Annotated in this window: 49 protein-coding genes and 1 pseudogene (1 of these 50 only partly in view); 36 read left to right on the top strand and 14 right to left on the bottom strand. The window is 69.7% G+C overall.

Translation table 11 applies throughout. The annotated features are described in order from the left end of the window. Positions 1–60: 60 nt before the first annotated feature. The 3 genes from ACFVXC_RS39750 to ACFVXC_RS39740 all read left to right on the top strand — a co-directional run bounded on the left by ACFVXC_RS39750 (position 61) and on the right by ACFVXC_RS39740 (position 2293). Positions 61–561 (top strand): SigE family RNA polymerase sigma factor, encoded by a 501-nt coding sequence (locus tag ACFVXC_RS39750; RefSeq protein WP_389916231.1) that lies wholly within the window; start codon positions 61–63, stop codon positions 559–561. Next, complete coding sequence (locus tag ACFVXC_RS39745; protein WP_389916214.1) at positions 554–895, top strand: hypothetical protein; 342 nt, start codon at positions 554–556, stop codon at positions 893–895. Before ACFVXC_RS39750 ends, ACFVXC_RS39745 begins: the two co-directional genes overlap by 8 nt. Before the next feature lie 126 nt (positions 896–1021). Then, entirely contained in the window at positions 1022–2293 is a 1272-nt protein-coding gene (locus tag ACFVXC_RS39740; protein ID WP_389916212.1) for a mannosyltransferase family protein, read from the top strand. A gap of 132 nt (positions 2294–2425) precedes the next feature. On the opposite strand, the gene ACFVXC_RS39735 is transcribed toward ACFVXC_RS39740, so the two are convergent. Both ACFVXC_RS39735 and ACFVXC_RS39730 read right to left on the bottom strand, forming a co-directional pair. After that, the gene (locus ACFVXC_RS39735; RefSeq protein ID WP_389916210.1) at positions 2426–3142 is read right to left on the bottom strand and encodes an ANTAR domain-containing protein; all 717 of its coding nucleotides are present in this window, start codon (positions 3140–3142) and stop codon (positions 2426–2428) included. 98 nt (positions 3143–3240) lie between these two features. After that, the gene (locus ACFVXC_RS39730; protein ID WP_389916208.1) at positions 3241–4002 is read right to left on the bottom strand and encodes an ANTAR domain-containing protein; all 762 of its coding nucleotides are present in this window, start codon (positions 4000–4002) and stop codon (positions 3241–3243) included. Between the two features lie 848 nt (positions 4003–4850). On the opposite strand from ACFVXC_RS39730, the gene panD reads away from it, so the two are divergent. From panD to ACFVXC_RS39710, 4 genes are all read left to right on the top strand, one after another. Continuing rightward, the gene (gene panD, locus ACFVXC_RS39725; protein WP_389916206.1) at positions 4851–5291 is read left to right on the top strand and encodes an aspartate 1-decarboxylase; all 441 of its coding nucleotides are present in this window, start codon (positions 4851–4853) and stop codon (positions 5289–5291) included. Further along, positions 5288–5938 carry an aspartate/glutamate racemase family protein gene (locus ACFVXC_RS39720; protein ID WP_389916204.1) on the top strand — a complete coding sequence of 217 codons (651 nt, stop codon included), beginning with the start codon at positions 5288–5290 and terminating at the stop codon, positions 5936–5938. The genes panD and ACFVXC_RS39720 overlap by 4 nt, the downstream gene beginning before the upstream one ends. Before the next feature lie 65 nt (positions 5939–6003). Further along, entirely contained in the window at positions 6004–6450 is a 447-nt protein-coding gene (locus tag ACFVXC_RS39715; protein ID WP_389916202.1) for a nitroreductase family deazaflavin-dependent oxidoreductase, read from the top strand. Positions 6451–6545: 95 nt separating this feature from the next. Continuing rightward, positions 6546–6740: a hypothetical protein gene (locus ACFVXC_RS39710; RefSeq protein WP_389916200.1), complete on the top strand. Its 195-nt coding sequence runs from the start codon at positions 6546–6548 to the stop codon at positions 6738–6740. Between the two features lie 27 nt (positions 6741–6767). Here the strand turns inward: ACFVXC_RS39710 and gndA are convergent, their stop codons facing one another. Further along, positions 6768–8210: an NADP-dependent phosphogluconate dehydrogenase gene (gndA, locus tag ACFVXC_RS39705; protein WP_389916198.1), complete on the bottom strand. Its 1443-nt coding sequence runs from the start codon at positions 8208–8210 to the stop codon at positions 6768–6770. Between the two features lie 99 nt (positions 8211–8309). On the opposite strand from gndA, the gene ACFVXC_RS39700 reads away from it, so the two are divergent. Together ACFVXC_RS39700 and ACFVXC_RS39695 are read left to right on the top strand one after the other, a co-directional pair. Continuing rightward, positions 8310–9281: an acetylxylan esterase gene (locus tag ACFVXC_RS39700; protein WP_389916196.1), complete on the top strand. Its 972-nt coding sequence runs from the start codon at positions 8310–8312 to the stop codon at positions 9279–9281. 115 nt (positions 9282–9396) lie between these two features. Continuing rightward, positions 9397–10617 carry a transglycosylase family protein gene (locus ACFVXC_RS39695; protein WP_389916194.1) on the top strand — a complete coding sequence of 407 codons (1221 nt, stop codon included), beginning with the start codon at positions 9397–9399 and terminating at the stop codon, positions 10615–10617. A gap of 68 nt (positions 10618–10685) precedes the next feature. Here ACFVXC_RS39695 and ACFVXC_RS39690 read toward each other — a convergent pair whose 3' ends face one another. Beyond that, entirely contained in the window at positions 10686–11705 is a 1020-nt protein-coding gene (locus ACFVXC_RS39690) for a DMT family transporter (protein ID WP_389916192.1), read from the bottom strand. A 422-nt stretch (positions 11706–12127) separates the two neighbouring features. Here ACFVXC_RS39690 and ACFVXC_RS39685 point away from each other — a divergent pair, with 422 nt between their 5' ends. Next, positions 12128–12865 carry a class I SAM-dependent methyltransferase gene (locus tag ACFVXC_RS39685; RefSeq protein WP_389916190.1) on the top strand — a complete coding sequence of 246 codons (738 nt, stop codon included), beginning with the start codon at positions 12128–12130 and terminating at the stop codon, positions 12863–12865. 11 nt (positions 12866–12876) lie between these two features. Continuing rightward, entirely contained in the window at positions 12877–13596 is a 720-nt protein-coding gene (locus ACFVXC_RS39680) for a (2Fe-2S)-binding protein (protein WP_389916188.1), read from the top strand. Positions 13597–13637: 41 nt separating this feature from the next. Here the strand turns inward: ACFVXC_RS39680 and ACFVXC_RS39675 are convergent, their stop codons facing one another. Continuing rightward, positions 13638–13847 carry a 4-oxalocrotonate tautomerase family protein gene (locus ACFVXC_RS39675; protein ID WP_389916186.1) on the bottom strand — a complete coding sequence of 70 codons (210 nt, stop codon included), beginning with the start codon at positions 13845–13847 and terminating at the stop codon, positions 13638–13640. Between the two features lie 57 nt (positions 13848–13904). Beyond that, positions 13905–14672 carry an SDR family oxidoreductase gene (locus tag ACFVXC_RS39670; RefSeq protein ID WP_389916184.1) on the bottom strand — a complete coding sequence of 256 codons (768 nt, stop codon included), beginning with the start codon at positions 14670–14672 and terminating at the stop codon, positions 13905–13907. A gap of 78 nt (positions 14673–14750) precedes the next feature. On the opposite strand from ACFVXC_RS39670, the gene ACFVXC_RS39665 reads away from it, so the two are divergent. The 4 genes from ACFVXC_RS39665 (at position 14751) to glgC (ending at position 20986) form a co-directional block, all read left to right on the top strand. Beyond that, a complete protein-coding gene (locus ACFVXC_RS39665; RefSeq protein ID WP_389916182.1) occupies positions 14751–15620 on the top strand; it encodes a helix-turn-helix transcriptional regulator in 870 nt (289 codons plus the stop codon). Positions 15621–15835: 215 nt separating this feature from the next. Beyond that, the gene (gene rph, locus ACFVXC_RS39660) at positions 15836–18442 is read left to right on the top strand and encodes a rifamycin-inactivating phosphotransferase (RefSeq protein WP_389916180.1); all 2607 of its coding nucleotides are present in this window, start codon (positions 15836–15838) and stop codon (positions 18440–18442) included. 134 nt (positions 18443–18576) lie between these two features. Then, entirely contained in the window at positions 18577–19743 is a 1167-nt protein-coding gene (gene glgA / locus ACFVXC_RS39655; RefSeq protein WP_389916178.1) for a glycogen synthase, read from the top strand. Between the two features lie 22 nt (positions 19744–19765). Then, entirely contained in the window at positions 19766–20986 is a 1221-nt protein-coding gene (gene glgC, locus ACFVXC_RS39650; protein ID WP_389916176.1) for a glucose-1-phosphate adenylyltransferase, read from the top strand. Between the two features lie 3 nt (positions 20987–20989). Here glgC and ACFVXC_RS39645 read toward each other — a convergent pair whose 3' ends face one another. The 5 genes from ACFVXC_RS39645 to ACFVXC_RS39625 form a co-directional block, all read right to left on the bottom strand. Then, positions 20990–21979 carry an ABC transporter permease gene (locus tag ACFVXC_RS39645; protein WP_389916174.1) on the bottom strand — a complete coding sequence of 330 codons (990 nt, stop codon included), beginning with the start codon at positions 21977–21979 and terminating at the stop codon, positions 20990–20992. A 29-nt stretch (positions 21980–22008) separates the two neighbouring features. Beyond that, positions 22009–22974: an ABC transporter permease gene (locus ACFVXC_RS39640; protein ID WP_389916172.1), complete on the bottom strand. Its 966-nt coding sequence runs from the start codon at positions 22972–22974 to the stop codon at positions 22009–22011. A 191-nt stretch (positions 22975–23165) separates the two neighbouring features. Beyond that, entirely contained in the window at positions 23166–24686 is a 1521-nt protein-coding gene (locus ACFVXC_RS39635; protein WP_389916170.1) for a sugar ABC transporter ATP-binding protein, read from the bottom strand. Position 24687: 1 nt separating this feature from the next. Beyond that, complete coding sequence (locus ACFVXC_RS39630; protein ID WP_389916168.1) at positions 24688–25785, bottom strand: ABC transporter substrate-binding protein; 1098 nt, start codon at positions 25783–25785, stop codon at positions 24688–24690. Positions 25786–25929: 144 nt separating this feature from the next. After that, complete coding sequence (locus ACFVXC_RS39625) at positions 25930–26943, bottom strand: LacI family DNA-binding transcriptional regulator (protein WP_389916166.1); 1014 nt, start codon at positions 26941–26943, stop codon at positions 25930–25932. Between the two features lie 194 nt (positions 26944–27137). Between ACFVXC_RS39625 and ACFVXC_RS39620 the strand changes: the two genes are divergently transcribed. The 5 genes from ACFVXC_RS39620 to ACFVXC_RS39600 all read left to right on the top strand — a co-directional run bounded on the left by ACFVXC_RS39620 (position 27138) and on the right by ACFVXC_RS39600 (position 36183). Next, positions 27138–29756: a PA14 domain-containing protein gene (locus ACFVXC_RS39620; RefSeq protein WP_389916164.1), complete on the top strand. Its 2619-nt coding sequence runs from the start codon at positions 27138–27140 to the stop codon at positions 29754–29756. A 121-nt stretch (positions 29757–29877) separates the two neighbouring features. Beyond that, the gene (locus ACFVXC_RS39615; protein ID WP_389916229.1) at positions 29878–30591 is read left to right on the top strand and encodes a hypothetical protein; all 714 of its coding nucleotides are present in this window, start codon (positions 29878–29880) and stop codon (positions 30589–30591) included. A gap of 115 nt (positions 30592–30706) precedes the next feature. Beyond that, positions 30707–33058, top strand: a complete 2352-nt coding sequence (locus ACFVXC_RS39610) for a GH92 family glycosyl hydrolase (RefSeq protein WP_389916162.1) — start codon at positions 30707–30709, stop codon at positions 33056–33058. A gap of 175 nt (positions 33059–33233) precedes the next feature. After that, complete coding sequence (locus ACFVXC_RS39605) at positions 33234–34607, top strand: wax ester/triacylglycerol synthase family O-acyltransferase (RefSeq protein WP_389916160.1); 1374 nt, start codon at positions 33234–33236, stop codon at positions 34605–34607. Positions 34608–34677: 70 nt separating this feature from the next. Further along, complete coding sequence (locus tag ACFVXC_RS39600) at positions 34678–36183, top strand: SDR family NAD(P)-dependent oxidoreductase (protein ID WP_389916158.1); 1506 nt, start codon at positions 34678–34680, stop codon at positions 36181–36183. A 50-nt stretch (positions 36184–36233) separates the two neighbouring features. On the opposite strand, the gene ACFVXC_RS39595 is transcribed toward ACFVXC_RS39600, so the two are convergent. Further along, complete coding sequence (locus tag ACFVXC_RS39595; protein WP_389916156.1) at positions 36234–37058, bottom strand: SDR family oxidoreductase; 825 nt, start codon at positions 37056–37058, stop codon at positions 36234–36236. Between the two features lie 307 nt (positions 37059–37365). On the opposite strand from ACFVXC_RS39595, the gene ACFVXC_RS39590 reads away from it, so the two are divergent. The 7 genes from ACFVXC_RS39590 (at position 37366) to ACFVXC_RS39560 (ending at position 43617) form a co-directional block, all read left to right on the top strand. Further along, complete coding sequence (locus ACFVXC_RS39590; protein WP_167828876.1) at positions 37366–37539, top strand: hypothetical protein; 174 nt, start codon at positions 37366–37368, stop codon at positions 37537–37539. Positions 37540–37658: 119 nt separating this feature from the next. Beyond that, a complete protein-coding gene (locus tag ACFVXC_RS39585) occupies positions 37659–38645 on the top strand; it encodes a YihY/virulence factor BrkB family protein (protein ID WP_389916154.1) in 987 nt (328 codons plus the stop codon). A gap of 167 nt (positions 38646–38812) precedes the next feature. After that, positions 38813–39184, top strand: coding sequence for a phage holin family protein (locus tag ACFVXC_RS39580; RefSeq protein ID WP_389916227.1), 372 nt, complete (start codon positions 38813–38815; stop codon positions 39182–39184). Further along, positions 39181–39621: a DUF3618 domain-containing protein gene (locus ACFVXC_RS39575; RefSeq protein WP_389916152.1), complete on the top strand. Its 441-nt coding sequence runs from the start codon at positions 39181–39183 to the stop codon at positions 39619–39621. The genes ACFVXC_RS39580 and ACFVXC_RS39575 overlap by 4 nt, the downstream gene beginning before the upstream one ends. Further along, positions 39618–39884 (top strand): DUF4235 domain-containing protein, encoded by a 267-nt coding sequence (locus ACFVXC_RS39570; RefSeq protein ID WP_389916150.1) that lies wholly within the window; start codon positions 39618–39620, stop codon positions 39882–39884. Before ACFVXC_RS39575 ends, ACFVXC_RS39570 begins: the two co-directional genes overlap by 4 nt. Positions 39885–40014: 130 nt before the next feature. Further along, entirely contained in the window at positions 40015–41904 is a 1890-nt protein-coding gene (locus ACFVXC_RS39565) for a family 20 glycosylhydrolase (protein ID WP_389916225.1), read from the top strand. 66 nt (positions 41905–41970) lie between these two features. Next, complete coding sequence (locus ACFVXC_RS39560; RefSeq protein WP_389916148.1) at positions 41971–43617, top strand: alpha-L-fucosidase; 1647 nt, start codon at positions 41971–41973, stop codon at positions 43615–43617. A 190-nt stretch (positions 43618–43807) separates the two neighbouring features. Here ACFVXC_RS39560 and ACFVXC_RS39555 read toward each other — a convergent pair whose 3' ends face one another. Continuing rightward, entirely contained in the window at positions 43808–44824 is a 1017-nt protein-coding gene (locus ACFVXC_RS39555; RefSeq protein WP_389916146.1) for a LacI family DNA-binding transcriptional regulator, read from the bottom strand. Between the two features lie 251 nt (positions 44825–45075). Between ACFVXC_RS39555 and ACFVXC_RS39550 the strand changes: the two genes are divergently transcribed. The 6 genes and pseudogenes from ACFVXC_RS39550 to ACFVXC_RS39525 all read left to right on the top strand — a co-directional run bounded on the left by ACFVXC_RS39550 (position 45076) and on the right by ACFVXC_RS39525 (position 53450). After that, complete coding sequence (locus ACFVXC_RS39550) at positions 45076–46383, top strand: extracellular solute-binding protein (RefSeq protein WP_389916144.1); 1308 nt, start codon at positions 45076–45078, stop codon at positions 46381–46383. Between the two features lie 23 nt (positions 46384–46406). Continuing rightward, positions 46407–47339 carry a carbohydrate ABC transporter permease gene (locus ACFVXC_RS39545; protein ID WP_389916142.1) on the top strand — a complete coding sequence of 311 codons (933 nt, stop codon included), beginning with the start codon at positions 46407–46409 and terminating at the stop codon, positions 47337–47339. Positions 47340–47452: 113 nt separating this feature from the next. Further along, positions 47453–48274, top strand: a complete 822-nt coding sequence (locus ACFVXC_RS39540; RefSeq protein WP_389916223.1) for a carbohydrate ABC transporter permease — start codon at positions 47453–47455, stop codon at positions 48272–48274. 70 nt (positions 48275–48344) lie between these two features. Beyond that, positions 48345–49670, top strand: coding sequence for a glycosyl hydrolase (locus ACFVXC_RS39535; RefSeq protein ID WP_389916140.1), 1326 nt, complete (start codon positions 48345–48347; stop codon positions 49668–49670). 235 nt (positions 49671–49905) lie between these two features. Beyond that, entirely contained in the window at positions 49906–52932 is a 3027-nt protein-coding gene (locus ACFVXC_RS39530; RefSeq protein ID WP_389916138.1) for an alpha-mannosidase, read from the top strand. A 135-nt stretch (positions 52933–53067) separates the two neighbouring features. Further along, a pseudogene (locus ACFVXC_RS39525) lies at positions 53068–53450 on the top strand (VOC family protein). Positions 53451–53456: 6 nt separating this feature from the next. On the opposite strand, the gene ACFVXC_RS39520 reads toward ACFVXC_RS39525, so the two are convergent. Then, a complete protein-coding gene (locus tag ACFVXC_RS39520; RefSeq protein WP_389916136.1) occupies positions 53457–54158 on the bottom strand; it encodes a FadR/GntR family transcriptional regulator in 702 nt (233 codons plus the stop codon). A gap of 212 nt (positions 54159–54370) precedes the next feature. Here ACFVXC_RS39520 and ACFVXC_RS39515 point away from each other — a divergent pair, with 212 nt between their 5' ends. The 3 genes in view from ACFVXC_RS39515 to ACFVXC_RS39505 are tightly spaced (at most 8 nt apart) and all read left to right on the top strand, a layout consistent with a single transcriptional unit that may run on beyond the window. Continuing rightward, positions 54371–55456, top strand: coding sequence for a sugar ABC transporter substrate-binding protein (locus tag ACFVXC_RS39515; RefSeq protein WP_389916134.1), 1086 nt, complete (start codon positions 54371–54373; stop codon positions 55454–55456). A gap of 8 nt (positions 55457–55464) precedes the next feature. Beyond that, the gene (locus ACFVXC_RS39510) at positions 55465–57084 is read left to right on the top strand and encodes a sugar ABC transporter ATP-binding protein (protein ID WP_389916132.1); all 1620 of its coding nucleotides are present in this window, start codon (positions 55465–55467) and stop codon (positions 57082–57084) included. Continuing rightward, positions 57077–57671, top strand: partial view of an ABC transporter permease gene (locus tag ACFVXC_RS39505; RefSeq protein WP_389916130.1) — the 5' portion only. It continues 443 nt past the right edge of the window; 595 of the gene's 1038 nt are visible here — the first part of the coding sequence; its start codon is at positions 57077–57079; its stop codon lies off the right edge, out of view. The genes ACFVXC_RS39510 and ACFVXC_RS39505 overlap by 8 nt, the downstream gene beginning before the upstream one ends.

The following is a 57671-nucleotide window of genomic DNA, read 5'->3' as shown; positions in this document are numbered from 1 at the left end:
AACCGGATCGACCTCGGCAGGCGTATGCCTACTGAAACGAAAGAGATCCAGGAGTGGCCGTTGACCGTCGAGGAGTTCGAAAAGTTCTATGCGCAGACGGTCACGCGTCTCACGGGGCAGTTGTACGTCATGCTCGGCGACCTGCACGAGGCGCAGGACGTCGTGCAGGAGGCGTTCGTGCGGGGATGGCGGCATCGGCGCCGCCTCGAACGTGACGGACAGCCGGAAGCGTGGATCCGCACCACCGCCTGGCGCCTCGCGGTGAGCCGCTGGCGCTTTGGGCGGCGTACCGCGGATGCCTGGCAGCGCAGCGGCGCACCGCCGGACACCGAGGGGCCAGGACCCGAGGCGGTGGTGCTCGTGGACGCGCTGCGCACCCTGCCCGCCCAGCAGCGCCGCACGATGACCCTGCACTACCTGTGCGATCTGAGCGTCGAGCAGATCGCCGGTGAGACGGGCGTGTCCAGCGGCACGGTCAAGACCCATCTGTTCCGTGGGCGAGCCGCGCTGGCCGACCGCCTCAAGGACTCGCGTGTCGAGGAGGAGGCTTTCGATGTCTGAGCCGCATGACCCGTTGCGCTCGCTGTTCCATCAGGCCGCCGACCGCGGCCAGGCCCAGGCAGGGCCACTCCCGTTCGCGCGGATCGCCGAGCGCGGCAGGAAGTCGCAGCGCCGCCGACGCACCGCGGTCGCGTTCGCCGCGTGCCTGGTGCTGGGGGGTGGTGGAGCGGCTGCCGCCACGCTGCTGCCGGGCGACCCGGCACCGGTACCCCCGGCGAACGCACCGTCCCAGCCCGCGCCGTCGCCGCTGGACACCGCCCCGCCGCCCACCTCCGTGTCATCGACCCCTCCTCCGCCCGGCGAACCAAGCAGCTCGGGCCCGCCCGCGCGCTGAGCCGCCGAGCACCGCGCACCCGGCTCCACGACCGACTGCTCCGCACGCCCCTGCCCTGACACCCGTGACCCGGCGGGCCCCACCGGCCGATGCCGCATGCCCGCACCCACCCCGGAAGTGCCCTTTATGTCGCCTTCTATACCCTCTTCGGTCACGCGGCCGCCCGAGCGATCGACAGCCCCCGTACAGCCCGGCGACAAGCCGCCGGTGCAGCCCCGGTGGGAAGGACCGGACGGCCGTACCGTCCCGCCCGCCGGCCGCGCCGCCCCGCGCCTTTCGCCCGCCGACCGCGAAGTGCTGTGGCTGTACCTGCTGACGCGCGTGGCCATCTGGATGACCGCCTACTGCGCCCGCTGGCTCTACCCCGCCAAGCCGGACACCCGGTACCCGGACAGCGTCCTCGCTCCCTTCGAGCACTGGGACTGGGCCCACTACGTGAACATCGCGCGCGACGGCTACTTCCCCGGCGGAGCCGGTCCCGCACTCGGTGACTGGGACAACCGGGAGGCCTTCTTCCCCGGCTTTCCGCTCCTGTTGCGCGCCGTCCACCTCGTGGTGCCGCACTGGACCGTGGCAGGAGTGCTGATCTCCTTCTGCGCAGGGGCCGTCGCGGTCCTCGCGCTGGCCAGGATCGCCCGCTTCCACCTGCGGCATCCGTCAGCCGGCCGACGCGCCGCCTTGTTCCTGCTGCTGTCACCGTGCGCCGTGTTCCTGGCCGTCGGCTACACCGAGGCCCTCTTCCTCGCCCTGGCGCTGCCCGCCTGGCTCGCGGCCCAGCGGCACGGCTGGGCCCTCGCCGCCACCCTGGCGGCACTGGCGAGCACCGTCCGCGTCACCGGGCTCTTCCTCGCCGCGGCCATCGCCCTGCACTTCGTGCTCACCTCCCGCACCCACCGACGTTGGCGCTCGTTGCCCTGGCTGGCCCTGCCCGCGCTCCCGGCCGCCCTCTACAGCTGGTATCTGCACGCGCACACCGGTGACTGGATGGCCTGGCAGCACGCGCAGGAACGCGGCTGGCACCGCGTGTTCCACACACCGTGGGAGGCGTGGTCCCGTACCTGGGACGCCGCGTTCTCCCACGTCCAGAGCACCGGGTACGCCGGTATGTTCCAGGCCGAACTGGTAGCCATGGCCGTAGGTCTCCTCCTGCTCGCCCTGCTGATCCGGCGCCGCCGATGGCCCGAAGCCCTCTACCTCGCCCTCAACCTCTGGGCCCTCGGTACCTCGTACTGGTACATGTCCATCCCCCGCGCCACCCTCGTGTGGTGGCCGCTGTGGATCGCCCTGGCCGGCTGGAGCCTGCGCCGCCCGCGGGTCACCACGGTCTTCCTGTGCCTGGGTGCCCCGCTCACGACGGTCGTCACCCTCACCTTCCTGACGGGGCGCTGGGCCGGATGAGGCGTCGGCCGACTCCCGTCAACACGATGGTGGCCTGCCTCGGCAGGCCGTTGCGAGCACGGCGTATCGGGCCTCCTTACGGGGGCGTTCCACGGCGATCGAGGGCTGGGAGACGACACCTCGTGGCCTGGGTCAGGACGTCAGACCGGCGAGGGGTTCGGAGTCCTCAACGAATGCGCGGGCCACGTCGGACAGACGGCGGTTGTGGGCGCGGGCGTAGCGGCGCAGAGCGATGAATGCCTGTTCCATGTCCATGTTGTGGCGTTCGGCGAGCTTGCCCTTGGCCTGTTCGATCAGTACGCGGCTGTTCAGCGCGGTCTGCAGTTGCTCGTTGAGGGCAGTGGCGCGATGGGTGGACCGTTGCTGGAGCAGGCTGATGGTGGCGACGTCGGCCAGAGCCTGGGCGATGGGCGTGCCGACCGGGTCGAAGGGACCGGGAGCGGCGCGGAAGAGGTTGAGGGCGCCGACGACTTCGTCCCGTAGGCGCATCGGCAGAGCCTGGACCGCGCCGAAGCCGTGGAGCTGGGCCTGGGCGGTGAAGCGAGGCCAGCGGGCGCTCTGCGTACGCAGGTCGGGGACGGTCACCGGCGTGCCGGTGCGGAAGCAGTCAAGGCAGGGGCCTTCGTCGTTCTGGAGCTGGAAGAGTTCCAGCAGGCGCACCTGTTCGTCGGAGGCGGCCATCACGCGCAGTGCGCCGTCGCGGTCCGCGAGCAGCACTCCGGCGGCGCTCACGCCCAGCATCCCCACACAGCGGTCGGTCAGCAGGCGCAGGAAGTCGATCAGGTCGAAGTCGGCGACCAGCGTGTCCGCGAGCTCGACGAAGGTCTTGGCCAGGAGTCGCTCATTCATTGTCAACACCCTTTATGGAGGCTAGCCCTGCCGGGAGGGGAGGAGGGGGCGCGGGGAGTACGGCGGCATCGTGCGCCGCTCGGACTGAGCACGGGGCGTCAGGCACCCCCACCGGTCCGGATCGGCTCCGCGTCCGGGAAGAAGCGGAGCCGGCGGGCCACCACGTCGGCGGCCACGACGGTGAGCCGGAGCCCCTGGGCATAGGCGTAGGCGCGCAGCCGGACGAAGGCTTCCTCGACACCGACGCCGAGCTGGATGATGAGCATGCCGGTGGCCTGGGAGATCTCCGCCCGGTACCCGCCCAGGTCCTCCAAGTGCCCTATCGGCGCCCCGTCACCGGGGAGACCACATGTCTCGTCGATCCGCGTGTCGAGCAGGACCAGCGTCGCGAGATCAGCGAAAGCCAGTGCGTCGGCCAGTTCTTCCCCGCTCAATCGGATCGGGACCCGGGCGTACAGGTCCAGAACCCCGGGGCTGATCGCCCCGTTCTGCAGAGGCAGCGCGAAGACCGCCCGCGCTCCGGACACCAGCGCCGCATCAGCGAACACGGGCCAGCAGTGCCGCAGTTCACTGTCCCGCAGGTCGGGCGTCAGGACCGCGGAGCCGTGCGTGAAGGCATCCACACACGGTCCCTCGCCCAACATCAGCTGCAGCTCCTCCAGACGCTCACTGATGGGATCGGTACTGCACAAAGGATGGCTCGCGCTGGTCCGCGACATCGCCGAGAGACCGGCACCGCCGACCGGAAGCGCGGCCACCGCCGCCGTGCACACATCCATCACGCCGATCCGAGCACCATGCCGGGCCGCCTCCTCGGCGACCAGTACGCGGATCCGGGGCGACCGGCTTTCGAGTGTCACCCGGGCCACCTCGTCCAGGCGGCCACAGCCCACCGCCCGAAGCGGCAGGTCCGGCCGGAGCGAGCCGGTGCAACGTCTTGGAGCACGCCGGGAGATGGCACCGGGGCGGCGGGGAGGGAAGCCGGTACGAGAGCGGACAGTAGCCCCTTGCCGTCGCGCAGACACTGCCCAAGGGGTGTGCGCGTCAGTGGCACCGTCTTGAGGCCGATCCCGCCGGCGAGGGTGATCGGAGCCCGGGTCCTTCTGTCGTGCGGGTAGACGTTCAACGGTGGTAACGACATGACACCTCGTCCCGGAGACTTGCCGGCGGAGTCATGGGGTGTGGCCGGACCACCGGCTCCTCTGGGACGCTCCCGGCAAGGGCATACATTCGGCGGAGGCCGCGAACGGACGGTCCGGCAATCTGTCCAACGGACAGGGAACTGCCCCGTTCCCTCCAGGGGATGCAACGGGTGATCGGAAGAAGAGGGTCCGCTCCCCGCAACCATCCGTGTTGAGCAACAACATCCGTGTTGAGGAACAACAGGTCCGCCGGGGTCCAGGACGTCCGTACCTCAGGATAGTCCCATCCCGCCCGAGCAGGTGTCCGGAAGCCGCCTATTCTCCGGGGCCGGGCGGCGGCCAGGCCTAGCCGGACGGATCGGCTGAGCCGATGGACCGGACGGTGAACTGGCCGGACGACGACAGGCCGCGCTCTGACGGTGCGTCGAGAAGGGGGGGCGTTTGGGCAGCGTGAGACCTGAAGGAACCGGGAGCGGCTGTCCGGGCGCGCGACACGTTGTACGCTCGATAATGAGCCCTTGACCTGCAAAAACTCAGGCAGGGAGCCTATCTTCCGGAGTGCCTCCATGCTGCGTACAATGCTGAAGTCCAAGATCCACCGCGCCACGGTCACCCAGGCCGACCTCCACTACGTGGGCTCGGTCACCATCGACGCCGACCTCCTCGACGCCGCCGACCTACTGCCGGGTGAACTCGTACACATCGTCGACATCACCAACGGCGCCCGCCTGGAGACGTACACCATCGAAGGCGAGCGCGGCAGCGGTGTCATCGGCATCAACGGCGCGGCGGCCCACCTCGTGCACCCCGGCGACAGGGTGATCATCATCAGCTACGCCCAGGTCGACGACGTAGAGGCACGCACCCTGCGGCCCAAGGTCGTGCACGTCGACGGCGAGGACAACCGCGTCGTGGCCCTCGGCGACGACGCGGCCGCGCCGGTGCCGGGCGCTCACGACATGGCACGTAGCCCGCAGGCCGCGCACGAACTCCAGGAGAGCCGATGACACTCGCCCTGCTGCACACATCGCCCGTGCACGTCCCCGTCTTCGAGGGGCTGCGGGACCAGGACCACCCCGGGTTCGTCCTGCGGCACCTGGTCCACGAGGACCTGCTCGCGCGGGCCCGCGCCGAAGGCCCTGACGCGGTGGCCGACGACATCCAGGAACTGCTTGTACGGGCCGTCGCCGAAGGGGCGAGTGTCGTGCTCTGCACCTGCTCGACGATCGGCGCCGTCGCCGAGGCCCGCGCCGCCGCCGTCGGTGTGCCCCTCGTGCGGGTCGACCGGCCCATGGCGGCCCTGGCCGTGGCCGCGGGGCGGGCCGTGGCCGTCGTCGCCACCCTGGAGAGCACCCTGGGCCCGACCCGCGCCCTCGTCGAGGACGAGGCGGCCCGCGCGGGGCGGCCCGTCGACGTCACGACGGTCCTCGTGGACGGCGCCTGGGAGCGGTTCGAGGCCGGTGACAGGGAAGGCCACGCACGCCTGATCGCGGACGCAGTCGACACCCTGGACGGCGTCGACTCCGTCGTCCTCGCCCAGGCGTCCATGGCGCAAGCGGCGGATCGCACCACGCTCCCCGTGCCCGTCGTCTCCAGCCCGCGCCCCGGACTGCGCGCGGCTGTTCTCCGGTGCGTCGCGGACGCCAAGTCGTAGGCTGATCGTGGGAGGTGAGCGACATCTCACCTCCCGCGTACCCCTTCGACTTCACAGGAGCGGACATGGCGCAGCGGGACGAAGAAGCCGTGATCAGTCCCACCGGCTGGGTGGCCGACCAGGCCCGACTGTACGAGGAGTCGGGCGGCACCAAGGGAACCGGGGTACAGGGTGTCACCTGCCTGCTGCTCGACTACCGCGGAAGGCGCACGGGGCAGTTGCGCCGCACCGTACTGATCTACGGCCGCGACGGCGACGACTACCTCATCGTGGCCTCGAACGGCGGAGCCGACGAGCACCCCCTGTGGTACCGCAACATCGTCGACGAGCCCGACGTACGGCTCCGCGTAGGCACCGAGGAGCGGTTCGCCGCTCGCGCGCAGACCCTGTCGGCCGCGGACAAGGCCAGGGTCTGGCCGGGCCTCGTCGAACTGTTCGCCCCCTACGCGGACTATCAGGCCAAGACGGATCGCGACATTCCCGTCGTGCGGCTCCGCCGCACCCAGGACTGAGGTCGGACGGCACCGGGACGCGTTAACTCGGCAGGCGTGGGCACGCGAGGCGGGAGAGAGTGGACACGACCGATCTCCGACTCGATGGAGGAGACATGACCGTCCCGTACCCCGACCCCGTGCCGCCGAGCCCGATCCCCGACCCCGGCGGACCGAGCCCGGTGCCCGAACCCGAGCGCCCCACGCCCGGACCGGGCCCCGGGCCCGTGCCGCGTCCCACGCCGGATCCGCCGCCCACCCCGCTCCCGCCCCCGGGACCGGAGCCCGAGACGGAGCCGAAGCCGGTCTGACGGCGGACGGAAGTCCTACGGCAGGCCCTAGGCCCGCACCTCCGAGCGGTCCCCGCCCCACAGGGTGTGGAACGACCCCTCGCGGTCCGTACGCCGATAGGTGTGCGCACCGAAGTAGTCCCGCTGCCCCTGCGTGAGCGCGGCGGGCAGCCGGTCGGCGCGCAGCGCGTCGTAGTACGCGAGGGCCGCCGAGAAGCCCGGCGTGGGGACACCCTGTCGGGTGGCCGCGACCAGGACGGCGCGCCAGTCGTCCTGGGCCGCGCCGATCTCCTGCGCGAACGTCTTGTCCGAGAGCAGGCTCGGCAGATCCGCGCGTGTGTCGTACGCGGCGCGGATGCGGTCGAGGAAGGCGGCGCGGATGATGCAGCCGCCGCGCCAGATGGCGGCGACCGCGCCCAGGTCGATGTCCCAGCCGTACTCCTCGCTGCCCGCGGCGACCTCGTGGAAGCCCTGCGTGTACGACACGATCTTCGAGGCGTACAGCGCCTGCTCGACCTGGTCGGCGAACGCCGCGGCCTCGGACTCGTTCAGCGGACGTGCCGTCGGGCCCGCCAAGTCCTGTGACGCCGCGCGCAGTTCGGAGTGGCCGGAGAGTGAGCGGGCGAACACCGCCTCCGCGATGCCCGACACCGGAACACCCAGGTCGAGGGCGATCTGCACGGTCCAGCGGCCCGTGCCCTTCTGCTCGGCCTGGTCCTGGACGACGTCCACGAACGGCTTGCCCGTCGCGGCGTCCACGTGCTTGAGGACCTCCGCCGTGATCTCGATCAGATACGAGTCCAGGCGGCCGGTGTTCCAGGTGCGGAAGATGTCCGCGATCTGCGCGGGGGAGTAGCCCGCCACATCGCGAAGGAGCTGATACGCCTCGGCGATCAGCTGCATGTCCGCGTACTCGATGCCGTTGTGCACCATCTTCACGAAGTGCCCCGCGCCGTCCGCGCCGACGTGGGTGACGCACGGCGCGCCGTCCTCGGCCTTCGCTGAGATCTTCTCCAGCATCGGACCGAGCGAGGCGTACGACTCGGGGGAGCCGCCCGGCATGATGCTCGGGCCGAGCAGCGCGCCCTCCTCGCCGCCCGAGACGCCCGTGCCGACGAAGTGGATGTCCTGCTCGCGCAGTTCACGCTCACGGCGCCGGGTGTCCGCGAAATGCGCGTTGCCGCCGTCGACGATCATGTCGCCCGGCTCCAGGAGCGGGGCGAACTCCTTGATGACGGCGTCCGTGGGCTCGCCCGCCTTCACCATGATGACGAGGCGGCGGGGGCGCTCCAGGGCCGCGACGAACTCCTCGGCGGTCCCGGTGGAGATGAAATCGCCCTCGTGGCCGAACTCCTCGACCAACGCCTTGGTCTTGGCCGCCGTGCGGTTGTGGACGGCGACGGTGTAGCCGTTGCGTGCGAAGTTGCGGGCCAGATTGCGCCCCATGACCGCGAGGCCCGTGACACCGATCTGGGCTGACGTGCTGCTCATGCCGTGGCTCCTGGAAGTGGAAGTGCCGCCTGTGTTCGCCAGTATTGCCCCGCGGCGTAGCGTGACATTCCGACACTGTGTCCGACGGAGGAGCCGCCCGTGCCCCATTTCGACATGCCGCTCGACGAACTGCGCCGCTACCGGCCTGATGTGAACGAGCCCGAGGATTTCGACGCCTTCTGGGAGAAGACCCTTTCGGCGGCACGTGAGCACGACCTGGACGCCCGCTTCGTCCCCGTCGAGACGCACCTGAGCACGGTCGACGTGTTCGACGTGACGTTCGCGGGGTTCGGCGGTCACCCCGTCAGAGGTTGGCTGATACTGCCCGCCGGGACGACCGAGCCGCTGCCCGTCGTCGTCGAGTACATCGGATACGGCGGCGGCCGTGGTCTCCCGCACGAGCGTCTGCTGTGGTCGGCGGCCGGCTTCGCGCACTTCGTGATGGACACCCGGGGCCAGGGCAGCGGCGGTTCGGCGGGCGACACCCCCGACCCGGTCGGCAGCGGGCCCGCCTACCCCGGCTACATGACGCGCGGCATCGAGGACCCCCACGAGTACTACTACCGGCGTGTCTACACCGACGGCGTCCGGGCCGTCGAGGCGGCCCGTGCACATCCGCTGGTGGACTCCTCGCGTGTCGCCGCGGTCGGCGGCAGCCAGGGCGGCGGGATCACGCTCGCCGTCGGCGGGCTCGTCCCCGATCTGGCGGCGATCGCGTCCGACGTACCGTTCCTGTGCGACTTCCCGCGCGCCACGACCCTCACCGACCGGCCGCCGTACCGCGAGATCGCGCTCTACATGAAGGCGAAGCGCGGCTGCGAGGAACGCGTCTTTCGTACGCTGGCGTACTTCGACGGCGTGCACTTCGCCGCGCGCGGCACGGCGCCCGCGCTCTTCTCGGCGGCTCTCGAGGATCTGACGTGCCCGCCGTCCACCGTGTTCGCCGCCCACAACTCCTATGCGGGGCCGGAGCGTTCGATGGAGGTGTACTCCTTCAACGATCATGAAGGCGGTGGCCCCTATCAGCAGAGCGTCCAACTCCGTTGGCTCCCGCTTCACTTGAAGGGCTGACCGGCGCGGGGCCCTCTTGGTCGTGCGCCCTTGTCATGGTCGGGTCGGACGGGCTAACTTGCCGCCTTGTCGTGTGTCTGACGTGACTGTGATGTGTGTGACTGAGGGGGCTCCCATGGCCGTACGCGGTCGGCACCGCCGGTATCAGCCGAACCGGATCAACCGAGCGTCGTTGACCGTCACGGCGGGCGGCGCTGGGATGGCGCTCCCGCTGATCGCCTCGGGCACGGCGGACGCCGCCGACGTCGACACCTGGAACAAGGTCGCGGCGTGCGAGTCCACCAGCAACTGGAGCATCAACACCGGAAACGGCTTCTACGGCGGCCTCCAGTTCACGCAGTCCACCTGGGCGGCGTACGGCGGCACCGCCTACGCCCCGCGCGCCGACCGCGCCACCAAGGACCAGCAGATAGCCGTCGCCGAGAAGGTCCTCAAGGCACAGGGCCCCAGGGCCTGGCCGGTCTGCTCGGAGCGGGCGGGCCTGGCACGGGGTGGCGACGCGCCCGACGTCAAGCCGATGGGCGGCCACAAGGCGGAGCCCAAGGCCCCCCAGCGCAAGGCGGAGCCCAAGGCCCCCCAGCGCAAGGCCAAGGACGTCAAGCCGGAAGTGACCCCGCAGTCCACCGCGGGCCGCGGCCAGATGTACACGGTCGTCCGCGGCGACACCCTCTCCGGGATCGCCGACGAGCGCCGGGTCAGCGGCGGCTGGCGACAGCTGTACGAAGCCAACCGCAAGGCCATCGGCGGCGACCCCGACCTGATCACGCCGGGCCAGCGGCTCGCTCTGCAGGCCTCGCAGAAGAAGGCCGACCAGCAGAAAGCCGCGCCCAAGCCGCGGACGGAACCGAAGCAGCGGACCGAGTCCAAGCCGAAGGCCGAGCCGAAGAAGGCGAAGGCCGAGCCCAGCAAGGCCAAGCCCGCCCAGGCATCACAGGGCTTCTCCGCGCCCGTGGCGGCCTCGCCGAGCACCCCGTACCGCGCGGCGGGCGGATCCTGGTCCAAGGGCTACCACACGGGAGTCGACTTCCCCGTGGCCACCGGGACTTCGGTGAAGTCCGTCGGCGCGGGCACGGTGGTCTCGGCCGGCTGGGGCGGTTCGTACGGCTACGAAGTGGTGATCCGGCACGCCGACGGCAAGTACTCCCAGTACGGCCACCTCTCGGCGCTCACCGTGAAGGCCGGGCAGAAGGTGGGCGCGGGGCAGCGCATCGCGCGCTCGGGGTCCACCGGCAACAGCACGGGCCCGCATCTGCACTTCGAGGTGCGGACCGGACCCGGCTTCGGCTCCGACGTCGACCCGCTCGCGTATCTGCGGGCCAAGGGCGTCCGGGTCTGAGAGCTCCTGAACGACCGAAGCCCCTGGGGGATCCCCCAGGGGCTTCAGGACGTGCGGGCCGACCCGGCTCAGGAGCCGATGTGCTCGCGGCCGTGGCGGAACGGCACCCGTCGGTGCGACCCGGTCGGGAGCTGGGAGGGAACCGCACGGAGTTCGTCGGCACGCAGTTCGTCGGCGTGCGGCTCGATGGGCACGGCGTCCGTCGCCACCGGACCGCCCTTGGCGACCGGGACCGTCGGTGCCGGAGCACCCTGCGCCGCGCCGATCCGCTCCGTGGTCAGCAGGATCAGACCGCCCGCGGCGACGACGCCGAAGCCCAGGGCGACGGCTGTACCCGCCGTGCCGTAGCGGAACGATTCCCCGAAGAGCGTGAGGCCCACCGCGGCGGCCACGACCGGATTCACGACGGTCACCGTCGACAGCGGCGCCGCCAGGCCCGCGCCTCGGTACGAGGCCTGCGAGATCAGCACACCGGCCGCGGCCAGGACAGCGATCACGGCGAGGCTGGGGATCTGATGCGTCAGGGCTACGTCCGCGTCCAGGTCCACCGCCACCGTCTTGGTGAACACCGAGGCGATACCGAAGGCGACACCCGCCGCACCGGCGAGCAGCACGCTGCGCACCACCGGATGCCGGTGCACCGCGTGTGCCACGACGATGAGCGCCACCACGGCGCCCGCCGTCATCAGGCCCACCATGAGCCGCTCCGCGCTGTCCAGGGACTGCGCGTCGGCCGACCGCGTCAGCGAGAGCAGCCCGGCGAGTCCCACGGTCGCCATGATCGCGCCGCGCCAGGCGGTGGCCCCCGCCTTGCGGCGGACGAAGAGGGCGGCCATCGGCAAGGCGAAGACTATGGTCAGGGCGCCGAGCGGCTGCACGAGGCTCAGCGGCCCGTACGCGAGCGCCACCACGTGAAGCAGCGCGCCGAGTCCGTTCAGCCCGATGGCGACCCACCACGCGCCGCGGCGCAGCGGGGCGTACCGCCGCTCCGGCGTGCTCACGGCGACGCGCTCCTGGAGAATGGCCCCGCCCGCGTACGCCACGGCGGAGACGAGGGAGAGCAGCACGGCGAGCGTGAGGGCACTCATGAGGTGCTCCACGGCTTGCGATGCGCCCCCTGGTGGGCCCGGGGCGTCCGGTGCGGCGAACGGTCGGCTTCCATACCCCCTACGATCTCGCGGATTTCGCTCCACGTCGTCGTACCTCAGCAGGCATTGGGTCCTACTGCCGATGGAGTACTGCCCGGGAGATGTCCTCCCCCGGGTGGGTTACGCAATGGTTCGTTGGATCATCCAGAGTCTCGAAAATTCGTGCGTGGGGGCCCTTCAGGACGCCCTCACCAGGCCACTGGACGCGGCGTGGGCGCGCCCGCGCACCTCTTGCGGACACCCGTCCTTCTACGCCGCTCCCAGCCCCTCCAGCGCCCGCCTACGGACTTACGGCAATACCGTCTGACCTGGGCTTTTGTGGTGACCGGCCGTATTCTCGACCCTCGGGGAAAGGGGTCCGGATGCACCGGAACATACGCACTGTCGACGACGTCCTGAAGCTCATGGACGGCCTGTTCGCGCCAGAAGCCGACCGGTGGACCGCTGACGCGGCAAGCTGGTGGGACGGTTTCTACGCCGATCGTGAGCGGCCGGTCCCGTTCTTCGTGGCGAAACCGGACGAGAACCTCGCCTCGTACGTCGACCGGGGCCTGCTCACCCCGGGCCGGGCCCTCGATCTGGGCTGCGGTCCCGGCCGTAACGCGCTGTATCTGGCCTCCCTGGGATTCCAGGTGGACGCCGTCGACCTCTCCCCGGCGGCCGTCTCCTGGGCCGAGGAGCGGGCCCGCGAGGCCGGGGCGGACATCCGTTTCCACCGCGGCGACGCCTTCGCCCTCGCGGAAGCCGAGCTGAGCGGCCCCTATGACCTGATCCACGACTCGGGCTGCTTCCACCACCTGCCGCCCCACCGCCGTGTCAGCTACCTCTCCCTGCTCGATCGCGCCCTCGCCCCCGGTGGCCACCTCGCCCTCACCAGCTTCGCCGCCGGGGACGCGGGCTCCGGCTCCGAGTTGCCCGACGCGGACCTCTACCGCGCGTCCGCACTCCAGGGCGGCCTGGCCTACACGCCGGAGTCCCTGCGCTGGATCTTCTGTGACCTCACGGAGGTCGAACTGCGCCGCATGCGCGACGAACCGGCCGACTCCGCGTACTTCGGTGAGCCCTTCCTGTGGACGGCCCTGTTCCGTCGGGACGCCTAGGCTCTGCTGTCGTGAAAGCCCCTCTCGACCTGACAGAAGTCGCGTCCGTCGGCGGATTCTTCGCCCTGCGTACAGGGGCGCCGCCGGGCGGCGCCCGGGTGGCGCCCCTGGCGCGGGTGTACGCGGGGGACGACGGGCCCCTCGCGTTCCGCGTCGACAAGGTCGCCGACCGCCTCGGCGCGCCCGATCTGCGGATCGGGGTCTCCGTGGCGCAGCTGGGGCTCGCGGCGCGGCTGTGGTCCGTGGCGCTCGGCTCGGCCGCGCTGCACGGCGAAGTGCCGGACCTCGACCCGGCGTCGCTGCACTGGGACGCGGACGGAAGCACCCCCGACGACCTGTGGCTGACGGACCTGACGACGCGGCCCGGCGATGCCGCGAGCATCCGCGACGTCGTACAACTCGGCCATCTGGCGCCCCTGGCCGACGCCCTGCGCACGCGGTACCGGATCTCCACACCTCTGCTGTGGGGCAACGCGGGCTCCGCGCTCGCCGGTGCGGCCCGTGAACTGGACACCTGGGCGCGGCGCATGGGGCGTACCGAAGTGGGGGAGCGCGCCAGGGCGCTGGCAGCCGAACTCTTCGACCACCCCGACCTGCGCGGCACCGGAACCCTGAGCGGCACAGCGTTCCGGCGGCGCAGCTGCTGCCTCTACTACCGATGCCCGGGCGGCGGTCTGTGCGGCGACTGTTGCTTCGAGCGAGCTCCCCGCCGCCGTACGTCAAGCATGTGACCAGAACCCCGTGCGGCAGGACTCCGTACAGAAGGTGGAGGTCAGGCGTCGCCGCCCAGCATGGCGGCGGTCAGGACATGGCCGGCGACCCCCCAGCCGCCGTCGGCCACTTCGTCGATGAGCACGACGGTGGTGGGGCGGGCCCGCTCACCGTAGATCTCCGCGTACAGGTCGGTGGTGCGCTCGACGAGCTTCTTCTTGTCCTCGGCGGTGACGGTGCCCGCGGGGACCTTGAAATGGGCGAAAGGCATGCGTGTCTCTCCTCGCGTGGAAGTCTTCCCGGTGGCGGTGGGGTCAGCGGACGGCGGTCACACCATGCCCCCGTTGGCTCGCAGGACCTGGCCGTTCACCCAGTGCCCTGCCCCGCTGGTGAGGAAGGCGACCACCTGGGCGATGTCTTCCGGGGTGCCCAGGCGCTCCAGGGGCGGGGTCTTGGCGAGCTGGTCGATCTGCTCGGGAGTCTTCCCCTCGATGAACAGGTCCGTGGCTGTGGGGCCGGGGGCGACGGTGTTGACGGTGATGTCCCGCCCGCGCAGCTCGCGGGCGAGGATCAGCGTGAGCGACTCGACGGCTGCCTTGCTCGACGCATACGCACCGTAGGCGGGGAACCGCGTGCCGACCACGGAGGTCGAGAACCCCACGAACGAGCCGCCCGCGCGCAGTCGCCGTGCGGCCTGCTGGGCGACGACGAAGGTGCCGCGGATGTTGGTGCGGTGCACGGAGTCGAGCACCGCCAGGTCGAGGTCGGCGACGGTCGACAGGGCGAGTCGGCCGGCACAGTTCACCACGACGTCCACGCCGCCGAACTCCTGCTCCGCCCGGTCGAACAACGCGGCGACCGCGTGCTCGTCCGCCACGTCTGCCCGCACTGAGACCGCCCGCCCGCCGGCGGCGGTGATCGCCGTCACCGTCTCGTCGGCGGCAGCCGCGTCGCGGGCGTAGTTCACCACGACGGCAAGGCCGTCCTGGGCGAGCTTGAGCGAGACCGCCCGGCCGATGCCGCGTGATCCGCCGGTGACGACGGCGACCCGCTCGGCCGCCGGAGGGGGAGTGGTGGTGTGGTGGTTCGTAGTCATGTCCTCCACGATGCGCCGCACCGGACGGCGGAGCCAGGGGATGTCATCCCCTGTGTCGGTGACCAGGCCGGACGCAGAATGGCAGGCATGAGTTCTGCGAAATACACCGAGCTGGGAGCCTTCCTGCGTTCGCGGCGCGCACGCATCCGCCCGGCCGACGTCGGATTCGCCCAGGGGCCCCGGCGCCGGGTGCCCGGGCTGCGCCGCGATGAGGTCGCCCAGCTCGCCGGCGCGTCGGTGGACTACTACAACGAACTCGAACGCGGCGCCGGATCCCAGCCCTCCGAGCAAATGATCGCCGCCCTTGCGAGGGCGCTGCGGCTGACCGCTGACGAGCGCGACTACCTCTATCACCTGGCCGACCGCCCGGTGCCCTCGCACGGCGGTCCGTCCTCGCACGTCCACCCCGGCATGCTCGACCTGCTCACCCGTCTGACATCGACACCCGCACAGGTCATCACCGACCTGCACGTCACCCTGGTACAGAATCCGCTGGCGGTGGCGCTGCTCGGGGACCACTCCGGCCTCCGGGGCACTCGGGCCAGCTTCGTCCACCGGTGGTTCACCGACCCCGACGCCCGGCGGCTGTATCCCGAAGCCGACCATGAGGGGCAGTCCCGGGCCTTCGTCGCCGACCTGCGGGCGGCTGCCGCCAGACGCGATGCCAAGGACACCGAAGCGGGCACATTGATCGGCTCGCTGCTCGACGCCTCACCGGAATTCGCCGCTCTGTGGGCCGACCACGACGTGGCGTTCCGGCGCGACGACCGCAAACGCCTCAACCACCCCACACTGGGCCTGATCGAGGTCAACTGCCTCAACCTGTTCAGCGAGGACGGGCGGCAGCGGCTGCTCTGGTTCACCCCCGCGGTCGGCACCGTAAGCGCCGGTCTCCTCGATCTGCTCGCCGTCCTGGGGACCCAGGAAGTCACCGGACCGACAGGCTGACGAGGAAGCAGGCCGGTCCGGCGGACGGCACGAAAAAGGGCGAGGAGATCTCTCTCCTTGCCCTTCTCAACGTATAGCGCACCGGGGGGCTTGCGGCAAGACCCGGGTGATGGCGCAAAATCCTCGATCTGGGCCACAACCTGCGGAAATGAGGCGCCGGTGATTCGATCGGCCAGTGCAGCGCAACGGGACACGACTGCCTCGGAGGCATCGCGATGATCGAGCGGTACGTGTGGGAACTTCAGGGGGCTGACGAGACGCAGGTCGCGGTCGTCGGTGGCAAGGGCGCGCACCTGGGCGGCCTTTCACGGATCGAGGGCATCCGCGTACCGACCGGCTTCTGCGTGACGACGGACGCCTTCCGGCGGATCATGGCGGAAGAGCCGTCGATCGACGACCGGATCGATCAGCTGTCGCGCCTGGACCCGGACGACCGGGAGGCGGTCCGTACGCTCAGCGCGCAGATTCGCCGGACCATCGAGACGATCGCCGTCCCGGGCGATATCGCGGCGTCGATCACCCGCGCGCTGGCCAGGACCGGCGAGCAGGCCGCCTACGCCGTCCGGTCCAGCGCGACGGCAGAGGATCTGCCGACGGCTTCCTTCGCAGGCCAGCAGGACACGTACCTGAACGTCGTGGGGCCGACGGCAGTGCTTGAGCACGTCAGCCGGTGCTGGGCCTCGCTGTTCACCGAGCGGGCCGTGACCTACCGCGAGAGGAACGGCATCGACCACCGTACGGTCCACATGGCCGTGGTCGTGCAGCAGATGGCCTTCCCGCATGCGGCCGGCATCCTCTTCACGGCCGACCCCGTCACGGGCAACCGGAAGGTCGCCACCGTGGACGCCGGTTTCGGCCTCGGCGAGGCGCTGGTCTCCGGCCTGGTGAACCCGGACGTCTTCAAGGTGCGACACGGCGAAGTCGTCGCCAAGACCATCGCCGCCAAACAGCGTGCCGTGCACGCCCTGCCGGCCGGCGGTACGCAGGAAGTGGCGATCGACTCGCGGCGGCAGGAGGAGCCGGCGCTGACGGATGAGCAGGTCGTACGGCTCGTGCGTCTTGGACGGCGGATCGAAGCGCGCTTCGGACGCTCGCAGGACATCGAATGGTGCCTGGTCGACGACGACTTCCAGATCGTTCAGAGCCGGCCGATCACGACGCTGTTCCCCGTCCCCGAGATCGGCGACCAGGAGAATCACGTCTACCTGTCCGTCGGTCATCAGCAGATGATGACCGACCCCATGAAGCCCCTGGGGATCTCCATGTGGCAGCTGACGGCCATGGCGCCGATGCTCGAAGCCGGCGGGAGGCTGTTCGTCGACGCCACCCGGCGCCTGGCCGCGCCCGCGAGCCGCGCCGGCTTCCTGGACCTCATAGGGAGATCCGATCCGCTGATCAGGGACGCGCTGGAGACCGTCATCGACCGCGGCGACTTCGTCCCGTCGCTCCCGGACGCGGGTCCAGGCGGGCCACCGGTCCGCGGTGCGTCCGCCCCGGTCGAGACGGATCCGGCCGTCGTCACCGAGCTGATCGAGCGCAGCCAGAAGTCCGTCGCCGCCCTTGAGCGCGACATCCGGACGAAGAGGGGACCGGAGCTGTTCGACTTCCTCATCGAGGCATTCGATGAGCACAAGCGAGTCCTCGGCGACCCGCTGAACATGCAGGCGATCATGGCGGGGATGGAGGCCACGTGGTGGCTCAACGACAAACTGCAGGAGTGGCTCGGCGAGAAGAACGCGGCTGACACGCTCACTCTGTCCGCCCCCGGCAACATCACCTCCGAGATGGGCCTCGCACTGCTCGACGTCGCGGACGTGATCCGCCCGTGGCCGGAGGCGGTGGCGTTCCTGCGGGGTGTCGAGCACGTCGACGACACGGCCTTCCTGGACGAGCTGGCGAAGGTCGCGGGCGGGACCGAGGCGCGCGATGCCATCGAGGCCTACCTCGATCGGTACGGCATGCGCTGCGCGGGCGAGATCGACATCACGAGGCCGCGTTGGCGCGAGCACCCCACCACGCTCGTACCCGCGATCCTCGACAACGTGCGGAACTTCGAGCCGGGCGCCGCCGAGCGGCGCTTCGAGGAAGGGCGGCGGAAGGCGCAGGAGAAGGAACAGGACGTGTTGTCGCGCTTGCGCGACCTGCCGGACGGGGAGCGGAAAGCCGAAGAGACCAAGCGGATGATCGACCGTGTCCGCACCTTCATCGGCTACCGGGAGTACCCGAAGTACGGCATCGTCAGCCGCTACTTCGTCTACAAGCAGGCCCTGCTGGCGGAGGCCGAGCGCCTCGTGCGGGCCGACGTGCTTCCTGAGAAGGAGGACGTCTTCTACCTCACGTTCCAGGAGCTGCACGACATCGCGCGCTCGAACCAGGTGGATGAACGGCTCATTCAGCAGCGCAAGGACGCGTTCCGCTCGTACCGCGCGCTCACGCCGCCCCGGGTCCTCACATCGGACGGCGAGGCCGTCACCGGGGCGTACCGGCGTGACGACGTGCCGGCCGGGGCCCTGACCGGCCTCCCGGTCTCCGCCGGGACCATCGAGGGGAGGGCCCGCGTCGTCCTCGACATGGCGGAGGCCGATCTCGAACCGGGCGACATCCTGGTCACGACCTTCACGGACCCCAGCTGGTCGACGCTGTTCGTCGGCATCGCGGGCCTGGTGACGGAGGTGGGCGGCCTGATGACCCACGGCGCGGTGATCGCCCGGGAGTACGGCTTGCCGGCCGTCGTGGGCGTGGACCAGGCCACTCGTCTCATCCGGGACGGGCAGCGGATCCTTGTGCACGGAACCGACGGATACGTCGAGATTCTGCCTTGACCGAACACGCCGGCAGGGCCCTTCGGCAGTGTCCGGCCAGAGGTCGGTGCGGGACTCTTCCCCGCCGGGCGCTTCTGGGTGACCATGTGGGGGCGGGCGACCGACTGCTGGGGTGGACGGACGGGAGGTTCTGCGTGCGGGTAGGACTGCTCACCCGGGAGTATCCGCCGGATGTCTATGGCGGAGCCGGAGTCCATGTCGAGTTCCTCGCAAGGGAGTTGGGGTCCCTCGTCGACGTCGACGTGCACTGCTGGGGAAATCAGGAGACCGCCGAAGGCCTCGTACGCCACCAGGCCTGGGACGCCCTTGACGGCGCCAATGACGCGCTGCGGACCTTCTCCGTGGACCTGTCCATGGCGGCCGCCCTGGCGGGCTGCGACCTCGTCCATTCCCATACCTGGTACGCCAACCTCGCGGGCCACTTCGGCAAGCTCCTGCACGGCATCCCGCACGTCATGACCTCGCACTCCCTGGAGCCCCTGCGCCCTTGGAAGGCCGAGCAGCTGGGCGGCGGATACGCCCTCTCCAGCTGGGCCGAGCGCACCGCCGTCGAGGCCGCTGACGCCGTGATCGCCGTCTCGCGCGGCATGCGGGACGACATCCTCGGCTGCTACCCCGCCATCGACCCGGCGAAAGTACACGTCGTCCACAACGGCATCGACACCGGCCTGTACCGCCCCGACCCCGGCACGGACGTCCTGGAGCACCTGGGGATCGACCCCGAGCGGCCCTACGTCCTGTTCGTCGGACGCATCACCCGGCAGAAGGGTGTTCCCCATCTGCTGCGAGCGGCCAAGGAGCTGGACCCCGCCGCCCAGCTCGTGCTCTGCGCCGGAGCCCCCGACACCCCGCAGATCGACGCCGAGTTCCGTGTTCTCTTCGAGGAGCTGAGCCTGGCCCGCGGGGGACTCCACTGGATCCCGGAGATGCTGCCGCGCCCGGAGATCATCCAACTCCTCACGCACGCCCGGGCGTTCGTCTGCCCCTCCGTCTACGAACCGCTCGGCATCGTCAACCTGGAGGCGATGGCCTGTGGCACCGCGGTCGTGGCGTCGGACGTCGGCGGCATCCCCGAGGTCGTCGCGGACAGGCGCACAGGACTCCTCGTCCCGTACGAGGAGCAGGAGCCGACGGACTTCGAGGCGCGGCTCGCGCGGGCCCTGAACGAACTGGTCGCCGATCCGGGCGCCGCGGCCCGCATGGGCGCCGCGGGGCGGGACCGCGCTGTCAGGGAGTTCGGCTGGGACGCGGTCGCGCGACGCACGACCGGCGTGTACGAGGAGTTACTCGAGTCCAAGTGATCCCAGTTAAGGGGGCGGCGCGATGCGCGGTGGACCTTCGGTGCTCGGAATCGTCCTGGCGGGCGGTGAGGGGAAGCGCCTGCAGCCCCTCACTGCCGACCGGGCCAAACCAGCGGTCACGTTCGGCGGCACGTACCGCCTCGTCGACTTCGTGCTCTCCAATCTCGTCAACGGCGACATCCTGCGGATCTGCGTACTGACCCAGTACAAGTCGCACTCCCTGGACCGGCACGTCACCACCACCTGGCGGATGTCCAGCCTCCTGGGCAACTACGTCACTCCGGTCCCGGCACAGCAACGCCTGGGCCCACGATGGTACTTGGGCAGCGCGGACGCCATCCTGCAGTCGCTCAACCTCGTCCACGACGAACAGCCCGACTACATCGCGGTGTTCGGCGCCGACCACGTCTACCGCATGGACCCCCGCCAGATGCTGGGCCAGCACTTCGAGAGCGGCGCCGGAGTGACGGTCGCGGGGATCCGCGTGCCGCGCTCGGACGCGGCGTCCTTCGGAATCATCACGCCCGCCCGGGACGGCACGCGCGTCGAGGGTTTCCTGGAGAAGCCCACCGACCCGCCAGGACTGCCCGGATCGCCGCACGAGGTGTTCGCCTCCATGGGCAACTACGTCTTCACGACGAAGACCCTCGTCGACGCGATCCAGCAGGATGCCGAGGACGGCAACTCCAAGCACGACATGGGCGGTTCGATCCTGCCCATGCTCACCGAGCGCGGCCTGGCCCAGGTGTACGACTTCGACGACAACCACGTGCCCGGGGAGACCGCGCGCGATCACGGCTACTGGCGTGACGTCGGCACGCTCGACGCGTACTACGAAGCGCACATGGACCTGATCTCCGACCAGCCCGTATTCAACCTGGACAACCGGCGCTGGCCCATCTACACCCACCCGGGCGGCCTTCCGCCCGCCAAGTTCTGCGCGGCCGGTATCGCGAGCGAGTCCATCGTCAGCCCGGGGTGTGTCATCCGGGGGCAGGTCACGCGCTCCGTGCTCTCGCCGGGTGTGACGATCGAGGACGGTGCGGTCGTGCAGGGCTCGGTGCTGCACGACAACGTCCGTGTGGGCAGGGGGGCGGTGGTGCGGGGTGCCGTACTCGACAAGAACGTGGACGTCCCGCCCGGGGCGACGATCGGGGTCAACCCTGAGCGGGACGAGGAGCTCTACACGGTGTCGAAGGGGGGCGTGATCGCGCTGGGCAAGGGACAGGTCGTACCTCTGTAGCCCCTAGATGACCCGGCGTCTGCGGCCGAGCCAGGTCTGCGCGATCACGACGAGTGCCAAGAAGGCGCCGCTGACGACCTGTTGGTAGGCGGAGTCGAGCGATCCGATCTGGTTGATGACGTTCTGGATGACCTTCAGGAGCAGTACGCCGACGAGCGATCCGCTGATGAACCCGAATCCGCCGGTCAGCAGCGTGCCTCCGATGACGACCGCGGAGATCGCCTCCAGTTCCATGCCCGAGCCGAGGATGGTGACTCCCGAGACCAGCCAGGCCGCGTTGAGCGCGCCCGCGAGACCCGCGCAGAGGCCGGAGAGGGTATAGACGGTGACCTTGGTGCGGGCCACGGGGGCGCCCATGAGGGCCGCCGCGTCCTCGTTGCCGCCGACCGCGTACACGTACTGGCCGAAGCGGCTGCGGCGCAGGATCACGGCGCCGGTGACGAAGAGGGCGAGGGTGATCCAGACCGGGGCTCCGATGCCCAGGATCTTCCCCTGGCCGAGCGTCGCGAAGAACGAGTCCTTGTCGACCAGGTAGGTCTTGGAGCCCTCGTCGGTGACGGACAGGAGGATGCCGCGTGCGCCCAGCATCGCGGCCAGCGTCACGATGAAGGGGGCCAGGCGGGAGCGGGCGATCAGCAGGCCGTTGACGAGGCCGATGAGCCCGCAGACGGCCAACGGCAGGAGGAGCGCCACCGCCGTCCCGTACTGCGAGCCCCAGGCCGCGAGTACGCCGCCGAGTGCGAAGAGCGAGCCCACCGAGAGGTCGATGCCGCCCGTGATGATCACGAACGTCATGCCGAGGGCCACGACCGCGAGGAAGGCGGAAGATACCGCCATGTTCTCCAGGTTGTCGCCGGTCAGGAACGTGTCGAAGCTGAGCGAGGCCGCGATGACGGCGACCACGAGGGTGACCAGGGCTCCGTGCTGCTGGGCGAGTGCGCTGAGGCGGTCGGAGCGGCTCGCGCCGGTCTCCTCGTCCTCTGGCTTCTTCATGGGCTTGGCCTCGGATAGGACGGTGCCGGTCACCGCTTGCCCCTCTCCCGTGCCGCGTAGACGGCGAGAATGATCACTACGGCCTGGGCGATCTGTGTCCAGGAGGGCGGCAGATCGTGCTTGATGAGCGTGGCGGTGAGCAACTGGATCAGTACGGCGCCCGCTACGGTGCCGCCGATCCGCACGCGCCCGCCGCTGAGCGGTGTGCCGCCGACCACCACGGCCGTGATCGCGGACAGTTCCATGAGGTTGCCGAGCGAGGTGGGGTCGCTGGCGGTGAGGCGGGCCGTCGCCAGGACGCCCGCGATGGCGGCGAGGGCGCCGGAGCAGACGTACACGAGGATCAGGACGCGTCGTACGGGGAGTCCCGCGAGGCGGGCCGCGGGGCGGCTGTCGCCGATGGCCAGGAGTTGGCGTCCGAAGGTGGTGCGGCGGACGACGAACGCCACGACGAGTGCGAGGGCCGCGGCGATCAGGACGAGGTAGGGGATGCCCAGGACGTCGCCCGAGCCGAGCGACGCCATGGTCGGGTCGCGTACGTCCTTGAGCTGGGGGAGGAGTACGAGGGCGAGGCCGCGGCCCGCGACCATCAACGCCAGGGTGGCGACGATGGGCTGGACGCCGATGAACGCGATGAGGGAGCCGCTCGCGACGCCGATGGCCGCGCCGCCGATGATCGCGACGATGAGGGCGATCCATGTCCCGTAGCCCAGATAGAGGGAGAGGAGGGACGTGGAGAGCGCCATGACCGAGCCGACGGAGAGGTCCACGCCCTCGCTGCCGATGGCCAGGGCCATGCCCAGCGCGACGATGAGGACCGGGGCCACCTGGACCGCCTGGGTACGGAAGTTCTCGGCGGAGAGGAAGTGCGGGGTGAGGGCGATGTTGAGGATCAGGAGGACGGCTACGCCCAGGTAGACGCCGTAGTTCTGGAGGTATCGAAGGACGCGCTCGCGGTCGGCGGGTGCTTTGCCTCCGAGGGCGAGGTCAGTCATGGGAACTCCGGGTGAGCCGGGTGCGGGTGCGCCTTTGGTTGTCTGTGGGGCGGGGCCGCGCCGGTATGTCCGTCCTCGCCATCCGCCTGTGAGCGTCTTGGTGTTTCGGTTCCGGAGCGATGCGAACCGTGCTCCGGGCGGAAATACCGGCACGTCCCCTCCGGTCGGAGCGGCCTCGGGTACGTCGCGGGCTAGTCACCGCGGCTCCCGGTGGCTGCTATCGCTCGCATGAGGGCGTCCTCTGTGACCTTGGAGCCGGTGAGTTCCTCTATCACCCTGCCGTCCTTGAGGACCACTACTCGGTCCGAGCCCTCGATCAGCTCCTCCATGTCGGAGGAGATGAGGAGTACGGCCAGGCCGTCGTTGGCCAACTCGTCTATGAGCTTCTGTACTTCGGCCTTCGCGCCGATGTCTATGCCTCGGGTGGGCTCGTCCAGGAGGAGGACCTTGGGGTTCATCGCCAGCCAGCGGGCCAGGAGGACTTTTTGCTGGTTCCCGCCCGACAGTTCGCCGACCTTCTGGTGCGGGCCCGATGCCTTGATGCGCAGGCGCTCCATGAAGGTGTCGACGATCTTGTCGATCGCTGTCTCGTCCACCAGGCCGAAGCGGGAGAGGCGGGGGAGCGCGGCGAGTGCGATGTTCTCGCGGACCGAGAGGCCGGGGACGATTCCCTCGGCCTTGCGGTCCTCGGGGAGGAGGCTGATGCCGGCGCGGATGGCCGCCGGGGGTGAGCCGGTGCGGACCGGGGTTCCGGCGATCAGTACGTCGCCGGAGTCGGTCGGGAGTGCGCCCGCTATCGCCTTCGCCGTCTCGCTGCGGCCCGAGCCGAGCAGGCCGCCGAGGCCCACCACCTCGCCGGGGCGGATCTCGACGGAGACTCCGTGCAAGTGGTGGCGCATCGTCAGGTCCGTTGCCCGGAGTATGGGCTGGGTGTCCGGCTCGTGGTCGCCCGAGAACTTGGTGACGCCCTCTTCCTGTACCTCTCCGACCTCGCGGCCGAGCATGAGGGACACGAGGCGGAGGCGGTCGAGTTCCGCGATCGGGCCGGTGTGCACCAGTTTGCCGTCGCGCAGGACGGTGACCGCGTCGCACACCTCGTAGAGCTCCTCCAGGCGGTGGCTGACGTAGATCACCGCGATCCCGCGGTCCCGGAGCATGCGGATCACGCCGAACAGGGTCTGGACCTCGCGGGGTTCGAGTGACGACGTCGGCTCGTCCATGATGACGACCTGCGCGTCGACCGATACCGCTCGGGCCAGAGCCACCATCTGCTGTGCGCCCACGCCGAGTTCACGCAGCGGGCGGCGCACGTCCACCCGTACGCCGAGCCGCCGCAGGGCCTCGTCCGCCTCGCGGTGCATCCGACGGAAGTCGATGAGGCCGAGCCGGCCGCGTGGCTCGCGGCCGAGAAAGAGATTGCGGGCCACGCTCATCAGGGGGACGAGGTTGACCTCCTGGTAGATCGTGGAGATGCCCGCGTGCTGGGCCTCGAGCGGGGTGGCGAAGGAGACCTGTCTGTCGTTGTACGTCAGCTCGCCCGCATCCGGTGCGTACACGCCGGTCAGGACTTTGATCAGCGTGGACTTGCCCGCGCCGTTCTCGCCTATCAGGGCGTGCACCTCACCGGCGCGCGCGGTGAAGTCGACCCCGTCCAGGGCGCGTACGCCCGGGAACGTCTTGCTGAGGTGGGTGACCGAGAGGACGTCGGACATCTCAGAACGCCTTGCCGAGGTCCGCCTTGGCGTTGTCCTTCGTGTACGCGCTGTCCTTGATCACGATGTCCTGCGAGACCTTCGTGCCCTTGGTGAAGGTGTCAAGGGTCTGGAAGGCGAGCGGACCGAAGCGCGGGTTCGACTCGATGACGCCGTCGATCCAGCCGTCGACGATGCCCTGCACGGCGTTGCGCGTGCCGTCGACCGTCACGATCTTCACGTCGCCGGCCTTCTTGCCCGCGCCCTTGAGGGCGTTGACGGCGCCGAGGCCCATCTCGTCGTTCTCGGCGTAGATGCCCTTGATGTCCGGCTTGGACTGGATGAGCTGCTCGGTGACCTGCTGGCCCTTCTCGCGGGCGAACTCGCCCGTCTGCTTGAAGACGACCTTCAGGTCGGGGGCCTTCTCCTTGATGCGGTCCTGGAAGCCCTTGGTGCGCTCGGTGGTCACGTTGTTGCCGGCCGCGCCGAGCAGGATCGCGACCTCGCCCTTGCCGCCCGTCGACTTGATCATCTGGTCGGCCGCGCGCTTGCCCTGCTCGACGAAGTCGGAGCCGATGAAGCTCACGTAGTCCTTGCAGGCCTTGGCGTTGATCTTGCGGTCGACGGTGACGATCGGGATGTGCTTGGCGGAGGCCGCGCGGAGCACCGGCTCCCAGCCGTCGGAGTTCAGCGGTGCGATGACCAGGAGGTCGGCGCCCTTGGCGATGAGGTCCTGGACGTCGCTGATCTGCTTGGAGAACTGCGACTGGGCGTTGGCGGTGAGCAGCTTGACGCCGCGCTTCTTCGCCTCGGCCTTGATGGATGCCGTCTCCGCGATGCGGAAGGGGTTGGCCTCCTTCTCCGACTGGGAGAAGCCGACGGTGGCGGACTTGAGGTCGAGCTTCTTGCCGCCGTAGGTGTCTATCGCGCAGGTCTCGCCGCTGCCTGCGCTCGGTTCCGAGACGACCTGGCCCGAATCGCCCTTGTCCTGCGCGGTGGATCCCTTGTCGTCGTCGTCCTCGGACTTGGCGCATCCGGTGGCGAGCGCGAGGCTCGCGGCGAGACCGGCGGCAAGGAGAGTCCTGGCTGAGATGCGGCTAAGGCGTGTGGTCGGCTTCATGGAGTCCCCAAAACGGCACGGCCCCGGCGCGGAGAGCGCTCACGGGAGGATCGGCAACTACGGTCAACTCGGCGGTACGGGGAGCTTTTTACATCGTTGAAAGGACGCTGTAAACCCTCCGCGCAAGGGGAGCCCTCCGGTGGCTCAGCGTCGGCCCAGTGTGCTTTCGCGCTCCACCAGGCGGAATTCAGCGGTGAGTTCACGGCCCTCGGGCTCACCCGCACCCTCCAGGCTCCGCAGCAGCGAGGCCACCGCGAGCCGGGCGATGGCCTGCTTGTCCGGCGAGACCGTGGTCAGCGTGACCGCCCCGAACTGCCCCTCCGCGATGTCGTCGAAGCCGACCACCGCCACGTCCCACGGCACGCGCAGACCGCGCTCGTGAAGGACGCGCATGGCGCCGATCGCCACCAGGTCGTTGTACGCGAACACCGCGTCGGGCCGCACCCCCGCGTCCAGCATCCGCGCCATCGCCTTCGCCCCGTCCCAGCGGTTCCAGCCGCCTACCGGGCCCACCAGGCTGTCCGGCGCGGCGAGGCCCGCCTGCGTCAACTCCTCGCGCCAGCCCTGGAGTCGAAGGTTCGCGGGTTGGTTCGCGGAGTCCGTCCGGGCGCCGAGATACGCGATGCGGGTGCGGCCGCGGCCGATGAGGTGACGTACCGCCGTGTGCGCCGCAGCCACGTTGTCGATCGCGATGTGGTCGTACGGCAGGGCGTACTGGCGCTCGCCGAGCAGCACGAGCGGAACGTCGTCCTCGCGGCCGAGCAGGTCGTCCGACTCCAGCTCCAGGGGGCTCAGGATCAGGCCGTCGATCACCCGGGCGCGAAACCCCTGGCTGACCAGGACCTCCTGCTCGCGCTCGCCACGGGTGTGGTCGAGCAGAACCGTGAAATCGTGCTCGGCCGCCGCGTCGATGACCGCGCCCGCCAGCTCGGCGAAGTAGGGGTTCCCGAGCTCGGGAACGGCGAGCGCGATGATTCCCGTACGGCCTTTGCGCAGGTGACGTGCCGTCAAATTGGGGCGATAGCCCAGCTCGTCGATCGCCTCCTGCACACGCGCCCGCATCGCCGGGGTGACGTGCTGATATTTGTTCACCACGTTCGAGACGGTCTTGATGGAGACGCCCGCGCGCTCTGCGACGTCTTTGAGGCTAACCCGCACGTGCAGCTCCCTGCGTCGAGGTGCACCCCTGTCCCGGGGTGTTTGTCATGGCCCTGGACAGCGCGCCGGAGAGCGTGCTGTCATTCCAACTGCCGTTCCTTCCAACGTTGTACAGATTCGTTGTACAGACTGCGGCGGCGAGCCGCCACCCCCTTCCACAGCCTTCAAGCACCGCTTCAAGCAATGGAGGATCCGTGCGCCCCACCCGACACAGACGAGTCAGGCAGCGACTGATACTGCTGCTCACCGTTGCCCTCGCCTTCGCCGGACTCACAGCCGTGCCGGCCGCGACGGCAGCCGACGAACCACCCGAAGTACACGGCCTGAAGGGCGAGTACTACACCCAGTCAGCCCCCGGAGCCTTTGACTTCCACGAGCTCAAGGCCACCGGCTTCGACCAGCGCATCGACTTCGACAACCTCGACCCGCGCCTGTCCTTCGCCACCGGCAAGGCCGACGACGCCACCGTCCGCTGGACAGGCAAGGTCGTCCCGGAGAAGACCGGCTCCCATACCTTCTCCATGATCGGTGACAACGGCTTCCGGCTCTGGGTCGACGGCAACCTCGCCATCGACCACTGGGTCGACGACTGGGACAAGGAACAGACCGCGAAGCCGGTCGAGTTGGAGGCGGGAAAGGCCTACGACATCAAGGTCGAGTACTTCGAGCACTACGGCGGCTCCAACCTCCACCTGCGCTGGACCGAGCCCGGCGGGAGCAAGGTGGCGATCCCGCAGTCCGCCTTCCGCCTCCCCGACGGCTTCGACTACGACGGCGCCACCGCCGCCACGGTCCTCAAGGACGGCCGTACTCTCAAGCTCGACTTCGCCCAGAAGCTCGCGGCGCCCCTGAACGGCCTCGCGGACCACATCGAGGCGGTCATCGGCGGAGCCAAGTGGCCCATCGGCGCGGTCAAGGCCGACCCCAAGGACCCGCGCGCCCTCCTCGTGGCCCTCAAGGAGCCCGTGGTCGGCAACAAGAAGGGCAACGCGAAGGGCACCGCCGACCTGCGGTACGACGGCAAGGGCGGCCTGAACGGCGACGACGGCAAGGCGGTCGCCCAGTTCTGGAGCAGCGGCCCCAACCACTCCGAGCACCAGCTGCGCACCAAGTTCGCCGATGACGTGAGCCCGGACAACGCGCTGCCCGAGTACCCGCGCCCCCAGCTGACCCGTGACGCCTGGCGCAACCTCAACGGCTCCTGGCAGTTCGCGTCGGCCAAGGCCGGCGAGAAGCCCCCGGTCGGAAAGAAGCTGGCCGAGAAGATCCTCGTCCCCTACCCGGTGGAGTCCCAGCTCTCCGGCCTGGAACGGCACGAGGACCGCATGTGGTACCGCAGGACCTTCACCGTCCCGCAGGGCTGGAAGGTCGGTGACGGCAAGCGCCTCAAGCTCAACTTCGGCGCGGTCGACTGGCAGTCCGAGGTGTTCGTCAACGGCAAGAAGGTCACCGAGCACAAGGGCGGCTACGACAAGTTCAGCGCCGACATCACGGACGCCCTGAAGCCGGGCAAGACGCAGGAACTGATCGTCGGCGTCTACGACCCGACCGACGGCAAGGACGGCGAGAACCCGCCCGTCGGCAAGCAGCGTCTGGACCCGAGCGGCATCTGGTACACCCCGTCGTCCGGCATCTGGCAGACGGTGTGGATGGAGCCGGTCGCGGCCGACCACGCCGACTCGCTCAAGATCACGCCCGACGTGGCCACCAAGCAGGTCACCGTCGAGCCGAAGGGCGTGCGCGACGGAGTGCGGGTCAAGGCGGTCGCGTACGCGGGAAAGAAGAAGGTCGCGGAGGCGAGCGGACGCACGGGCACGCCGCTCAAGCTGAAGATCGCCGATCCGCACCTCTGGTCGCCGGACGACCCCTTCCTCTACGACCTGAAGGTGACTGTGGGTCGCGACCAGGTCAAGAGCTACTTCGGGATGCGCTCCATCTCCGTGGAGAAGGTCAACGGCACCCCGCGCACCATGCTCAACGGCAAGCCCCAGTTCCTGATGGCCACGCTCGACCAGGGCTTCTGGCCGGACGGACTGCACACGGCGCCGACCGATGAGGCTCTCGCGTACGACCTCAAGATGCACAAGGAGATGGGCTTCAACTCCGTCCGCAAGCACATCAAGGTGGAGCCCGACCGCTGGTTCTACTGGGCGGACAAGCTGGGCCTGATGGTCTGGCAGGACATGCCGGCGATGGACGCGGGCCGTAACCCGAGCACGGCAGCCCGCGCTCAGTACGAGTCCGAGATGAAGCAGATGATCGACGAGCACGCGAACCACCCGTCGATCGTCATGTGGGTCACCTTCAACGAGGGCTGGGGTCAGTACGACGAGGGCCGCATCGCCACCCAGGCCAAGTCCTGGGACCCGACCCGCCTGGTCAACGGCATGTCGGGCCTCAATCTCGGGCGCGACGGCGGCACCGGCGACATCATGGACGAGCACGGCTACCCGAGCCCGGCGCTGCCGCCCAAGGCCGACGGCGTAAGGGCGCAGATCAACGGCGAGTACGGCGGTCTCGGACTCGCGGTGCCCGGCCACGCCTGGTCCGTGCAGCAGAGTTACGTCGACGTGGACCCGGCGACGTACACGGACGACTACCTCACCAAGCTCGACGAGGTGCACAAGCTCGCCTGCAAGGGCGGCAACGGCGCCGTCTACACCCAGATCTCGGATGTGGAGGGCGAGCTGAACGGTCTGCTCACCTACGACCGCAGGGTCGTCAAGCCCGACGTGAAGCGGCTCAAGGCGGCACATGAAGCCTTGATCAGCGACGCGTCGCGGCCGGACCCGGCGGGGTGCTCGGGTTCCTGACCCGGGTACGCGGCGCTCCGGCCCGGTCGGCGGGCCGGAGCGCTGGTCCGTGGACGCCTGTCCCGCGGACGCATATTCCTTGGACGCGGATCTGATCACTTGGCACGATCAGCCCGTGAACATCGGGAACGAGTGGGCAGGGGCCGCGGCCCGCAACAACGCCGAGTGGTGCGACGAGGTCTGCCGCGCGCACGGCGTACCGGGGGAGTTCGGCGCCAGGGTGTGGAGCGGCGCGCGACGGACGCCGCCGCTGTATCCGGACGCCGTCTCGCTCACCCCCGAGGCGTCGGCGGCCGACCTGGTGGCGCGGATCGACATGGAGTCACCGGGCTGCTCGGTCAAGGACAGCTTCGCCCGCCTCGACCTGGAGCCGATGGGCTTCGAGGTGCTCTTCGACGCGCAGTGGATCCACCGTCCCCCGGGCGCGGCTCCTGTCGGTCCGCCCGGCATCAGCTGGGAGCCGCTCAAGAGCGCCGATTCGCTGCCCGCGTGGGAGACCGCCTGGAACGACGGGGAGGAGAGCGAGGGCCTGTTCCGGCCCGAGCTGCTCGCCGGGGACAGCACCTTCCTGGCCGGAACCTCCTTGGACGGCACGATCGTGGCGGGCGCCGTCGCGAGCCGAGGCGAGCGCGTGATCGGCATCTCCAACTTGTTCGCGGCGGGCGACGCGCCGGGCGCACAGGAGACAGCCTGGGCCGGCTGCCTGACGGAGGTGGCGAGGCTCTGGCCCGGCCTGCCCGTCGTCGGATACGAGAGCGGCGAGAGCCTCGACGCGGCAGTCGGTCAGGGGTTCACCCCGGTCGGAGCGCTGCGGATCTGGCTGCGCACCGCCTGAGAGCCGTAGCCGCCTCCGCTCCCTCTCTCCCACCCCTTGACGCATGCGACGCGACCGTCGAAGAATGATCGCGTTCCGCGCTTTGACAACGTTGTCCAAGGAGGCGTTCCCACCCATGAGATGGACTCGACGGCTACGCGGTACGGGGGTGGTGGTGGCTGCGGCCGCGCTCCTCGGTGGCGCACTCGCCATACCGGCGGCGCAGGCCGCCCCGGCGCGGGACGGTCAACTGACCGATCTGGTCAACCCGTTCATCGGGACGGAGAACGAGGGGAACACCTATCCCGGCGCGGCCGTGCCCTTCGGCATGGTCCAGTTCTCGCCCGACACCGGGCACAACACGGGTTACGACTACTCCGACACCCATATCCGCGGCTTCTCGACCGTCCATCTCTCGGGCGTGGGCTGCGGGTTGGGCGGCGATCTGCCGGTCCTTCCCACCACGGGTGACGTCAAGGAGACGGATTACGCCAAGTACGCGGCGGAGTTCAGTCATGACGACGAGAAGGCGAGCCCCGGCTCGTACAAGGTGGGTCTCAAGTCCGGCATCGACGCCGAGCTGACCGCCACCAAGCGGGCCGGTGTGCAGCGCTACACCTTCCCCGCCACCGACAAGGCCAACGTCCTTCTCAACGCGGGCCAGTCGTTGCACAAGACGGGCGGCACCAAGGTCGAGATCCTCGACAGCCGTACGGTCCGCACGGCGATCACCGGCAGCGGTTTCTGCCAGGACACGAAGCCGTACACGGTCTACACGATCACCCGCTTCGACCGCCCCTTCGCCACATCGGGCACCTGGAAGGGCGACACCGTCACCGCGGGCTCCAAGAAGTCGTCGGCGGGCGAGGAGCGCAACGGCGCGTACGTCCGGTTCGACACCTCCAAGGATCGCACCGTAGAGGCGACCACAGCTCTGTCGTACGTCGACGCCAAGGGTGCGGCGCTCAACCTCCGTACGGAGGGCGGACGTTCGTACGACCGAGTGGAGAAGGCGGCCCAGCGGGCGTGGGAGGACCGGCTCGACGACGTGAAGGCGCAGGGCGGCAGCGAGACCGTGCGCCGCACCTTCTACTCGTCCCTCTACCGCTCCTTCCTCGCGCCGAACATCGGCAGCGACGTCGACGGCCGCTACACGGGCTGGGACCAGAAGATCCACCGGGCTGATGATGACGGGGGGTTCACGTACTACCAGAACTGGTCGCTCTGGGACACCTACCGCACCCAGGCGCAGCTCCTGTCCCTGCTCGCGCCGCACGAGTCCCGGGACATGGCGCTCTCCGTCCTGAAGATCGACGAGGAGAGCGGCTGGCTGCCCAAGTGGGGCTACGGCACGGTCGAGACGAACATCATGACGGGCGACCCGGTCACCCCCTTCCTCACCAACGCCTACCAGCAGGGTCTGCTCAAGGGGCATGAGGAGGAGGCGTACCGCGCGCTGAAGAAGAACGCGGACGGCGTCCCTCCCACCGAATCGGCGCCCGTGGGCCGCGAGGCGAACAAGGAGTACCTGAGCGACGGCTTCGCGCCGTACATCAAGGGCCGCCCGCACGCCAAGCCCGGCGACTCCGACTACGACCACGGCGCTTCCGCGACCCTCGAGTACGCCCTCTCGGACGCGATGCTCGGCCAGATGGCCGGTGAGCTCGGGCACAAGGCCGACGCCAAGCGGTACGCGGACCGTGCGCAGAACTACCGGAAGATCTTTGACGACTCGACCGGGTTCTTCCGCGCGCGGGACGCGGCTGGTTCCTTCACCGGACCCGCCGACCCCGCCAAGAGCGAGGGCTTCCACGAGGGCACGTCCTGGCAGTACCAGTGGCTCGTCCCGCAGGACCTGCCAGGCATGGTCGACCTCATCGGCGGCAAGCAGGCCACCAACGACCGCCTCGACTCCTTCTTCGCCTACGAGCAGCTCCTGAAGGACCCGGCGAAGACCGCGCGCGAGGTGTGGGTCAACGGTCCTTACGACTACTACAACGCGGACAAGTACAACCCGCAGAACGAGCCCGACCTCATCGCGCCGTACACCTACCTCTCGACGGGCCAGCCGTGGAAGACCACCGACGTGGTGCACGCCGCGCTCACGCTCTTCACGGACACCCCGACCGGCATGACCGGGAACGACGACCTCGGCACCATGTCCGCATGGAACGTGCTGTCCTCGATCGGTGTCTTCCCGGTCCAGCCCGGCACGGACACGTGGGGTCTGTCGACGCCCGTCTTCGAGCGCGTCGACCTCACTCTCGACCGCCGCTACTACCCCAAGGGGCGCCTCACGGTGAAGGCGCGGGGCACGTCGGACACCGACCGGTACATCCAGTCGGCGCGCGCGGACGGCGCCGACTACGGCAAGACGTACCTGACGACCGAGGACATCCGCGACACCCGCGAACTCTCCTTCACGGTGGGCGACAAGCCCTCCGAGTGGGGTACGTCGACGAGCGCGGCCCCGCCCGCTCTGAAGTGACGTAAGACATACGCCACTTGTGCACCACCAGGCCCGCCTCTCCCAGAGAGGCGGGCCTTAATCTGTTGTTAACTGTGCGTAGCTTGATCGTACTTGACCGTAGTCGTACAACGGCGATTGACTGCTCATTCACGTCAGTCATCCCCCGCATCGTCCTCGACGCGAGAGCAGCCCGTTGAATACTCCGACCGCTGAGCCCTCCGACCTGCTCGCACCTCTCGACCTCGCCTTCTGGAACCTCGAGTCCGCGGAACACCCCATGCACCTGGGGGCACTTGGAGTCTTCGACGCCGACTCGCCGGGCGCGGCCGAGCGCGCCGCCCAACTCCTCGCCTCACGTGCGGCGGCCGTGCCCGGACTGCGACTCCGGATCCGTTCGATCCTGCTGCCGGTCGGCGCGGCCGTCCGGGCGCCCGCGCCCGCCTTCGACCCGCTGCACCACGTCCACCTCGCCGAGCCGGTGCGGGACTTCCACGACGCGGCGGGCGTGCTCATGCAGCGCCCCCTGGAGCGCGAAAGGCCGCCGTGGGAGGCGCACGTCCTGCCGGCGCAGGACGGCACCTCCTTCGCCGTCCTCTTCAAGTTCCACCACGCGCTCGCGGACGGTCTTCGCGCCCTGATGCTCGCCGCGGCGGTCATGGACCCCGTGGACCTGCCCGCCCCGCGCCCGGCGCCCGTGGAGCCCGAGGCCTCCCGCTGGTCCTGGCTGCCCGACCCGCGCAAGCTGCCCGGTCTCGTCCGCGACACCGTCGCCGATGTGGGGCAGGCCCTGGACATCGGCTCGGCCGTCGCCCGGGCGACCCTGGGCGTGCGGTCGTCGGCCGCCCTCACGTCACGGGCCACCGGCACGCGGCGCACCGCGGGGGTGCTGCTGGACCTGGACGACGTGCACCGCGTGCGCAAGACCGTGGGCGGCACCGTCAACGACGTACTGATCGCCGTGGTCGCGGGAGCCCTGCGCCGCTGGCTCGACGAGCGGGGCGACGGCAGCGAGGGCGTGGAGCCGCGCGCCCTGGTCCCGGTCTCCCGGCGCAGGCCGCGCGGCGCGCAGCCGCCCGGCAACCGGCTCTCGGGGTATCTGGTCCGGCTGCCCGTCGGCGACCCGGACCCGGTCGCGCGGCTGCGGGCGGTGCGGGCCGCCATGGACCGCAACAAGGACGCGGGCCCGAACCGGGGCGCGGGCGCGGTCGCACTGCTCGCCGATCATGTGCCGCCGATCGGCCACCGCATCGGCGGTCCCGTGGTCGCGCAGGCCGCCAGGCTGCTCTTCGACATCCTCGTCACCAGCGTCCCGCTGCCCAGTCTCGGCCTGCGACTCGGTGGCTGCCCGCTCGCCGCCGTGTACCCCTTCGCGCCGCTCGCCCAGGGGCAGGCGCTCGCCGTCGCGGTGTCGACGTACCGGGGCCGGGTGCACTTCGGTCTGGTGGCGGACGCGGTGGCCGTACCCGACCTGGATGTCCTCGCGCACAGCGTCCGTGCGGAGCTCGCGGGGCTCGTCGAGGCGTGCGTGGACCGTCCGAGTTTGGTAGAGGGGTCCTTCGCTACGTAAAGTTCTCTTCTTTGGAGCTTCCGCGGTCACCCAGACGAGCCGCGGCATGAGTGACGCGAGGACAGCGGCGATGACGGTGACAGAGGACAGCCTGGAGGCTGCCGGTCCGGCCGAAGAGGCCGTCGAATTCGGCCCCGGCATCGACCCCGACCGGCTCGCCGTCTGCCTCAGCGTGCTCGACGAGCTCGACAAGCTGGACGTCGACCACCCCGACGCGATCGCGGTGCGCCGCGCCACGGCCGGGATCTACCGGACCGTGAAGCAGCGCCGCCGCCAGGACCGCCGGGCCGCCAAGACAGCGCACGACAAGGCCGTCACCGAGGCCACCGCCACCGGCTCCGCCGAGCGGATCGACGACGAGACCGAGGGGCTGCTGCCGTCCTCGCAGACCCAGGAGGGCCGGATCGCGGGGATACTCCAGCGACCGCGCTCCTGCTACACCTGCAAGACCCGGTTCGTGGAAGTCGACTACTTCTACCACCAGCTGTGTCAGGACTGTGCCCGCCTCAACCGGTCCAAGCGAGACGCACGTACCGACCTCACCGGCAAGCGCGCGCTGCTCACCGGTGGCCGCGCCAAGATCGGCATGTACATCGCGCTGCGCCTCCTTCGTGACGGCGCCCACACGACCATCACGACGCGCTTCCCCAAGGACGCCATCCGCCGCTTCAAGGCGATGGACGACTCGGCGGACTGGCTGCACCGCCTTGAGGTGGTCGGCATCGACCTGCGCGACCCGGCCCAGTCGGTCGCGCTCGCCGAGCGGGTCGCCGCGGCGGGACCGCTCGACATCCTGATCAACAACGCGACGCAGACCGTGCGCCGCCTGCCCTCCGCGTACGCCGCCCTGGTCGACGGCGAGGGCGCGCCGCTGCCCGCCGGGGAGCTGCCCGCCCACTCCGTCATCGGCGCCTTCAACTCCGGAGCGGTGGACGGCCTGGCCGCGCTGCCCCTCGGCACCAGCGGCCTGGAAGCACAGCAGGTCGCCGACCTCGCCCTCGTCGCGGGCAACGCCAGCGTCGCCCGACACCTCGATGGCACCGCCATCGACGCGGGCGGCCTGGTCCCGGACGTCGTCGACAGCAACACCTGGGTGCAGACCATCGAGCAGATCTCCCCGGTGGAGCTCCTCGAGACCCAGCTGTGCAACTACACCTCGCCGTTCATCCTGATCAGCGCGCTGCGTCCGGCGATGGCCGACGCAGCGGGCAAGGCGTCGAGCGGCCGCTCCTACGTCGTCAACGTCTCCGCGATGGAGGGCGTCTTCGGCCGCGGTTACAAGGGCGCCGGCCACCCGAACACGAACGCCGCCAAGGCCGCGATGAACATGGTGACGCGGACCAGCGCCCAGGAGATGTTCCAGAGCGACGGCATCCTCATGACCTCGATCGACACCGGCTGGATCACCGACGAGCGCCCGCACTACGACAAGCTGCGCCTGGCCGACGAGGGCTTCCACGCCCCGCTCGACCTGATCGACGGCGCGGCCCGGGTCTACGACCCGGTCGTGCGGGGCGAGGCGGGCGAGGACCTGTTCGGTGTCTTCCTCAAGGACTACGCACCCGGCAAGTGGTAGGGGAGGGGCGGTCGCCTGCCCGTATTTGAGCGTACGTCCTGTACGGCGTGTCAGGCCTCGCCGGTCGTCGTGCGCAGCCGCTCGTGCACGGCGTACGAGGATGCCTTGTCGGCGGCTGCCGCCCGCACCCGGGTACCGCCGTCCACCAGCACATCCGCGCCCGTCACCCATTCGGCCGCATCCGAGACCAGCCAAGCCACCGCCCGTGCCACGTCCTCCGGCTCGCCGATGCGGCCGAGCGGCAGGCTCGCGGCGAGCTGCTCCTCGGCGCCGTCCCACACGAAGCGGGCCATCTCGGTGCGGATGAGTCCCGGGGACACGGAGTTGACCCGTACCGAGGGCGCCAGTTCGCCCGCCAGCTGGGCGGTCAGGTGCAGGAGCGCCGCCTTGCTGGTGCCGTACGCGCCCACGTTCGGCCCCACATGGGACGCGCCCTCGGTGCAGATGTTCACCACCGTGCCGCCGTGCTCGCCCATCCAGGACCGCCAGGCGAGCTGCGTCAGGCGCAGCGCGGCCTCGACGTTCACGGTGAAGGCGGCGCGCCAGCGGGTGAGGTCGACGTCCATCAGCGCGCCGTAAGGGGCGTTCGTCGCCGCGTTGTTCACCAGCACGTCAAGGCGCCCGAACTCGCGCATCGCGAGGGCCACGCACGCCTGTGCCCGAGCGGAATCAGCCACGCCGCCCGCGCATCCGACAGCCTCTGCGCCGTCCGCGCGCAGCTCGGCCACCGCCGCCTGGAGGGCATCCGGTGCGCGGGCGGTGATGACAAGGCGATGTCCGGACTCCGCGAGGCCTCGCGCGACGGCGAGCCCGATCCCTCGCGAGGCTCCGGTCACCAGAGCCACCGCGCCCTCCCGTGCCTGGGCAGAAGTCATCCCCGTACGGTCCCATGGAGATACGGAAAGGCCCATGGGGTCGACCCGTTGGGGTGTTTCCGGCCCGTCAGTCACCCCCACACCATCACCAACTGTCTGAAATCCACCCCTTCGGCCGAACCCATAGAGCGTGAGCGCGCTCATTTGGTTAATCTGAGACGAACGGACGGCCTCCAGGGGATCCACAAGCGCCCCTCAGCCGCCCCGGGACAGGCTCGCAACCGTGGCCGCGATCCCGCCTTGCCAACGGCGCCACCGCGACCGAACTGCCCTTGTCCTTCCGTTACGCGACACAGAGGAGTGCGCGGTGACACCAGATCTGACGAAGCAGGAAAAGCGACCGGCGGAACGCGGCGGCGAGCGGGCCGGCAGGCCACGCAAGCTCAGCAACCTGGACTCGTGGGCCAAAGCGGCCCCGATCCGCCTAGCCGGCTACGAGGACGACCTCGCGGAGCCGCACATCCTCCCCGGTATCGACTGATCCCTGCGCTTCGCCGCGTGCCCCCTGCCGACTCCGGCAGGGGGCACGCGGCGTGCGGGGTCGTGCGGTGCCGGTCCGAACCGTGCATGGCAGGGCCGCGGCGGGTTACTCCGGGGAGTATGAACGGGACATCGGATGCCGAGTACGGCGCGGACCGCGCGCCGGTCGAACCGACGCGGTTGCCGAAGCGGTCATGGCGGGCGGTCGTCACCGGCGTGGTCCGGGAGTTCAAGGACGATGAGCTGGTCGACCGGGCTGCGGCGCTGACCTACTACGGGGTGCTCTCGCTGTTTCCCACCCTCCTGGTCCTCGTCTCCCTCCTCGGTGTCGTGGGGGAGTCGGCCATCGACTCCCTCCTGGAGAATCTCAAGAAGCTCGCGCCCGGTTCGGCGAGGGACATCATCAGCGACGCCGTGCAGCAGTTGCGGGGAGAGGGCGGCATCGGCTCCGTCATGGCGGTGGTCGGCCTCGTACTTGCCGTGTGGGCGTCATCCGGGTACGTGGGGGCGTTCATCCGCACGGCCAACGCCGTGTACGACATACCGGAGGGGCGGCCCGTGTGGAAGGTTCTGCCGGTCCGGGTGGGTGTGACGCTGGTACTCCTGACGCTGGCCGTCATCAGCGCCCTCATCGTGGTGTTCACCGGCGGTATCGCCCACACCGTGGGTTCGGCCCTGGGGTTCGGTGACGCGGCGCTGACCGCTTGGTCGATCGCGAAGTGGCCGGTCCTTGTCGTCCTGGTGACCTTCATGATCGGCCTGCTGTTCTGGGCGACGCCGAACGTGAAGGGCCGCGGTTTCAGGTGGGTCAGTCCCGGCAGCGTGATCGCCCTGCTGGTCTGGCTGGTCGCCTCGGCCGGATTCGCCTTCTACGTGGGGAACTTCAGTTCCTATAACAAGACCTACGGCGCGCTGGCCGGAGTGATCATCTTCCTCGTGTGGCTGTGGCTCAGCAACATCGCGATCCTGCTCGGCCTGGAGTTCGACGCGGAGCTGTCCCGGCAGCGTGCCATCGCCGGTGGTCTGCCTCCTGAGGAGGAGCCCTACGTGCCGCCCCGTGACACCCGTGCGTGGGACGAACAGGACCGGCGGCGCATGGAGGAGTGACGCCGGCCGACACGCCCGACATGTTCGCGGCCCTCGACGATGTGCCGATCGCGGAGATCGGGGTACTCGGCCGCGGAACAGACAGGAGGTTGATGACGATGGCCCAGACAGATCCGCACACCTCAGGCCGAGACGGCGGCGGACGGACTGTCCCCCGCAGCGAGCCGGTGGGCGATCTCGTGCAGCGCGCGTCACAGCAACTGACGGAGCTGGTGCGCGGCGAGATGCGGCTGGCCCAGGCGGAGATGAAGGAGAAGTCCAGGCGCTACGGCAAGGGCGGCGGGTTGTTCGGTGGAGCCGGTCTCGTCGGCTTCCTCACCCTGCAGGCTCTCGTCGCCACCGCGATCGCGGCGCTCGCTGTGCCGCTTCCGGCGTGGGCCGCGGGTCTTGTCGTCACCGCCGTCCTCGGTCTGATCGCCGCGGTACTGGCACTGACCGGGAAGAAGGAAGTCGGCAAGGCCGCCCCGCCGGTCCCCGAGCAGGCCATCGGCGGCGTGAAGGCCGATGTCGCAGAGATCAAGGAGAGTGCACAGCGATGACCCAGTCCCACGACAAGCACACCGCCGGCGCCGGGGAACTGCGCGCGAAGGTCGAGCGGACCCGGCACGATCTGGGAGAGACGGTCGAGGCGCTGGCGGCCAAGGCGGACGTCAAGGCCCGGGCGCAGGACAAGGCGGTCGCGATCAAGGGCCAGACGGCCACCAAGGCGGCGGAGCTGAGCGGGCAGGCGGTCGCGAAGGCCGCCGAGGCTGCCCACGTGCTGCAGGACAAGGTGCCCGACCAGGTCAAGGACAAGGCGGCCACGGCCACCGGACAGGTGAAGGCCGCGGCCGAGCAGGCCACTGAGGTGTGGCAGGACAAGGCGCCGGAGCAGGTCCGCAACCATCGCACGGCCTTTCTCGCGGCCAGTGGCGCGACGCTCTTGGTCACGTACGTACTGGTGCGGCGCAAGCGGAGGCAGGGGAGCGCGGTGTGAAGGCATCGAAGATCGCGTACAAGCCGGTCGGACTCGCACTCGGCGCGCTCGCCGGTGTGGCCGCGGGCGGACTGTTCAAACAGGCGTGGAAGGTGGCCGGACACGATGAGGACGCGCCCGATGCCACCGATGAGGACCGCGGCTGGGGCGAGATCCTGCTGGCGGCCACCTTGCAGGGCGCGATCTTCGCCGTGGTCAAGGCGGCCGTCGACCGAGGCGGCGCTGTCGCCGCGCGCCGGTTGACGGGCACTTGGCCGGGCTGACGGGGCGCGGACGGGGCCCACAATTCATCCGATGGATCGATGCGGGGAGGCGCAAATGTCCAAGTCCTCGCTGAGGGCAATGCATTGACACTCTGATGAGGCACTTGAATCATCGGATGTCATGACTGACATGCCCATGATGTTGGCGCCGCCCCGTGCGCGGCTCCGCCGACTCGGAGTCGTCGCCGTGGCCCTGCTGATGCTCGCGGCACCGGTCCCGGCGGCCCAGGCCGCCGGGACCCCGCAGCCCGCCACGGACCCGCCCCGCACCTTCCCCGCCCTCGCCGACTGGACGCCGGGGAAGGGGAGTTACGTCTACGGTCCTGCCACCCGCCTCGTCGCGCACGGACAGGCGGCGCGGGAAGTCGCCCGCACCCTCGCCGACGATCTGCGCGCCGCGGGCCAGGGCCGGGTGCCGGTCGCGGCAGGCGCCCCGCGTGACGGCGACATCGTGATCGACGTCGCTCCCGGACGCAAGCCGCTCGGCGCCGAAGGGTACGAACTCCGCGCGGGCGAACACCTGGAGATCACCGGCGCGACCGGCGCCGGAGCCTTCTACGGCACCCGCACGCTCCTCCAGCTCCTCGCGCAGAGCGACCGCCTGCCGGCGGGGCGCACGGTCGACGTGCCCCGGTACAAAGAGCGCGGAGTGGGCGTCTGCGCCTGTTACATCCACATCTCGACGCCCTGGCTCGAGAACCTCGTACGCGACATGGCGTACAACAAGCAGAACCAGCTGCTCCTCGAACTCAAGGTGAAGAGCGAGAAGCACCCCGAGGCCAACAGCTGGGGCTACTACTCCAAGAGCGAGATACGCCGCCTCGTCGCCCTCGGCGAGAAGTACCACGTCACGATCATCCCGGAGATCAACTCCCCCGGCCACATGGACCCTTGGCTGGAGAAGCGCACCGACCTCCAGCTCACCGACTCCGACGGCGAGCCGCAGCCGTCGCGCCTCGACGTCACCAAGGACGAGGCTTTCGCCTACTACACGAGCCTCATCGACGAGTACGCCGAGGTGTTCCCCGCGAAGTCCTGGCACATGGGCGCCGACGAGTACATGCTCGGCTCGGACTTCGCCAAGTACCCCCACATCCTCGAATACGCGAAGAGGAAGTACGGCGACAACGCGACCCCGCAGGACGCCTTCGTCGACTTCGTGAACCGCGTGCACGCGTACGCGGCGGGCAAGGGCAAGCAGCTGCGCATCTGGAACGACGGCCTGACCGGAGCGAACACGGTGCCGGTCGCGGCGGGGACGAGTGTGGAGCACTGGCTCGACGTGAAGACGAAGCCGAGCCGGCTCATCGCCCAGGGATACCCGTTGCAGAACGCCGCATACTCCCTCTATCTCGTCCGCGGCGGCTTCCACACCGACACCAGGGCGCTGTACGACAAGGCGTGGGACCCGCGCAGCTTCGAGGGCGAGAAGCTCGCCTCGCGGGACGGTATCACCGGCGCGAAGATCAGCCTGTGGCCGGACAACGGCCGGGGCGAGACCGAGAACGAGGTCGCGGCGTCCATGGCGATGCCGCTCAGTCATGTCGCCCAGGTCACCTGGGGAGCCGCGCATCCGGACCCGACGTACGCCGACTTCACCGCACGCGCCACGTCAGTTGGTCACGCGCCGGGTCGGCAGGACCTGACGAGGACGCCGGTGGCGGACGGAACGTACACCCTGCGCGACGCCAAGGGGCAGGCGGAGCCCGCCGCCTACGAGATCAAGCGCACCGCCGACGGGTACGTGACGCTGAAGTCCACGGCGGACGGCACCTGCCTGGAGACGCGGAGCGGGAGGCTCACGCTCAACGTGCCCCTGGAGCCGGGTAGTTCGATCACCCGGGAGACGTGTAACGCGGCGAACACCTTGCAGCGGTGGCAGCTGGTGAAGGCGGCGGACGGCTACCGGCTGACGAACGCCATCACACGCATGTCCGTGTACGTCACCGATGACGGGCGGCTCCAGCAGTACCCGGCGGATCAACGGGCCCCGGCCGCCTGGACCTTGACCGCCCGCTGATCCCCCTCCATCCGCTGTCCCCGCTGACCCCATCGCCAGAGACCCGACAGGGAGACCCGCACCCCCATGACTGTCAGCAGACGTCTTTTCGTGACCGCCGCCGTCACCACGGCGGTCGCCGCGTCGAGCGGTTCCCTCGCTCTCGCGGCGCCCGGCTCCATGGGCACAGCCGCTGCCGCCGCTCCGGAACCGCCCTACCGCATCCCGATCACCCCCAAGGACTCCCCGGACGAGATCGTCACCAAGGCTTCCCAAGTCCGGCCCACCGAGCGGCAGATCGCCTGGCAGCGCCTTGAGCAGACCGCGTTCCTGCACTTCGGCGTCAACACCTTCACCGGCCTCGAATGGGGCACGGGCGATGAGAATCCCGACGTCTTCCAGCCGTCAGTACTCGACACCGACCAGTGGGCGCGGGCCCTGCGCGAGGGCGGCTTCAAGCTCGCCATCCTCACGGTCAAACACCACGACGGCTTCGTGCTCTACCCCTCGCGCTACACCAAGCACAGCGTGATCAGCAGCAGTTGGCAGAGCGGAAAGGGCGACGTGCTGCGCTCGTTCGCCGACTCGCTGCGCCGGTACGGCATCAAGGTGGGCGTCTACATCTCGCCCGCCGACGAGAACCAGTACCTGCACGGCGTCTACGCCAACGGCAGCGCCCGCTCGCGGCGCACCATCCCCACGCCGGTGGAGGGCGACGACCGGGCGGGCGCAGCCGCCCAGCGGTCGTTCACACTGGACGCGACCGACTACGGCGCGCACATGCTCAACCAGCTGTACGAGGTGCTCACCGAGTACGGGCCCATCGACGAGGTGTGGTTCGACGGGGCGCAGGGTCGCATCCCGCCGGAGAAGGTCGAGACGTACGACTGGGACAGCTGGTACGCGGTCATCCGCGCCCTGGCCCCGGACGCGACGGTCGCCGTGCGCGGCCCCGACGTCCGGTGGGTCGGCAACGAGGGCGGACTCGCGAGGGAGGATGAGTGGAGCGTCGTCCCCGTCAAGGACTCGGGGAACGGGAGCATCGACTACGCCCTGAAGTACGACGCACCCGACCAGGGGAGCCGGGAGGCACTGGCCGAGGCGAGAGCCCTCGCCCAGTACGTGCAGTGGTGGCCGGCGGAGTGCGACGTCTCGATCAGGCCGGGGTGGTTCTACCACGAGGACGAACAGCCCAAGTCGGTCGAGCAGTTGACGGACATCTGGTTCCGCTCGGTGGGCCGGAACTCCGTACTGCTCCTGAACATCCCGCCGGACAGGCGGGGGCTGCTTCCCGAGGCGGACGTGGCGCGGCTGCGGGAGTTCCGTGAGCGGATCGGGCGCGAACTGCCGCAGGACCTCGCGCGGGGCGCGCGGGTGCGCGGCGACGGTCGCCGCGCGTCGTACGCGGTGGACGGCGACCCGGACACGGCATGGGTGTGCCCGGCGCCCTCCCGGGGGACGCTCACGGTCGACCTGGGCAAGGCGCGCGAGGTCGACCGGATCCGGCTCGGGGAGGAGATCCGGCAGGGTCAGCAACTTGAGCACGCGGTGATCGAGGCGCGGGTGTCCGCCGGGGCCGGGTGGACCCGAGTGACGGAGGTGGACACGGTGGGGGCGAGCCGGGTCCTCACGCTGGCCGCGCCGGTACGCGCGCGGGAGTGGCGGCTTCGGGTGACGGGATCGCGCGGGGCGGTGCGGCTCGCGGAGTTCGGCCTGTACCGGTCGCGGGTGTAGAGGACGGTCCACCATGGTCCGCGTCACCGGCTGAGGGCCCAGGCCGAGATACCACCGGAGAGCTCGGCGACCTCCTCATCGGAGAGATCGTCACGCAGGTCCAGCGCGATCGAGAGTTCGCAGATGTCGGCCATACCGGCACCGAAATGGCCGGGTACGACGGACCTGTCGCCGGACCGGGCGGGACAGTTCAGCTCCCGGCCACCGGTCCCGTGCTCTCCCGCTCGATGAGCGTGGGCAGCGGTACCTGGACCGTGGCCGCGGGGCCGTCGTCCAGGAGGGACAGGAGCTCGCGGGCGGCCGTCCGGCCGAAGGACGTCGTGTCGCGCGACAGCGCCGTCAGCCAGGGGTGCACCATCCGGCACAGCGCCGAGTCCTCCCAGGCGATCACCGACACGTCCCCCGGTACGCCGAACCCGAGCGAGGCCGCCGCGGCGACCCCGGCGACGGCCATGACGTCGTTGTCGTACACCAGCGCCGTCGGCGGTGACGCGGCGGAGAGGACGCGCCGTGTCACCGCGGCCCCCTCCGCGTCCGAGTAGTCCGTGGTCACCGAGCGGACCTCGGACAGGTCGCGCCGCCGTGCCTCGGCCCGCAGCGTGCGGATCCGGCGCTCCGTGTGGGCGAGTCCCGGCAGACCCGCGATGTGCACGATGCGGCGGTGTCCCAGGGCGTGCAAGTGGTCCACGACCGACGCCATCGCGCCCGCGTCGTCCGCCCAGACGGTGGAGAGGCCCGGATGGTGCACGTCCGGGTCCGGCACGCCGCCCGTGACCACGGCGGGCAGCCCGAGCTCGTCGAGGAGCGCGGGGCGGGGGTCGTCCGTGCGTGGGTCCACGACCAGGACACCGTCCACCCGACGCTCGGCCCACCACCGCTGGTAGACCGCGCACTCGGCGGTCACGTCCTCCGCCACCTGGAAGAGCAGGCCCAGCTGACGCTCCGCCAGTACCTCCTGGATGCCCGAGATCAGCTGGAGGAAGAACGAGTCGACGCCCAGCGTCCCGGCGGGCCTCGCCACCACGAGGCCCACCGTCGCCGAGCCCTCGCCGGACAGCGCGCGCGCCGCGGTGCTCGGGTGCCAGCCCAGTTGCTCGGCGACCCTGCGGACCCGGTCGCGGGTGATGTCGGAGACTCCTGGCCGGTCGTTGAGCGCGAAGGACACGGCGCTCTCGGAGACTCCGGCACGGCGCGCGATGTCCTTCATGGTCGGCCGGCGTGCCGGGGACCGCTTGCCTTGCACCGGTGATGCCCCTTTCCTGTGGCGCGCAGACTAATGCGCTTGAGCCAGCACACTCTAAAGCGCATTAGTCAATCCATGCAAGAAGTCGAACAGGCCGCTCTGACCTGCGCAGTTGATGAAGGTGGCAAGGAATAATCAACGAATCCATTGACTTTTTACCGTAGTTCCATGCAAGGTCTGCCTCACGCTGGGCCGAGCAAAGGAGCCGTTTCACCGTGCGTATCTCCCAACACCCCCGCATCACCAGAAGGGCAGCCGCCGCTGCCGCCGCCCTCGCCGTGCTTCTGCCGTTGAGCGCCTGCGGCGGAGGAGGTGACAGCGGTGGCTCGACGGACGCGTCCGGCAAGATCGAGGGCGAGATCACCTTCCAGACCTGGAACCTGAAGGCGAACTTCAAGCCGTACTTCGAGGGCGTCGTCAAGGGCTTCGAGAAGAAGTACCCGGGCACGAAGGTGCACTGGGTCGACCAGCCCGGCGAGGGCTACGCCGACAAGATCAGCGCCGACGCGGCGGCCGGCACCCTCCCCGACGTCGTCAACGTCTCGCCCGACCTGGTGGCCCCGCTCGCCAAGGCCGGACTCGCGCTCGACCTCGACAAGGCCGCGGGCAAGTACGAGAAGGAGTACCTGCCAGGGGCGTGGAAGAGCCACCAGATACCGGGCACGGAGGGGACGTACGCCTTCCCCTGGTACCTGAACACCGGGCCGCTCTTCTACAACAAGCGGCTCTTCGAGGGCGCTGGGCTCGACGCCGAGAAGCCCCCGACGACGTTCGACGACCTCTTCGACGACGCCATGCAGCTGTCGAAGAAGAGCAAGGGCAAGACCGCCACGCTCGCCAACATCCCCACCATCGAGGACTTCGGCCGCTACGGCGTACCGCTGATGGACAAGGACGGGACCAGGTTCACCTTCAACAGCGCCAAGGGCGTCGAACTCCTCAAGAAGTACAAGGAGTTGTACGACGCCAAGGCGCTGGACGGTCAGGCGCTCAACGCGACACCCGAGTCGACGGGCAAGAAGTTCCTCACCGAGGCCGTCGCCATGAACCCCGGAAGCGCCCTGGACCTCGGCAAGTTCAAGAAGGAGGCGCCCTCCCTCTACAAGAACATCGGGATCACCCCGCAGATCACCAACACGGGCAAGGACAACATGTACGTGATGGGGGTGATGGTCAACACGCGCACCAAGCAGACGCCCGCCGCTGTGGCCTTCGCCCACTACGTGACGGATGCCCAGCACCAGATGTCCTTCGCCAAGAAGGTCGCGATCTTCCCCAGCACGGAGGGCTCGCTCGACGACCCGTACTTCACCAAGGATGACGGGACGGACGACACACGCGTGCGCATCGCCGCCGCCAAGTCCATCAAGACCGCGGTGAACTACACGCCCGTGCTGTTCAGCGAGCAGATGAAGATCGAGCTGCGCAACAGCGTGGGCAAGGCCCTGCAGGGCAAGGAGAGCCCCAAGGAAGCGCTTGACAACGCTGTCAAGAACTGCGACCGGCTGCTGAAGCAGAGCTGAGAAGACGACACAGGACCACCACCATGAAAAGCTCCAGCGCCGCCACCGTTCCCCGTGCCGCCGCCGACGGCGGTCCACGGCGCCGCATCAGGCGCCAACTACCGTCGAGCCCCTGGCTGTTCGCCGCGCCCGGGCTGCTGATCGTCGGCATCTTCATCCTCTATCCGTTCGTCAGTACGCTCATCAACTCCTTCACCGACAAGCGGACCCTGATACCGGGGGAGTACGTCGGCCTGGACAACTTCCGGGAGCTGCTGCACGACGACATGTTCTGGATCGGCCTGCGCAACTCGGCGCTCTACGTCGTCGGGGTCGTCCCCGCGCTCGTCCTGCTGCCGCTGCTGCTCGCGATGCTCGTCCAGAAGCACATACCCGGCATCACCTTCTTCCGGTCCGCCTTCTACACGCCGGTGGTCGCGTCCATCGTCGTGGTGGGCCTGATCTGGGTATGGATGCTGGATGAACGGGGTCTGGTCAACGCGCTGCTCGAGGCGGTGGGCGTCGGCTCGGTCGGCTTCCTCAGCGATCAGTGGCTGCTTCTGCTGAGCGCCATGACGGTCACGGTCTGGAAGGGCCTCGGCTACTACATGATCATTTACCTGGCCGCTCTCGCCAACGTGCCGCGCGAGCTGCACGAGGCGGCGTCGGTGGACGGCGCGGGTTCCGTACGCCGCTTCTTCACCGTCACCGTGCCCGCCGTGCGCTCCACGATGGTCCTGGTCGCCGCACTGTCCTCGGTCGCCGCCTTCAAGGTGTTCTCCGAGGTCTATCTGATGGCCGGACCCAACGGCGGTCCGGCGGGCGAGGACACCACGCTCGTGATGCTGGTGCAGCGCGTCGGCACGGGCCTGACCGGCCGCGTCGGGTACGCGTCGGCCATCTCGGTCGTCGTCTTCGTCGTCACCGTCGCGCTGATGCTGCTCGTGCTGCGCGCGGACCGGAAGGAGGACGCGTGAGCATCGCGACGGACACACCGAAGACCGAGCAGGCGGAGAAGAAGGCGGCGGGGAAGGTCCGGAAGGACGGCGCCCGCAAGCGCGGGCGGATCACCGACGAGAACGGCCGCCGGATGCCCGTGTGGGAGATCGTCCTGCGCTACGGGCTCCTGCTCGCCGTACTGGCGTTGATGATCGGCCCCTTCCTGTGGCAGCTGTCCACATCCCTGAAGGGGCCGCACGAGAACATCTTCAGCTCCCCGCCCAAGTTCCTTCCCGGCAGCCCGACCCTCCACAACTACGAGCGGGTCGCCGACACCATCCCCGTCTGGGACTACGCGCTCAACTCCCTGAAGGTGGCCGCCGCGAACGTGGTGACCAACTGCGTGGGCGCCACGCTCGCGGGCTACGCACTCGCGCGCCTGCGCTACCGGGGCCGCAGGGCGGCCACGATCGTCTTCATCCTCGCCATGCTGGTGCCCGTGGAGGGCATCATCATCGCCCAGTTCACGACCATGCGGGAGCTGGGCCTGAACAACACCCTCATCGGTGTGCTGCTGCCCGGATGCGTCTCCGCGCTCAACGTCCTGCTGATGCGCAACGCCTTCCTGAACCTGCCCTACGAGATCGAGGAGGCGGCGTACGTCGACGGCGCGAACGTATGGCAGCGGTTCCTGCGGATCGCCCTGCCCGCGGTCAAGGGCACCCTCGCCGTGGTGGCGATCTTCGCCTTCATGGGCGCGTGGGACGACTTCCTGTGGCCGCTGATCGTGCTGAGCGACCCGGACAGGTTCACCCTGACCATCGGCCTGAACTATCTGCACGGCACCTTCGCCAACGACGAACGGCTCGTCGCCGCGGGCACGGTCATCGCCGTGCTTCCGCTGATCGTGCTCTTCGCCTGTCTGCAGCGGTACTTCTTCCGCGGGGTGGGCGAGGGCGCCGTGAAGGGCTGAGCGCGACCGCCGCATTTCCGTACCCCGGGCCCCGCACCGGGCCCCCACACCCCCGAGAACCAGGACTCGCATGCCCAGCACCACACGTGTGCCTTCTGCCGACGCACCGCCCGCATCGTCGGAACAGCCCGCACCGTCCGCGCCGTCCGAACCGCCCGCACGGTCCGCGCCGCGCTTCGGCGCGAACTACACGCCGAGCCAGGGCTGGTTCCACCACTGGCTCGACTTCGATGTCGACGCGGTGCGCGCCGATCTCGACGCGATCGCCGCGCTCGGGCTCGATCACATCCGGGTCTTCCCGATCTGGCCGTACTTCCAGCCCAACCGCACCCTGATCAGACCTCGTGCCGTGGAGCAGCTCGTCGCCCTCGCGGACGCCGCGGCCGAGCGCGGGCTCGACGTCAACGTCGACGGACTGCAGGGGCATCTGTCGAGCTTCGACTTCCTGCCCGCGTGGACGCAGACGTGGCACCGGCGGAACATCTTCACCGACCCCGATGTGGTGGCGGGGGAGGTCACGTACTTGCGCACGCTCGCCGCCGCGCTGGCCGACCGGCCGAACTTCATCGGCATGACCATCGGCAATGAGGTCAACCAGTTCTCGGCGGGACCGCACCCCGATCCGGACCGCATCACGCAGGAGCAGGCGGGGGAGTGGCTGCGGCGGGTCCTCGCCGCGTGCGAGGAGGGCGCCCCCGGCAAGCTGCATCTGCACGCCGAGTACGACGCCGCCTGGTACCAGGACGACCAGCCCTTCACCCCGGCCCAGGCCGCGCGGCTCGGCGGCGCGACCGCCGTGCACTCCTGGGTGTTCAACGGCACCGCCCAGCGGCACGGGCGCGACGGGGTCGCCACCGCGCACCACGCGGCGTACATGATCGAGCTGTCCAAGGCATGGGCGGACGATCCGCACCGCCCCGTCTGGCTCCAGGAGGTGGGCGCGCCCGCTCCCCTCATCCCCGCCGAGCACGCGGCGTCCTTCACCGAGGCGACGGTGGAGGCGGCGCTCGACTGCACGGACGTGTGGGGGGTGACGTGGTGGTGCTCGCACGATGTGTCGCGTTCCCTTGCGGACTTCCCCGAACTCGAATACAGCCTGGGTCTGTTCACCAACGACGGCCGGGTCAAGCCCGGGGGTGAGGCGCTGGCCCGGATCGCCAAGGAGTGGCGGGGGCGGGAGTACGCGCCCGCGGTGCGGGGGACCGCTCTGGTGGTCGACGACGACCCCGCGCGGCGGTCCGCGTGTGCGCCCGGGGGCGCGGTGTTCGAGACGTTCGCCCGCCTCGTCGCGGACGGGGTCCGGCCCACCACCGTTCTGGCGAGCAGGGCTGACGACTCTGCGCATCTGGCTGCGCGGGGTATCACGGAGGTTGTGCGGGCGAGGGAGGTCGGCTAGGTCGAAGAAGGGGTTCTTTCCCCGATCCCGCCCCTTCCCGGCTGTATCTATTGGCGGCCCCGCCGCGCAGGGGGCTCCGCCCCCAGACCCCCGCTCCTCAAACGCCGGAGGGCTGAAGGAATCAGCCTGTGCGGCGGTTGAGGACGAACTCGGCGCAGCCGGTGATCAACGGTACGCGGGCCGGGGAGATGAACCGCCCCCCTCACCCGCACCCCACACACAAACGGAGAGCACCATGCACGACGACCGCACCCTCGTGGAAGCCCGCCTCAAGCGCGTCCTCGACGAGCGCATCCGCCCCGCCGTCTACCCCGAGTCCATCCCCCTGGACATCGCCGTATGGACCGCCCCCGGCGAGCCCGTGCCGGTCGAAGAGGGCCTCGCCGCCACCCCCGAGCCGACCAGGGCGGGCGCCGCCTGGGGCGCCCCCTGGTCCACCAGTTGGTTCCAGGTGACGGGCACCGTGCCCACGGAATGGGCGGGGAAGACCGTCGAGGCCATCCTCGACCTCGGCTTCGACGAGAACATGCCCGGCTTCCAGTGCGAAGGCCTGGTCTACCGCCCCGACGGCACCCCGGTGAAGGGCCTCAACCCCCGCAACCAGTGGGTGCGGATCGCCGCCCCGGCGACCGGCGGCGAAGACGTCAAGCTGCACATCGAGGCCGCGTCCAACCCTGTCATCCTCGACTACCACCCCTTCCTGCCCACGCAGCTCGGCGACAAGGAGACGGCAGGCAGCGAGCCCCAGTACAAGCTCGCCCGCATGGACCTCGCCGTCTTCGACGAGACCGTGTGGCAACTGGTCATCGACCTCGAAGTGCTCGGCGAGCTCATGCTGGAGCTTCCGGAGGACTCCGGGCGCCGCTACGCCGTCGTACGTGCCATCGGCCGCGCCCTGGACGCCGTAGACCTCCAGGACGTGAACGGTTCGGCGCCCGCGGCCCGCGCCGAGCTCGAAGGCGTCCTGACCAGCCCCGCCGAACCCTCGGCCCACCGCATCAGCGCCGTAGGCCACGCGCACATCGACTCCGCGTGGCTGTGGCCGTTGCGCGAGACGGTGCGCAAGGTCGCGCGTACGACGTCGAACATGACCGCGCTCATCGAGGACGAGCCGGACTTCGTCTTCGCGATGTCGCAGGCGCAGCAGTGGGCGTGGGTCAAGGAGCACAGGCCCGAGGTGTGGGCGAAGGTGAAGAAGGCGGTCGCGGACGGGCGGTTCGTGCCCGCGGGCGGCATGTGGGTCGAGTCGGACACGAACATGCCGGGTTCGGAGGCGATGGCCCGCCAGTTCGTGCACGGCAAGCGGTTCTTCCTGGACGAGTTCGGCATCGAGAACGACGAGGCGTGGCTGCCCGACACCTTCGGCTTCGCCGCCGGTCTTCCGCAGATCATCAAGGCGGCAGGATCCAAGTGGTTGCTGACACAGAAGATCTCCTGGTCGCAGACCAACCGCTTCCCGCACCACACGTTCAACTGGGAGGGCATCGACGGCACCAGGATCTTCACGCACTTCCCGCCCGTCGACACCTACAACTGCTCGATGAAGGGCAGCGAGATCGCCCACGCGGCGAAGAACTTCAAGGACAAGGGAGTCGCCCGGCACTCCCTGGCGCCGACCGGCTGGGGCGACGGAGGCGGCGGCACCACCCGCGAGATGATCGCGAAGGCGGGACGCCTCCGTGACCTGGAGGGTTCCGCGACCGTCGAGTGGGAGACCCCCGCCGCCTTCTTCGAGAAGGCCGAGGCGGAGTACCCGAACGCCCCCGTCTGGGTGGGCGAGCTGTACCTGGAGCTGCACCGCGCCACCCTCACCAGTCAGGCGGGCACCAAGCAGGGCAACCGCCGCAGCGAGCACCTGCTCCGGGAGGCGGAGCTCTGGGCGGCCACGGCGGCGGTCCGGGCGCCGGAGTTCGCCTACCCCTACGAGGAGTTGGACCGCATCTGGAAGACGGTCCTGCTCCACCAGTTCCACGACATCCTGCCCGGTTCGTCCATCGCCTGGGTGCACAGGGAGGCGCGTGCGACGTACGCGGCCGTCGCCGACGAGCTGAACGGCATCATCGATGCGGCCCAGCGCGCACTGGCGGGCGACGGCGGCAGTACGGGCACCCTCGTCTTCAACTCCACCCCGCACACCCGGGACGGCGTGCCCGCGGGCGGCGCTCGCCCCGCCGCCATCGACGGCCAGTCGGCGATCGCCTCGCGCGCCGACGGCGGTTACGTCCTCGACAACGGCCTGCTGCGGGTGGAGATCGACGCGCGCGGCCTGATCGTCTCGGCGTACGACATCGTGGCCGACCGGGAGACCGTCGCACCCGGCCAGGCGGCGAACCTGCCGCAGATCCACGCCGACTTCCCGAACATGTGGGACGCGTGGGACGTCGACGAGTTCTACCGGAACACGGTCACCGATCTCACGGAGGCGGACGAGATCGAGGCGGGCGAGGACGGCACGTCGGTCCGTGTCGTGCGGACCTTCGGCGACTCGCGGCTCACGCAGGTGCTCTCCCTGGCGCCCGGCTCCATGCGCCTGGACATCGACACGGAGGTCGACTGGCACGAGACGGAGAAGTTCCTGAAGCTGGCGTTCCCGCTGGACATCCACGCGGAGCGGTACGCCTCGGAGACGCAGTTCGGCCACTTCTACCGGGCCACGCACACCAACACGAGCTGGGAGGCCGCCAAGTTCGAGGCGTGCAACCACCGCTTCGTGCACATGGAGGAGCCGGGATGGGGTGTCGCCCTCGTCAACGACTCGACGTACGGCCATGACGTGACGCGTACGGTGCGCGCGTCGGACGCCGGTACGACCACGACGGTGCGCGCCTCGCTCCTGCGCGCCCCGCGCTTCCCCGACCCCGAGACGGACCAGGGAGTCCACCGCTTCCGGCACGCGCTCGTGCCGGGGGCGGGGATCGGCGACGCGGTGCGGGAGGGCTACTGGATCAACCTTCCCGAGCGGCGGATCACCGGCGGCGCGGAGGTGGCGCCGCTGGTGACGGTCGACAACGACGCCGTGGTCGTCACGGCGGTCAAGCTCGCCGACGACGGCAGCGGTGACGTGGTCGTCCGTTTCCACGAGTCGCGCGGTGGCCGGGCCAAGGCGACGCTGGCCGCGGGCTTCCCGGTCGGCACCGTAGAGGTGACGGACCTCCTTGAGCGGCCCCTCGCGGACGCCGTCGCGCCGGAGCGCTCGGGTGACGGTGTCGCGCTGACGCTGCGGCCGTTCGAGCTGATGACTTTGCGGCTGACGCGGGCGTGATGTCTCGCTGACCAGAGGCTGAGAAGAGGGAGCAGCGCTCAGGCGCCGGACGGGGTGGTGGATCCAGCCCGTCCGGCGCCTGCGTCGTCGTGCCCCGGGGCATCACCGGGGCATCACCGGGACACACTGACCGGCATGCCTGTCCCGCTGCGTCACCTCGTCATCGACGCCCATGATCTGCCCGCCCTGGCCCGGTTCTGGGCCGAGGCGCTGGGCTGGTGGATCCTGTCCGAGCGGGAACGGGAACGGGAACGGGAGGTGGTGATCGGACCGGACGAGACCGCGCCCGTGGGCATCTGCTTCCTGCCGGTGAGGGACCGCGAGGTCGTCAAGAACCGTCCGCATCTCGATCTGACGACTGCCGCGGCGGATCGGGACGAGGAGATCGGGCGGCTGCTTGCGCCGGGTGCCCGCAGGGCGGAGGCCGGGCGGAGCGGTGCGGAGTCATGGACGTGCTGGCCGACCCGGAGGGGAACGAGTTCTGCGTGGTCCGCCCGAAGGAGACCCTCATCGGCTAGGACGTCCTACCCGTCCAGCTGCGCCCGCATCCACTCCTCGACCTCACCCACGTGTGCCGCCGCCGCGGCTCTGGCCGCCTCCGGGTCCCGGGCGACCAGGGCCCGGTGGATGCGGGCGTGCTCCCGGCGGGTGCGTTCGAAGGCGCCCTCCTCCTGGTAGCCGCGCCACACCCGCGCGCGGAACGTGCGTGAGGACAGGCCCTCCAGGATCGCCGCCATCGTGTCGTTGCCCGCGGCGAAGGCGATCGTGCGGTGGAACGCCAGGTCGTGGGAGAGGATCTCCTCCGGGTCCTCCGTGGCGTTCATCGCCTCCAAGTGCTTTGCCACGTCAGCCAGTTGATCGGCCGAGATGCGGGCCGCCGCCAGCGCCGTCGCCGTGGATTCGAGGACCCGGCGTACCTCCAGGAGTTCCACGAGCCGGGGTCCGCGTGACAGGTCGGCCACGACGCCGAAGGTCTCCAGGAGGTCACCGGCCTCCAGTTGAGTGACGTAGATGCCCGAGCCGTGCCGGGCCTCCAGGACGCCCATCACCGTGAGCGCGCGAATCGCCTCCCGCATCGAACTCCGCGAGATGCCGAGCCGCGTGGCCAGGTCCCGCTCCGTCGGCAGCCGCTCGCCCGGTTCGAGTCGGCCCTCGCCGATCATCGCCTTGATCTGCTCGATGGCCCGCTGCGTCACGGTGCCCTTCTGCGGGGCGGTCTGGTCCACGTAACGCTCCTCCACTAGCCGGCTGCGCCGCAGTCTAATCAGAGATGTGGTCGGACCACTACGGCCTGAAACTAGGAAAACTTGGCGTCGAGGGGTGTTGTGAGCGCCAAGTGGTCTGATAAATATTCGCCCATCAGTCGCTGGGGCTCACTGAGTCCCGCCAGAACGCAACCAGGACTTCGCCCGATTCACGCTCGATGAGGAGCCGTCAGATGGCCGGCAGAACAGTGCGCAACAGGTCCAGCAGGGCAGGGATTTCGCGAGCGGCGCGGATCGCCGCCGCGGCGGCCTGCGCGTCCCTCGTGCTCACGGCATGTGGCAGTACGAAGGACAGTGCGGCGCCCGCGGGCGGCGAAGGCGGCGGAGAGGGCAAGGTCGGGGTGATCCTGCCCCTGCTGACCTCACCGTTCTGGCAGTCGTACAACGACTACGTACCCAAGATGGCGAAGTCCGGGGATGTCGACGCGCTGAAGACGGTCAACTCCAACAGCGATCCCTCGCAGCAGATCACCGACATCAACAACCAGCTCAACCAGGGGGTCAAGGGGCTGGTCGTCGCGCCCCTCGACAGCGCCGCGATCTCCGCCGGGCTCGACCAGGCCGAACGCAAGGGCGTGCCCGTGGTCGCCGTCGACGTGGCCCCCGAGAAGGGCAAGGTCGCGATGGTGGTGCGGGCCAACAACGTCGCGTACGGCGAGAAGGCCTGTGACTACCTCGGCGAGCAGGTCAAGACCGGCAAGGTCGTCCAGATCATGGGAGACCTCGCCTCCGTCAACGGCCGAGAGCGTTCCGAGGCGTTCCGCACCTGCGTGAAGAAGAAGTACCCGAAGCTCAAGGTCCTGGAGATCCCCGCCAAGTGGGAGTCCGACACGGCCGCCTCGAAGCTGGACACGCTGCTCAACTCCAACCCCGACATCGAGGGCATCTACATGCAGGCGGGCGGCGTCTACCTCGCCCCCACCCTGCAGACCCTGAAGTCCAAGGGAATGCTGAAGAAGGCGGGCCAGAAGGGGCACATCACCGTCATCTCCAACGACGGCATCCCGCAGGAGTTCGACGCCATCCGCAAGGGCCAGATCGACGCCACGGTGTCGCAGCCCGCCGACGCGTACGCCAAGTACGGGATGTTCTACATCAAGGCCGCCATGAACGGGAAGAAGTTCAAGCCCGGTCCGACCGACCACGACTCCACCATCGTGAAGCTGCCCAGCGGCATTCTCGAGGACCAGCTGCCCGCTCCGCTGGTCACCAAGGAGAACGTGGACGACTCCAAGCTGTGGGGCAACACGGTCAAATGAGTACGCCGATGACCAAGCCCCCCGCGCCAGGGCCGACAGCGCCGACCGCGCTCGTCGAAGCCACCGGCATAGCCAAGCGGTACGGACCCACCGTCGCGCTGCGGGACGGACAGCTGACCGTCCTGCCCGGTGAGTCCCACGCCCTCGTCGGCCGCAACGGCGCGGGCAAGTCCACCCTCGTCACCATCCTCACCGGACTCCAGGCCCCGGACGCGGGCACCGTCCTCTTCGACGGCGAGCCCGCACCACCGCTCACCGACCGCGACGCCTGGCGCCGCAAGGTGGCCTGCGTCTACCAGAAGCCCACCGTGGTGCCCGACCTCACCGTCGCCGAGAACCTCTTCATCAACCGGCAGCCACAAGGGCGCGGCGGCTTCATCAGCTGGCGCAAGCTGCGCACTCAGGCAGCCGAGGTGCTCGACACCTGGGACGTGCGGGTCGACCCGGAAGCGCGCACCGCCGACCTCAAGGTCGAGGACCGCCAAATGGTGGAGATCGCGCGGGCGTTGAGCTTCGGGGCCCGGTTCATCGTCCTGGACGAGCCCACCGCGCAGCTCGACAACCGCGAGATCGAGCGGCTCTTCACGCGCATGCGGGCGCTCCAGGAGTCCGGCGTCACCTTCCTCTTCATCTCGCACCACCTCCAGGAGGTGTACGAGGTGTGCCAGACCGTCACCGTCCTGCGCGACGCCCGCTGGATCACCACCGCGCCCGTCGCTGAACTGCCGCGTGCCGCTCTTGTCGAGGCCATGGCGGGCGAGGCGGCCCTGAGGGACCAGGCCGCTGCCGAGGAGTCCGTCGTGCGCACCGATGTCCCGGCCGACGCACCGGTGATGCTCGACGTCAAAGGCCTCACCAGCGAGTCGTACACGGATATCGACCTGACCGTCCGCAAGGGCGAGGTCGTCGGCCTCGCCGGATCCAGCGGCAGCGGCAAGATCAACCTCGCCGAGACCATCGCGGGGCTGCACATGCCGGACGGCGGCAGTGCTGAGCTCGATGGCAGGCGGCTTCCGTTCGGGGACGTGACCGCGGCTCTGCGGGCCGGCGTCGGCTGCGTGCCGCGCGACCGGCACGACCAGGGCCTGGTCTTCGGGATGACGATCGGCGACAACGCCACGATGACCGTGCTCGACCGGCTCGGTAAGTACGGCTTCGTCGGCACCGAGCGCAAGCGCGGCTTCGCCGAGGAGCTCATCGACCGCCTCGACATCCATGCCGAGGGCCCCGATCAGCCCGTGTCCGACCTCTCCGGAGGCAATGCCCAGAAGGTCGTCATGGCGCGGGCGCTCGCCTCCGACCCCCGACTCCTCGTCCTCATCAACCCCACCGCGGGCGTGGATGTGAAGTCCAAGGAGTCACTGCTCGCCCGCATGGACAACGCCCGCGAGGACGGCACCGCCGTCCTCGTCGTCTCCGACGAGCTCGACGACCTGCGGCGCTGCGACCGCGTCCTGGTCCTCTTCCACGGCCGGGTCGTCGCGGAGCACGCGGCGGGCTTCAACGACCACGACCTGATCGCGTCAATCGAGGGGGTCGGCCGGACGAGCCCCGAAAGCGGCGCGGGGAACGGCGCGACAGGCCCCCACCGGCCCGCGGCCGAGGCACAAGGAGACCACCATGGCTGACATCAAGGCCCCAGCCGCGCAGGCTGCCCCCGCACCGAAGCGCACCGCCGAGAGCCGCGCCGCGAGGAGCATCGTCCTTCGCCGCGCACGCGAACTGGCCCTGGTACCGGCCCTGTTGCTCCTGATGCTGCTCGGTACCCTGGTCAACGACTCGTTCCTCACGGAACGCAACCTCATCTCCATCCTCGGCGCCTCCGCCGCCCTCGCGATGGTCGTGCTCGCCGAGTCTCTCGTCCTGATCACGGGCAAGTTCGACCTGTCCCTCGAATCGGTCGTCGGTATCGCGCCCGCCGTCGGCGCGCTGCTCGTACTGCCCGCCGCACAGGCGGGGTTCGGTACCGAGATGCCCGCCGCCGTGGCGCTGCTCGCGATCCTCGTCGTCGGCGCGGTCATCGGCGCCTTCAACGGCATCCTCGTGGTGAAGCTCAAGCTCAACGCGTTCATCGTCACGCTCGCCATGCTGATCGTGCTGCGCGGACTGCTCGTCGGCGCGACCGAGGGCAAGACGCTCTTCGGTATGCCCGACGCCTTCTACACCCTCGCCACCTCGACGTTCCTGACCATCCCGCTCTCGGTGTGGCTGGCCG

The organism is Streptomyces sp. NPDC058257, assembly GCF_042881845.1.
GTDB lineage: Bacteria > Actinomycetota > Actinomycetes > Streptomycetales > Streptomycetaceae > Streptomyces.
The sequence above is the reverse complement of the archived record's forward strand: the minus strand, read 5'-3'. Positions and strand labels throughout refer to the sequence as shown.

Excerpts from the sequence above, each read along its gene's own strand:
- ACFVXC_RS39745 (WP_389916214.1), top strand. The coding sequence starts at position 554 with ATGTCTGAGCCGCATGACCCGTTGCGCTCGCTGTTCCATCAGGCCGCC.
- ACFVXC_RS39740 (WP_389916212.1), top strand. The coding sequence starts at position 1,022 with ATGTCGCCTTCTATACCCTCTTCGGTCACGCGGCCGCCCGAGCGATCG.
- ACFVXC_RS39735 (WP_389916210.1), bottom strand. The coding sequence starts at position 3,142 with ATGAATGAGCGACTCCTGGCCAAGACCTTCGTCGAGCTCGCGGACACG.
- panD (WP_389916206.1), top strand. The coding sequence starts at position 4,851 with ATGCTGCGTACAATGCTGAAGTCCAAGATCCACCGCGCCACGGTCACC.
- ACFVXC_RS39720 (WP_389916204.1), top strand. The coding sequence starts at position 5,288 with ATGACACTCGCCCTGCTGCACACATCGCCCGTGCACGTCCCCGTCTTC.
- ACFVXC_RS39715 (WP_389916202.1), top strand. The coding sequence starts at position 6,004 with ATGGCGCAGCGGGACGAAGAAGCCGTGATCAGTCCCACCGGCTGGGTG.
- ACFVXC_RS39710 (WP_389916200.1), top strand. The coding sequence starts at position 6,546 with ATGACCGTCCCGTACCCCGACCCCGTGCCGCCGAGCCCGATCCCCGAC.
- gndA (WP_389916198.1), bottom strand. The coding sequence starts at position 8,210 with ATGAGCAGCACGTCAGCCCAGATCGGTGTCACGGGCCTCGCGGTCATG.
- ACFVXC_RS39695 (WP_389916194.1), top strand. The coding sequence starts at position 9,397 with ATGGCCGTACGCGGTCGGCACCGCCGGTATCAGCCGAACCGGATCAAC.
- ACFVXC_RS39690 (WP_389916192.1), bottom strand. The coding sequence starts at position 11,705 with ATGAGTGCCCTCACGCTCGCCGTGCTGCTCTCCCTCGTCTCCGCCGTG.
- ACFVXC_RS39685 (WP_389916190.1), top strand. The coding sequence starts at position 12,128 with ATGCACCGGAACATACGCACTGTCGACGACGTCCTGAAGCTCATGGAC.
- ACFVXC_RS39675 (WP_389916186.1), bottom strand. The coding sequence starts at position 13,847 with ATGCCTTTCGCCCATTTCAAGGTCCCCGCGGGCACCGTCACCGCCGAG.
- ACFVXC_RS39670 (WP_389916184.1), bottom strand. The coding sequence starts at position 14,672 with ATGACTACGAACCACCACACCACCACTCCCCCTCCGGCGGCCGAGCGG.
- ACFVXC_RS39665 (WP_389916182.1), top strand. The coding sequence starts at position 14,751 with ATGGCAGGCATGAGTTCTGCGAAATACACCGAGCTGGGAGCCTTCCTG.
- rph (WP_389916180.1), top strand. The coding sequence starts at position 15,836 with ATGATCGAGCGGTACGTGTGGGAACTTCAGGGGGCTGACGAGACGCAG.
- glgC (WP_389916176.1), top strand. The coding sequence starts at position 19,766 with ATGCGCGGTGGACCTTCGGTGCTCGGAATCGTCCTGGCGGGCGGTGAG.
- ACFVXC_RS39645 (WP_389916174.1), bottom strand. The coding sequence starts at position 21,979 with ATGAAGAAGCCAGAGGACGAGGAGACCGGCGCGAGCCGCTCCGACCGC.
- ACFVXC_RS39640 (WP_389916172.1), bottom strand. The coding sequence starts at position 22,974 with ATGACTGACCTCGCCCTCGGAGGCAAAGCACCCGCCGACCGCGAGCGC.
- ACFVXC_RS39635 (WP_389916170.1), bottom strand. The coding sequence starts at position 24,686 with ATGTCCGACGTCCTCTCGGTCACCCACCTCAGCAAGACGTTCCCGGGC.
- ACFVXC_RS39630 (WP_389916168.1), bottom strand. The coding sequence starts at position 25,785 with ATGAAGCCGACCACACGCCTTAGCCGCATCTCAGCCAGGACTCTCCTT.
- ACFVXC_RS39610 (WP_389916162.1), top strand. The coding sequence starts at position 30,707 with ATGAGATGGACTCGACGGCTACGCGGTACGGGGGTGGTGGTGGCTGCG.
- ACFVXC_RS39600 (WP_389916158.1), top strand. The coding sequence starts at position 34,678 with ATGACGGTGACAGAGGACAGCCTGGAGGCTGCCGGTCCGGCCGAAGAG.
- ACFVXC_RS39595 (WP_389916156.1), bottom strand. The coding sequence starts at position 37,058 with ATGACTTCTGCCCAGGCACGGGAGGGCGCGGTGGCTCTGGTGACCGGA.
- ACFVXC_RS39585 (WP_389916154.1), top strand. The coding sequence starts at position 37,659 with ATGAACGGGACATCGGATGCCGAGTACGGCGCGGACCGCGCGCCGGTC.
- ACFVXC_RS39575 (WP_389916152.1), top strand. The coding sequence starts at position 39,181 with ATGACCCAGTCCCACGACAAGCACACCGCCGGCGCCGGGGAACTGCGC.
- ACFVXC_RS39565 (WP_389916225.1), top strand. The coding sequence starts at position 40,015 with ATGCCCATGATGTTGGCGCCGCCCCGTGCGCGGCTCCGCCGACTCGGA.
- ACFVXC_RS39560 (WP_389916148.1), top strand. The coding sequence starts at position 41,971 with ATGACTGTCAGCAGACGTCTTTTCGTGACCGCCGCCGTCACCACGGCG.
- ACFVXC_RS39555 (WP_389916146.1), bottom strand. The coding sequence starts at position 44,824 with ATGAAGGACATCGCGCGCCGTGCCGGAGTCTCCGAGAGCGCCGTGTCC.
- ACFVXC_RS39545 (WP_389916142.1), top strand. The coding sequence starts at position 46,407 with ATGAAAAGCTCCAGCGCCGCCACCGTTCCCCGTGCCGCCGCCGACGGC.
- ACFVXC_RS39540 (WP_389916223.1), top strand. The coding sequence starts at position 47,453 with ATGCCCGTGTGGGAGATCGTCCTGCGCTACGGGCTCCTGCTCGCCGTA.
- ACFVXC_RS39535 (WP_389916140.1), top strand. The coding sequence starts at position 48,345 with ATGCCCAGCACCACACGTGTGCCTTCTGCCGACGCACCGCCCGCATCG.
- ACFVXC_RS39530 (WP_389916138.1), top strand. The coding sequence starts at position 49,906 with ATGCACGACGACCGCACCCTCGTGGAAGCCCGCCTCAAGCGCGTCCTC.
- ACFVXC_RS39515 (WP_389916134.1), top strand. The coding sequence starts at position 54,371 with ATGGCCGGCAGAACAGTGCGCAACAGGTCCAGCAGGGCAGGGATTTCG.
- ACFVXC_RS39510 (WP_389916132.1), top strand. The coding sequence starts at position 55,465 with ATGACCAAGCCCCCCGCGCCAGGGCCGACAGCGCCGACCGCGCTCGTC.